Annotated in this window: 52 protein-coding genes and 1 riboswitch (1 of these 53 cut by a window edge); of the genes, 18 read left to right on the top strand and 34 right to left on the bottom strand. The window is 58.0% G+C overall.

Features of this window, described 5'->3' with window-relative positions:
- A protein-coding gene (locus AVCG78_RS13635) for an RbsD/FucU family protein (protein WP_071203304.1) crosses the window boundary here: on the top strand, nt 1-402 show its 3' portion. The gene continues 30 nt to the left of window position 1, outside the view; the window shows 402 of its 432 coding nt (coding positions 31-432); the start codon falls outside the window, past its left edge; it ends in the stop codon at nt 400-402.
- 116 nt (nt 403-518) lie between these two features.
- On the opposite strand, the gene AVCG78_RS13630 is transcribed toward AVCG78_RS13635, so the two are convergent.
- Nucleotides 519-1,286 (bottom strand): SDR family NAD(P)-dependent oxidoreductase, encoded by a 768-nt coding sequence (locus tag AVCG78_RS13630; RefSeq protein WP_071203303.1) that lies wholly within the window; start codon nt 1,284-1,286, stop codon nt 519-521.
- 41 nt (nt 1,287-1,327) lie between these two features.
- Nucleotides 1,328-1,774 carry an Lrp/AsnC family transcriptional regulator gene (locus AVCG78_RS13625; protein WP_012654244.1) on the bottom strand — a complete coding sequence of 149 codons (447 nt, stop codon included), beginning with the start codon at nt 1,772-1,774 and terminating at the stop codon, nt 1,328-1,330.
- Nucleotides 1,775-1,897: 123 nt separating this feature from the next.
- Here AVCG78_RS13625 and rocF point away from each other — a divergent pair, with 123 nt between their 5' ends.
- The 4 genes from rocF (at nt 1,898) to AVCG78_RS13605 (ending at nt 5,390) form a co-directional block, all read left to right on the top strand.
- Entirely contained in the window at nt 1,898-2,830 is a 933-nt protein-coding gene (gene rocF, locus AVCG78_RS13620) for an arginase (RefSeq protein WP_071203302.1), read from the top strand.
- Between the two features lie 11 nt (nt 2,831-2,841).
- A complete protein-coding gene (locus AVCG78_RS13615) occupies nt 2,842-3,897 on the top strand; it encodes an ornithine cyclodeaminase (RefSeq protein WP_071203301.1) in 1,056 nt (351 codons plus the stop codon).
- 86 nt (nt 3,898-3,983) lie between these two features.
- The gene (locus tag AVCG78_RS13610) at nt 3,984-4,142 is read left to right on the top strand and encodes a YqaE/Pmp3 family membrane protein (protein WP_012654247.1); all 159 of its coding nucleotides are present in this window, start codon (nt 3,984-3,986) and stop codon (nt 4,140-4,142) included.
- Between the two features lie 132 nt (nt 4,143-4,274).
- Nucleotides 4,275-5,390 carry a glycoside hydrolase family 88/105 protein gene (locus tag AVCG78_RS13605; protein WP_071203338.1) on the top strand — a complete coding sequence of 372 codons (1,116 nt, stop codon included), beginning with the start codon at nt 4,275-4,277 and terminating at the stop codon, nt 5,388-5,390.
- Nucleotides 5,391-5,413: 23 nt separating this feature from the next.
- Here AVCG78_RS13605 and AVCG78_RS13600 read toward each other — a convergent pair whose 3' ends face one another.
- From AVCG78_RS13600 to exbB, 3 genes are read right to left on the bottom strand one after another with little or no spacing between them, the layout of a single operon-like run.
- Nucleotides 5,414-6,367, bottom strand: coding sequence for an energy transducer TonB (locus AVCG78_RS13600; RefSeq protein ID WP_071203300.1), 954 nt, complete (start codon nt 6,365-6,367; stop codon nt 5,414-5,416).
- Complete coding sequence (gene exbD, locus AVCG78_RS13595; RefSeq protein ID WP_012654250.1) at nt 6,364-6,831, bottom strand: TonB system transport protein ExbD; 468 nt, start codon at nt 6,829-6,831, stop codon at nt 6,364-6,366. Before exbD ends, AVCG78_RS13600 begins: the two co-directional genes overlap by 4 nt.
- Nucleotides 6,832-6,835: 4 nt before the next feature.
- Complete coding sequence (gene exbB, locus AVCG78_RS13590; protein WP_071584725.1) at nt 6,836-7,861, bottom strand: tonB-system energizer ExbB; 1,026 nt, start codon at nt 7,859-7,861, stop codon at nt 6,836-6,838.
- Between the two features lie 410 nt (nt 7,862-8,271).
- Between exbB and AVCG78_RS13585 the strand changes: the two genes are divergently transcribed.
- The gene (locus AVCG78_RS13585; RefSeq protein WP_041698999.1) at nt 8,272-8,436 is read left to right on the top strand and encodes a DUF1328 domain-containing protein; all 165 of its coding nucleotides are present in this window, start codon (nt 8,272-8,274) and stop codon (nt 8,434-8,436) included.
- 179 nt (nt 8,437-8,615) lie between these two features.
- Here AVCG78_RS13585 and AVCG78_RS13580 read toward each other — a convergent pair whose 3' ends face one another.
- Nucleotides 8,616-9,389, bottom strand: coding sequence for a Crp/Fnr family transcriptional regulator (locus AVCG78_RS13580; protein WP_012654253.1), 774 nt, complete (start codon nt 9,387-9,389; stop codon nt 8,616-8,618).
- Between the two features lie 141 nt (nt 9,390-9,530).
- Here AVCG78_RS13580 and AVCG78_RS13575 point away from each other — a divergent pair, with 141 nt between their 5' ends.
- Nucleotides 9,531-9,959, top strand: coding sequence for a response regulator (locus tag AVCG78_RS13575; RefSeq protein ID WP_071203297.1), 429 nt, complete (start codon nt 9,531-9,533; stop codon nt 9,957-9,959).
- Between the two features lie 52 nt (nt 9,960-10,011).
- On the opposite strand, the gene AVCG78_RS13570 is transcribed toward AVCG78_RS13575, so the two are convergent.
- Complete coding sequence (locus tag AVCG78_RS13570) at nt 10,012-10,578, bottom strand: RNA polymerase sigma factor (protein WP_012654255.1); 567 nt, start codon at nt 10,576-10,578, stop codon at nt 10,012-10,014.
- Nucleotides 10,575-10,790 (bottom strand): NepR family anti-sigma factor, encoded by a 216-nt coding sequence (locus tag AVCG78_RS13565; RefSeq protein ID WP_070167055.1) that lies wholly within the window; start codon nt 10,788-10,790, stop codon nt 10,575-10,577. The genes AVCG78_RS13570 and AVCG78_RS13565 overlap by 4 nt, the downstream gene beginning before the upstream one ends.
- Before the next feature lie 419 nt (nt 10,791-11,209).
- On the opposite strand from AVCG78_RS13565, the gene AVCG78_RS13560 reads away from it, so the two are divergent.
- Entirely contained in the window at nt 11,210-11,374 is a 165-nt protein-coding gene (locus tag AVCG78_RS13560) for a DUF1328 domain-containing protein (RefSeq protein WP_012654256.1), read from the top strand.
- 141 nt (nt 11,375-11,515) lie between these two features.
- On the opposite strand, the gene AVCG78_RS13555 is transcribed toward AVCG78_RS13560, so the two are convergent.
- From AVCG78_RS13555 to AVCG78_RS13540, 4 genes are all read right to left on the bottom strand, one after another.
- Entirely contained in the window at nt 11,516-11,830 is a 315-nt protein-coding gene (locus AVCG78_RS13555; protein ID WP_071208028.1) for a hypothetical protein, read from the bottom strand.
- A 162-nt stretch (nt 11,831-11,992) separates the two neighbouring features.
- Complete coding sequence (locus AVCG78_RS13550) at nt 11,993-13,060, bottom strand: zinc-binding metallopeptidase family protein (protein WP_071203296.1); 1,068 nt, start codon at nt 13,058-13,060, stop codon at nt 11,993-11,995.
- A gap of 254 nt (nt 13,061-13,314) precedes the next feature.
- A complete protein-coding gene (locus AVCG78_RS13545) occupies nt 13,315-14,310 on the bottom strand; it encodes a sensor histidine kinase (protein ID WP_071203295.1) in 996 nt (331 codons plus the stop codon).
- A 177-nt stretch (nt 14,311-14,487) separates the two neighbouring features.
- Complete coding sequence (locus tag AVCG78_RS13540) at nt 14,488-15,282, bottom strand: response regulator (RefSeq protein ID WP_060716861.1); 795 nt, start codon at nt 15,280-15,282, stop codon at nt 14,488-14,490.
- A 749-nt stretch (nt 15,283-16,031) separates the two neighbouring features.
- Here AVCG78_RS13540 and AVCG78_RS13535 point away from each other — a divergent pair.
- Nucleotides 16,032-16,226: a NepR family anti-sigma factor gene (locus AVCG78_RS13535; protein ID WP_049777363.1), complete on the top strand. Its 195-nt coding sequence runs from the start codon at nt 16,032-16,034 to the stop codon at nt 16,224-16,226.
- 135 nt (nt 16,227-16,361) lie between these two features.
- Here AVCG78_RS13535 and AVCG78_RS13530 read toward each other — a convergent pair whose 3' ends face one another.
- The 3 genes from AVCG78_RS13530 to AVCG78_RS13520 form a co-directional block, all read right to left on the bottom strand.
- Entirely contained in the window at nt 16,362-16,874 is a 513-nt protein-coding gene (locus AVCG78_RS13530) for a Dps family protein (RefSeq protein WP_012654262.1), read from the bottom strand.
- A gap of 110 nt (nt 16,875-16,984) precedes the next feature.
- Complete coding sequence (locus AVCG78_RS13525) at nt 16,985-17,419, bottom strand: hypothetical protein (protein ID WP_071203294.1); 435 nt, start codon at nt 17,417-17,419, stop codon at nt 16,985-16,987.
- A 3-nt stretch (nt 17,420-17,422) separates the two neighbouring features.
- Nucleotides 17,423-17,722, bottom strand: coding sequence for a DUF883 family protein (locus AVCG78_RS13520; protein WP_071203293.1), 300 nt, complete (start codon nt 17,720-17,722; stop codon nt 17,423-17,425).
- A gap of 286 nt (nt 17,723-18,008) precedes the next feature.
- On the opposite strand from AVCG78_RS13520, the gene AVCG78_RS13515 reads away from it, so the two are divergent.
- Nucleotides 18,009-18,206, top strand: coding sequence for a CsbD family protein (locus tag AVCG78_RS13515; RefSeq protein WP_060716888.1), 198 nt, complete (start codon nt 18,009-18,011; stop codon nt 18,204-18,206).
- Nucleotides 18,207-18,302: 96 nt separating this feature from the next.
- On the opposite strand, the gene AVCG78_RS13510 is transcribed toward AVCG78_RS13515, so the two are convergent.
- Nucleotides 18,303-19,919 (bottom strand): cisplatin damage response ATP-dependent DNA ligase, encoded by a 1,617-nt coding sequence (locus AVCG78_RS13510; RefSeq protein ID WP_071203292.1) that lies wholly within the window; start codon nt 19,917-19,919, stop codon nt 18,303-18,305.
- A complete protein-coding gene (locus AVCG78_RS13505) occupies nt 19,919-20,929 on the bottom strand; it encodes a ligase-associated DNA damage response exonuclease (protein ID WP_071203337.1) in 1,011 nt (336 codons plus the stop codon). Before AVCG78_RS13505 ends, AVCG78_RS13510 begins: the two co-directional genes overlap by 1 nt.
- Before the next feature lie 113 nt (nt 20,930-21,042).
- Here AVCG78_RS13505 and AVCG78_RS13500 point away from each other — a divergent pair, with 113 nt between their 5' ends.
- Entirely contained in the window at nt 21,043-22,074 is a 1,032-nt protein-coding gene (locus tag AVCG78_RS13500) for a MerR family transcriptional regulator (protein ID WP_081355338.1), read from the top strand.
- Nucleotides 22,075-22,256: 182 nt separating this feature from the next.
- Nucleotides 22,257-22,493 (top strand): Lrp/AsnC ligand binding domain-containing protein, encoded by a 237-nt coding sequence (locus AVCG78_RS13495; RefSeq protein WP_012654268.1) that lies wholly within the window; start codon nt 22,257-22,259, stop codon nt 22,491-22,493.
- 20 nt (nt 22,494-22,513) lie between these two features.
- Here the strand turns inward: AVCG78_RS13495 and AVCG78_RS13490 are convergent, their stop codons facing one another.
- Together AVCG78_RS13490 and purU are read right to left on the bottom strand one after the other, a co-directional pair.
- Nucleotides 22,514-25,438 (bottom strand): aminotransferase, encoded by a 2,925-nt coding sequence (locus AVCG78_RS13490; protein WP_071203290.1) that lies wholly within the window; start codon nt 25,436-25,438, stop codon nt 22,514-22,516.
- Nucleotides 25,439-25,716: 278 nt separating this feature from the next.
- Complete coding sequence (gene purU / locus AVCG78_RS13485) at nt 25,717-26,601, bottom strand: formyltetrahydrofolate deformylase (RefSeq protein ID WP_071203289.1); 885 nt, start codon at nt 26,599-26,601, stop codon at nt 25,717-25,719.
- A 414-nt stretch (nt 26,602-27,015) separates the two neighbouring features.
- On the opposite strand from purU, the gene AVCG78_RS13480 reads away from it, so the two are divergent.
- On the top strand, nt 27,016-28,053 hold the full coding sequence (locus AVCG78_RS13480; protein ID WP_234665165.1) for a glycoside hydrolase family 5 protein: 1,038 nt from the start codon (nt 27,016-27,018) through the stop codon (nt 28,051-28,053).
- On the opposite strand, the gene AVCG78_RS13475 is transcribed toward AVCG78_RS13480, so the two are convergent.
- A complete protein-coding gene (locus tag AVCG78_RS13475; RefSeq protein WP_156582985.1) occupies nt 27,996-29,306 on the bottom strand; it encodes a UDP-phosphate alpha N-acetylglucosaminyltransferase in 1,311 nt (436 codons plus the stop codon). The genes AVCG78_RS13480 and AVCG78_RS13475 overlap by 58 nt on opposite strands.
- Nucleotides 29,303-31,489 carry a GumC family protein gene (locus AVCG78_RS13470; RefSeq protein ID WP_174089757.1) on the bottom strand — a complete coding sequence of 729 codons (2,187 nt, stop codon included), beginning with the start codon at nt 31,487-31,489 and terminating at the stop codon, nt 29,303-29,305. The genes AVCG78_RS13475 and AVCG78_RS13470 overlap by 4 nt, the downstream gene beginning before the upstream one ends.
- A 273-nt stretch (nt 31,490-31,762) precedes the next feature.
- On the opposite strand from AVCG78_RS13470, the gene AVCG78_RS13465 reads away from it, so the two are divergent.
- The 4 genes from AVCG78_RS13465 to AVCG78_RS13450 all read left to right on the top strand — a co-directional run bounded on the left by AVCG78_RS13465 (nt 31,763) and on the right by AVCG78_RS13450 (nt 37,748).
- A complete protein-coding gene (locus AVCG78_RS13465; RefSeq protein WP_071203285.1) occupies nt 31,763-32,956 on the top strand; it encodes a glycosyltransferase family 4 protein in 1,194 nt (397 codons plus the stop codon).
- A complete protein-coding gene (locus AVCG78_RS13460; protein WP_071203284.1) occupies nt 32,953-34,104 on the top strand; it encodes a GumK N-terminal domain-containing glycosyltransferase in 1,152 nt (383 codons plus the stop codon). Before AVCG78_RS13465 ends, AVCG78_RS13460 begins: the two co-directional genes overlap by 4 nt.
- 54 nt (nt 34,105-34,158) lie before the next feature.
- Complete coding sequence (locus AVCG78_RS13455) at nt 34,159-35,679, top strand: lipopolysaccharide biosynthesis protein (RefSeq protein ID WP_071203283.1); 1,521 nt, start codon at nt 34,159-34,161, stop codon at nt 35,677-35,679.
- A 158-nt stretch (nt 35,680-35,837) separates the two neighbouring features.
- A complete protein-coding gene (locus AVCG78_RS13450; protein ID WP_071203282.1) occupies nt 35,838-37,748 on the top strand; it encodes an alpha/beta fold hydrolase in 1,911 nt (636 codons plus the stop codon).
- Here AVCG78_RS13450 and AVCG78_RS13445 read toward each other — a convergent pair.
- The 7 genes from AVCG78_RS13445 to epmA form a co-directional block, all read right to left on the bottom strand.
- Nucleotides 37,728-40,190: a glycosyl hydrolase 2 galactose-binding domain-containing protein gene (locus AVCG78_RS13445; protein ID WP_071203281.1), complete on the bottom strand. Its 2,463-nt coding sequence runs from the start codon at nt 40,188-40,190 to the stop codon at nt 37,728-37,730. The two genes, AVCG78_RS13450 and AVCG78_RS13445, sit on opposite strands and share 21 nt — an antisense overlap.
- A gap of 54 nt (nt 40,191-40,244) precedes the next feature.
- Nucleotides 40,245-41,207 (bottom strand): DUF1839 family protein, encoded by a 963-nt coding sequence (locus AVCG78_RS13440; protein ID WP_012654279.1) that lies wholly within the window; start codon nt 41,205-41,207, stop codon nt 40,245-40,247.
- A gap of 2 nt (nt 41,208-41,209) precedes the next feature.
- Entirely contained in the window at nt 41,210-42,118 is a 909-nt protein-coding gene (locus tag AVCG78_RS13435; protein WP_071203280.1) for an amino acid--[acyl-carrier-protein] ligase, read from the bottom strand.
- 4 nt (nt 42,119-42,122) lie between these two features.
- Nucleotides 42,123-43,322, bottom strand: coding sequence for an acyl-CoA dehydrogenase family protein (locus AVCG78_RS13430; RefSeq protein ID WP_071203279.1), 1,200 nt, complete (start codon nt 43,320-43,322; stop codon nt 42,123-42,125).
- Entirely contained in the window at nt 43,322-43,573 is a 252-nt protein-coding gene (locus AVCG78_RS13425; RefSeq protein WP_012654282.1) for an acyl carrier protein, read from the bottom strand. Before AVCG78_RS13425 ends, AVCG78_RS13430 begins: the two co-directional genes overlap by 1 nt.
- A 232-nt stretch (nt 43,574-43,805) precedes the next feature.
- Nucleotides 43,806-44,855: a lysine-2,3-aminomutase-like protein gene (locus AVCG78_RS13420; RefSeq protein ID WP_071204367.1), complete on the bottom strand. Its 1,050-nt coding sequence runs from the start codon at nt 44,853-44,855 to the stop codon at nt 43,806-43,808.
- On the bottom strand, nt 44,852-45,925 hold the full coding sequence (epmA, locus tag AVCG78_RS13415; protein WP_409065463.1) for an EF-P lysine aminoacylase EpmA: 1,074 nt from the start codon (nt 45,923-45,925) through the stop codon (nt 44,852-44,854). Before epmA ends, AVCG78_RS13420 begins: the two co-directional genes overlap by 4 nt.
- A gap of 162 nt (nt 45,926-46,087) precedes the next feature.
- Here epmA and efp point away from each other — a divergent pair, with 162 nt between their 5' ends.
- A complete protein-coding gene (gene efp / locus AVCG78_RS13410; protein ID WP_012654285.1) occupies nt 46,088-46,657 on the top strand; it encodes an elongation factor P in 570 nt (189 codons plus the stop codon).
- Between the two features lie 220 nt (nt 46,658-46,877).
- On the opposite strand, the gene AVCG78_RS13405 is transcribed toward efp, so the two are convergent.
- The 6 genes from AVCG78_RS13405 to AVCG78_RS13380 form a co-directional block, all read right to left on the bottom strand.
- Nucleotides 46,878-48,329, bottom strand: coding sequence for an efflux transporter outer membrane subunit (locus AVCG78_RS13405; RefSeq protein ID WP_012654286.1), 1,452 nt, complete (start codon nt 48,327-48,329; stop codon nt 46,878-46,880).
- Between the two features lie 110 nt (nt 48,330-48,439).
- The gene (locus AVCG78_RS13400) at nt 48,440-51,574 is read right to left on the bottom strand and encodes an efflux RND transporter permease subunit (protein WP_071204359.1); all 3,135 of its coding nucleotides are present in this window, start codon (nt 51,572-51,574) and stop codon (nt 48,440-48,442) included.
- 44 nt (nt 51,575-51,618) lie between these two features.
- Nucleotides 51,619-52,854 carry an efflux RND transporter periplasmic adaptor subunit gene (locus AVCG78_RS13395; protein ID WP_071204361.1) on the bottom strand — a complete coding sequence of 412 codons (1,236 nt, stop codon included), beginning with the start codon at nt 52,852-52,854 and terminating at the stop codon, nt 51,619-51,621.
- Nucleotides 52,855-53,026: 172 nt separating this feature from the next.
- Nucleotides 53,027-53,695: a TetR/AcrR family transcriptional regulator gene (locus AVCG78_RS13390; protein ID WP_012654289.1), complete on the bottom strand. Its 669-nt coding sequence runs from the start codon at nt 53,693-53,695 to the stop codon at nt 53,027-53,029.
- A 5-nt stretch (nt 53,696-53,700) separates the two neighbouring features.
- Nucleotides 53,701-54,651, bottom strand: a complete 951-nt coding sequence (locus AVCG78_RS13385; RefSeq protein WP_012654290.1) for a phosphoribosylaminoimidazolesuccinocarboxamide synthase — start codon at nt 54,649-54,651, stop codon at nt 53,701-53,703.
- 215 nt (nt 54,652-54,866) lie between these two features.
- A complete protein-coding gene (locus AVCG78_RS13380) occupies nt 54,867-55,520 on the bottom strand; it encodes an energy-coupling factor ABC transporter permease (RefSeq protein ID WP_071204365.1) in 654 nt (217 codons plus the stop codon).
- Nucleotides 55,521-55,572: 52 nt separating this feature from the next.
- A riboswitch (cobalamin riboswitch) is annotated at nt 55,573-55,787 on the bottom strand.
- Between the last annotated feature and the right edge of the window lie 218 nt (nt 55,788-56,005).

Genomic DNA, 56,005 nt, shown 5'->3' with positions numbered 1-56,005 from the left:
CCCGAATTGCTGGCCACCCTGCGGGCCATGGGGCATGGTGATGAAATCGCCATTGTCGATGGCAATTATCCTGGTCTCGAACATGCAAAGCGGCTGGTGCGGCTGGATGGTCTCGGCCTTATTCCCGTGCTGGATGCCATTCTCTCGGTTCTGCCGATCGATGATTTCGTGCCGGAAGCGATTTTCCGCTCCACCGTCGGCAAGGATCGTGATGCACTTGACCCGGTCCATACGGAAATCATCGCCTGCTGCGCTGCCCATGAGCCAAAACAGCCGGTCGTCCCGCTGCTGGGGCCGGATTTCTATCCGCGCGTCAAGGCGGCGCATACAGTTGTGCAAACTGGCGAACCCCGCCTTTATGCCAATGTCATTCTTAAGAAAGGCGTGATATATCCGAAATAACCCCTGATTGCAGCAGTCGCATTGGCGGACCTGCGGCTGCAAAGGGCGAAAGGCCCTGGATGGGGTTTTGAGCCAGAAGAGGCCGTGCGGGGGTTCCTGCACGGCCTTTTCCATGCTCAGATCGCCGTAAAGCCGTTATCCACGAACAGATGGGCGCCATTGACGAAGCGGGATTCGTCGCTGGCGAGGTAAAGGGCAGCGCGGGCCACGTCTTCCGGTTCGCCGATCCGGCCCTGCTGGGCGATGATGGCGGCATCCGAGACATCGACTCCCAGCGCTTGCAGGTCGGTCAATTCCCGAAGTCCATGCGGCGTGCGGATAAAGCCGGGGCAGACGGCGTTGCAGCGAATGTTCCGGTCGCGGAATTCCACGCCGATGGCGCGGGCAAACATATGGACCGCGCCCTTGGTGGTGTCATAGAGCACTTCCATCGGCGTCGCTGCTACGGCTGATATCGAGGAGGTGCAGACGATGGAGCCGCCGCCTGCGGCAATCATGCCGGGCAGAACGGCTCGGGTCATCAGAAACATCGAGCGGACATTGACGGCGTGCAGCCAATCCCATTCCTTCAGCGTGGTTTCCAGGAATGGCTTGATGACGATGGTGCCGGCGTGATTGAACAACACGGTGACAGCCCCGAACCGGTCCTCGACACCCTTGACGGCGGCCTGAACGGCGCCTTCCTCCGAGACATCGGCCACCCAGAAATCGGCTATGCCGCCAGAATCACGAATATCCTTGACCGTCTGTTCGGCCTCCGCGCCATTGCGGTCGATGATGGCGACCGCAGCGCCTTCCGCTGCAAACAGCCGCGAGGCCGCCCCGCCCATGCCGGTCGCACCACCGGAAATGATGGCGATTTTTCCCTTCAGTCTGTCTGTCATGGGTTTCCGTCCTTGTTGCGCTGCGGATGATGTTGGTGCGCTCACGGCTTCGACAGCCTTGCCCGGGTTGAGCGCGGCGTCGAAAGAATGAGGCTGGTTTCGCTATTGGTAATGCCGGGAACCAGTCGCACCCGTCGCAAGACACTGTCGAAATCCGTCAGGGTTGCCGCGCCAAGTTCAACGATCAGGTCCCAGCGCCCATTGGTGGAGTGCACAGCGGAAATCTCGGGAAAACCGCTCAGAGCCCGGATCACCTTGTCAGTGACATGGCCCTGGATTTCGATCATCATGATGCCGCGCACACCGAGATCGACCGTATCGGCCCGCAGGATCACGGTATAGCCAAGAATGGTACCCTCACGCTCCAGCCGTTCCAGCCGCGCCCGCACCGTTGCGCGCGACGCGCCGGTTTCCAGCGCCAGATCGGAAATGCTGCGCCGGCCGTTATGGCGCAGAAGCGTGACCAGCCGTTCATCGAGATCGTCCACTCTCTTCTCACTTTGAGCAATAAAACTGCCATAACGATAAGCCATATGGAGATTATTGCCAATCTATATCGTTCAAATCGCCAGTTTCAAATGGTTGACTATCGACAACAATAGGAGAGACGCATGGAGTGCAGATTGATCGGAGTTCCCTTGCAGATCGGGGCGGGCCGTTTGGGCTGTGAAATGGGACCGAGCGCGCTGCGTATTGCCGGGCTCGGCCCGATGCTGGAAGAGCTCGGCCATCGCGTCACCGATCTCGGCAATATCGCGCCTGCCGCCTTCAAGTCCCTTAGTCATCCCAATCCGGCTGTGCATCACCTGCCGGAAACCGTTGCCTGGATCGAGACCTTGTCCGAGGCCGCTTACCGCGAAAGTGCGGATGCCATGCCGATTTTTCTGGGTGGTGACCACGCGCTTTCGGCTGGCACGGTACCGGGGCTGGCGCGCCGGGCGGCGGAACAAGGCCGACCGCTTTTTGTGCTCTGGCTGGATGCCCATACCGATTTCCATACGCTGGAAACCACGGAAAGCGGCAATCTGCATGGTACGCCGGTCGCTTATTTCACCGGCCAGCCCGGATTTGCGGGCTATTTTCCGGATCTGGTCGAAGCGGTCGATCCGGCTCATGTGGCAATGATCGGCATTCGCAGTGTCGATCCGGCGGAACGAGCGGCTTTGCGCCGGACCGGCATCACCGTGCATGACATGCGGATGATCGACGAGCATGGCGTTGCCGTGCTGCTGCGGGCTTTTCTGGATAAGGTTCGGGCCGCGAATGGCTTGCTGCATGTCAGTTTCGATGTGGATTTTCTCGATCCGATGATTGCGCCCGCCGTTGGCACCACGGTGCCTGGTGGCGCGACGTTCCGCGAGGCGCATCTGGTGATGGAAATGCTGCATGACAGCGGCCTGGTCTCCAGCCTGGATCTGGTGGAACTCAACCCGTTCCTGGACGAGCGGGGCCGCACCGCCATTCTGATGGCCGATCTGACGGCGAGCCTGATGGGACGGCAGGTCATGGACCGCCCCACACGCGACTACGCCGGGAGTGTTTGATGAGTGCCCCTATGAGTGCCATTGCCAATCTGAATATCGTCCCCTTCGTCAGCGTCGATCATATGATGAAACTGGTGCTGCGGATCGGGGTCGAGACCTTCCTGACTGAACTCGCCGCGGTGATCGAGGAGGATTTTCGCCGCTGGGAGATCTTCGACAAGACGCCGCGCATCGCCTCCCATTCCAGCGATGGGGTGATCGAGTTGATGCCGACCAGCGACGGCACGCTCTACGGCTTCAAATATGTCAACGGCCATCCAAAGAACATGCGGCAGGGCCGCCAGACGGTGACGGCCTTCGGCGTGTTGTCGGATGTCGGCAATGGCTATCCGATGCTGCTGTCGGAAATGACTATTCTGACGGCGTTGCGCACGGCGGCAACCTCGGCTGTGGCGGCCAAATACCTCGCCCGGCCCGATGCCCGCTGCATGGCGGTGATCGGCAATGGCGCGCAAGCCGAGTTTCAGGCGCTGGCCTTTAAGGCGATCTGTGGCATCACGCATCTTCGGCTCTATGATATCGATCGCAGCGCCAGCGACAAATGCCTACGCAACCTTGAGGGAAGCGGATTGGCGATAACGCTGTGCCATTCCTCGCAGGAGGCGGTCGAGGGCGCGGATATCATCACCACCGTCACCGCCGACAAGCAATGCGCCACCATTCTCACCGACAACATGGTCGGCCCCGGTGTTCATATCAACGCCGTGGGTGGGGATTGCCCCGGCAAAACCGAATTGCACCGCGATATCCTCCATCGCGCCGATATTTTCGTCGAATATCCTCCTCAGACCCGGATCGAGGGGGAGATCCAGCAAATGGCTCCCGATCATCCCGTCACAGAACTGTGGCAGGTCATGACCGGCACGGCCAAGGGACGTAGCGATTCGCGCCAGATCACCTTGTTCGATTCGGTCGGCTTTGCCATCGAGGATTTTTCGGCCCTGCGCTATGTGCGCAGCAAGCTGGCCGAAACAGGGCTTTTCACTGAGCTGGACCTGCTGGCCGACCCCGATGAGCCCCGCGATCTCTATGGCATGGTGCTGCGCAGCAAGATTTCCGTCGGTTGATGACTAAAATTTCATGATTGTCGGTATGGATCATTTTGCTTCGATCCCCATTTCTGCATGGAGTCAAGTTTTACAAAGGATCTATCATGGACGTCGTGCGCATTCTGTTTGCCATTCTCTTGCCCCCGGTTGGCGTTTTTCTTCAGGTCGGTATCGGTCTGCAATTCTGGCTGAATATTCTTCTGACATTGTGCGGCTATATCCCGGGTATCATCCATGCGATCTGGGTGATTCTGCGCAGGTAGCATCCTGAAGTGACGCATTGACGGTTACCGGCTGGCGACATGGCGATTGACAATGGGGCCAAGCCGGATGACCTTGGCGCCCGTGGCAACGGTTGGAGGACCGAAGCCTGTATCGCTTGGGAGGCCTGCCGTATGACTGTCGATCTGGTCGAGTATTTCGACGCCTATGCCCGTGATTATCAGCCTTATAAGGGTGGCAGTTGGTGCTATGAGGACGGTTGTCTCTATGCTGGGCTGATCGCCCTACATGAGGCGACCGGTGATACCAGATGGTCGGCGCATCTGAAGCGGCTGGTCGATGACCAGCTGGATGATCAGGGCCAGATGCGTGATTACGTGCTGACCGAGTATAATATCGACAATATCCTGCCGGGCCGGGCGCTGATTTTCCTGCTGAAAACGACCGGTGACAATCGTTACCAGGTTGCGGCAGACCGGCTTGCCCGGCAATTGCAAAGCCATCCGCGTCTTGGCGCCGGACCTTATTGGCACAAGCTGCGCTATCCCCATCAAGTCTGGTTGGATGGGCTCTATATGGGCCTCGCCTTCAAGGCCGAATACGGAAAGTTGGCTGGCGAGGAGTCTATGGTCCGCGATGCGCTCGAGGAATTGCTGGTGACGCTCGAGCTAACCTCGGATGGTGTGAGCGGGCTTTATCGCCACGGCTACGACGAGGAACGGCTGCAAGCCTGGGCCGATCCGCAAACCGGCCTGTCGCCCGCCCATTGGGCACGGGCGATCGGCTGGCTGGCGATGGCCATGGTCGATCTCTATGGCCTGGTGCCAGAGGGAGCGGATAAGTCGATGCTGGCCGAAAAGCTTGGTGAACTTCTCACCCGGCTTTCACACTTGCGCACCGGGGATGGCCGCTGGTTGCAGGTTATCGATCAACCCGATCTTACCGGCAATTATCCTGAAAGCTCCGCGACGGCGATGTTCGCCTATGCCTCTCTGAAGGCAGCCCGGCTCGGGATCGCGGCGGCAAAGGTGGAGATTGGCGCGGAGGCATTGGAGAGCCTTCGCCGTCATGCGCTTGGTCCCAACGTCTCTGGCCGGATGGTAATGAAGCAGATTTGCTGTGTGGCCGGACTGGGCGGGTTTGGCGGCGTCTACCGGGATGGAACGCCTGCCTATTACCTGTCCGAAGCGTTGAACGACGACGATATCAAGGGTGTAGGCCCATTGATGATGGCTGAAGCGGAGCGTCTGCGCTGCGCGACACACTCCGCATCTCCCGCACTGGTCTGACGGGAGCTGCCTTTTTCCGGTTGTTATTTGAGATTGAAGCGGAACGGCACCGTAATCGTCTTGCTGACACCTGGCGGAGGTGCTGGCACCGGCGACGAACGTTTTATGGCATCGACCGTTGCCTGATCCAGATTCGGAAACCCTGAAGAACGGGAAATCGACACCGAGAGAACATTGCCGCTGTCATCGATCTGGAAGCGGGCATAGGCCGTGCCTTCCTCCTTGTTGGCGCGGGCTTCGCTTGGATAGCGCTTGCGTCGCTCAAGATAGGCCGCCAACCGTGCCTGCCATTTTTGCGGGCTGACGCTCGATGAAAACAGGCCAGAACTGGTGGTGGAGGCCGCCGTCCTGTCCGATTGCGTCACCTCTGCCTTGGCCTCGCGCTGGGCTTTCTGGGCCTGCGGTTGCGGGGCGGCTTTCGGTTGCTTCTTTTTAACCGGCGTCGTGTCTGCGGTCTCCACCGGCTTTTGCACTGGGCGAGTTACGGGCAGCGGGACTTCCACATTTTCCAGTTCCTTCGTTACCTGTTCCTCGACCGTCGGTTCTTCCACCGGTTTTGGCTCGGGTTCCGGTGGTGGTTCGGGCTGTACTTGCGCGATGTCGGGTGGCGGGGGTGGCGTTTCCACGACTTTTTCAGGTGGTGTCGGTTCCGGGGGCTGCACCTCGGGCGGCTGTGGAACGGGTGGCGGTTCGACCGGCTGTGGTGGCTTCTCCACCGCTTCTGATTTTACCTCTTCGGCATCCTGTTGATCGGGCGTGAGCTGGTTTTCTTCGACCTTGGTAGCGACCGGCTCGGGAGCCAGTTCGATCATGATGGCAGCAGGCGGAGCACCGTCGGCCAACGGTTCTTCCGGCTGTTGCAGCATCAGCACCACGGCACCGGCATGGGCGGCAAACACCAGGGTTCCGGCTGTACACCAGAGCAGCCAATCGAGGGCGGAACTGCGCCGCCCTGTCGGGTCCGCGTGTCTGCTCATTGGCCGTTGGTATCCTCTGCGGGCGGCGTAATGCTGGTCGCCTGCGGCAATGTTTCCACCCCAACCAGGGCGATCTTCAGATAGCCTGCGTCGCGCAACAGGTTCATCACCGTCATGAATTCGCCGTAGCCGACATTCTTATCGGCGCGCAGGAAAATCCGCGTGTCTTTATTGCCCTTGGAGACCTGTTCCAGCACGGTCGGCAGCCTGTCGCGGCTGACTGTGTCATTGCCAAGCGCCAGGCTGAGATCCTGTTTCAGGGTGAGATAGACCGGTTCGTCCGGTCGTTTGGCCGGTGCGGCGCTGGAGGCGGGGAGATCGACATTGACATCGACCGTCGCCAGCGGCGCCGCCACCATGAAAATGATCAGCAGAACCAGCATGACATCGATGAAGGGCGTGACATTGATCTCGTGGTTTTCAACCAGATCGTCGCTCGAATTTTCGCGGATACCTCCAGCCATCGGATTACTCCGTCACCACCTTGAGGCGGGCGGCGCGCACATCGGCCGGCACCTTGCGGAAATCGAGATCCCGGCTGACCAGCCGCTCCACTGCCGTTGCCGCATCCAGCAATTGCTGGCGATAGCCGGTCACCGCGCGGGCAAACACGTTATAGATTACCACGGCGGGAATGGCGGCAACCAGGCCGATGGCCGTGGCCAGCAGCGCTTCGGCAATACCAGGCGCCACCACGGCAAGATTGGTGGTCTGCGACTGCGAAATACCAATGAAGGAATTCATGATGCCCCAGACGGTGCCGAACAGACCGACAAAGGGACCGATCGAGCCGATGGTGGCAAGAATGCCGGTTCCTGCTGTCATCCGGCGTCCGGCGCGCGATTCGATCCGCGACAGGGCCGAGCTTACCCGTTCCTTGACGCCGTCATTGCCGGCATAATCAAGCGCAGGCTCTGATAGTTTCAACTCGCGTGCAGCGATCAGCAGCATGTCCGGCACGGTGCCGCGCCGCTTCTGCAATGCGCCTGCCGCTTGCGAGAGGGATCGCGCCTCTTGCAGCACAGCCAGACCGCGCCGCAGCCTCGCCTTTGAGCCGGAGAGCTGAAGAGTTTTGACAAGGAGGATGGTCCAGGTTGCAACGGAGGCAAGGCCAAGGGCAATCATCACTGACTTCACGACCCAATCGGCGGCCATGAACATGCCAACAGGAGAAAGATCGTGGGGAATGTCGGAGCGCTGGACCGCGGCGGCTGGAGCATCCACTGCGACGCTTTCTGTGGGGGAGGGTGCCGGAGCTGGCGTGCCGTTTTCCGCTGGTGGGGCTGTCAAATTGGTGGTTGCCGCAGGCGCCTCTTGTACCGGCGTTTGCGCAGGCATGGCTGGGGCTGGTTCGCTTGTGGTTTGCGCGGGTGCCGTGCCTTGCTGGGCGAAGGCGGTGGCTGAGCTCATCAGCGTGCCGGTTATCAGCAGACCCGAGCCAACAACCACGGTCATGCTCACGCGAGCGAGCGAAGAGGAGCGACGATACGCCATCAAACAACCTTCCGATCAAAATCCATTGCCAGCATGTCCCGCGCATGGCGGGGCCGTGCCTTTAATTGTTTGTCGATATTAAAGTTGAGTTATGTTTTCAAGTATAATCTTGCCAAGGATGCATTTTCCCTGAGCTTGCCAGGGAAAAGTGGTTTCCGGTTTTCCCGGTCAGGCAAGCTCACACACAAGATCAGAGAGACTGCCTGGTTCAGAATGAAGCGGGCAGTCTCTCGTGCTTGCCAGGGAAAAGTGGCTCCCGGTTTTCCCGATCAACGGGCATGGAGCATGGCGGATTGTTGCCTGCGAAGACCATGGAAAATTGCCCATGCCGGGTGTCGCTCATTGCCAATGACGGAACATTTTCAGTCGCTTGCCGTTCTCCTGCCGATAATTCTTTCAAGGAGCCTGTCATGCTGCACTGGATTTTGATTTTTCTGCTGATTGCTGCCGTTGCCAGCCTTCTCGGCTTTCGGGGCGTGGCGGGCGCTTCTGCCGGTATTGCGAAAATCCTGATCTTTATCGTGTTGGTAATCTTTATCATCGCCTTGGTCAGCGGCATTGTCATCGTCGCATAAAATACAGGTATTACAATAGACTTGCCTTATCCTGCGTCCTTCGGCGTGGGAGAAGATGCCCGTTCCTTGCCCCCCAAGGCGGGCGAAGCCGAAGTCCGCCGGATCTCCAGCTGACGGACTTCGGTTTCTTTATGAGAAACGGCAGATAGTGTATCGATTGATCTCAACAAAAATGCCGCTCATATAAATGGACGGCGCATGACGCCATCGGGCGTCCAGTTTGCGGCAGCCTGAAGACCGGCGCTGTCGAGGATCTCGCACCCACGGTCCAGCCAGCGGATCAGGCCACGGGCGGTCAGCTTTTTCAATGTCTTGTTGGTGTGAACGATCGAAAGGCCGAGCGTGTCGGCAACATGGACCTGGGTGATTGGCAAATAGGGTTTCTCCGCGTCGATGAGCCCAGCCACCCGGCCGCGATCATCCAGGAAAGCCAGCAGATAGGCAGCGCGTTCCAGTGCGGTGCGCCGGCCAATGCTGATCAGATGATCGTCCAGCATGCTTTCTTCGCGTGAAGCAATCCAGGTCAGGTCGTAGCCAAGGCCTGGATGTTTTTCGAAAAGAGAAAAAAGCCGCTCTCGCTCAAAGACGCAGAGCCGCATGGGTGTCAGCGCTTCGACGGAATGGGCCATTTCATCGAAAACCGCGCCCTGCAAACCGATCATATCACCCGGAACCACGTAATTCAGAATCTGCCGGCGACCATCCTCGAGGATTTTATAGCGAAACCCCCAGCCGGTCAGGGTTGTGTAAAGATGGGCGCTATGGCTGCCTTCAACAAGGATTGTCGTCCCTGCGTCAGCATGAAATTCACCCTTTCGGAACGCGCGAACGAACTCAAGTTCGCCGGGTGTAAACTCCCGGAAATGATCGTTGAGGCGGATGGGGCAGACCAGACAGGCCGTGTGAATTCCGTTCTTGAGCCGTTCTCCATGTCTTGCCGGTTCCTCTGGCATTCCGCCTCCTTATTTGCTTTTATTTTCAGTAAAGTATCAGGTGGAGCAAATGTTCCTGATTGAGGAGGGGTGACATGTCTTTTTTAAATGACCCGAAGCGATGAAGCACCGATAAGGGCTTTTAAGCAAAAAGGTTAATCAATGACTGAAAAGCCGCTGCATGTACTCGTTGCTGAAAAGCAGGCCTTGATCGCGATCGAGATCGAGGTCGTGCTCACGGAAGTGGCAGGCGGCAAAATCACCGTTTGCCTCCCTCGCGATATGCCATTGAGATTGAGCGAAGCCCGCTACGATGTGGTGCTGATCGATGCGACCATCATGCCGGAGCAGAACCGCACGCGGTTCGATCTTATTCGAAGTCATGATGCCGGAGTGGTGTTTCTGACCTCCTTCGACGAGGTGCCCGGGTTTAACCAGCCGGAACCGGGCTTTGCGCTCCTGACGAAGCCGTTTGACGAGCAACGGCTCCTGGCTGCGGTATTTGAAGCGGCGGCCAATCGAGATCCGATGGGCACAGGTTCAGAGACAAAGATCAAGGGGAATGGCGCCGATCAGGGGCCGAACAGATGACAAGCAGATCTCTCCCAATCGGCGCGACCCGCGCGCCGATTGGGAGATGTTGTTATACCGCGAATGCGCGTTTCGTTACCGCAGCGTCATGGGCGTCGGGTCCGAAATCACCTTCTCCGCTCACACCAAGAATCTCCTGCAGGCGGTTTCGCGCCCGGTTGATCCGGCTCTTGATGGTGCCGACGGCGCAACCGCAAATTTCCGCCGCTTCCTCATAGGCGAAACCGGAGGCCCCCACCAGAATAATGGCTTCGCGCTGGTCGCTCGGCAATTGATCGAGCGCCTTTTTGAAGTCCTGAAGGTCGAGCGAACCGTATTGCTGAGGATGAACAGCCAGCTGTGAGGTGAAAATGCCGTCTGGGTCCGAGACCTCGCGGCCGCGCTTGCGCATTTGCGAATAGAATTCATTGCGCAGAATGGTGAACAGCCAGGCTTTCATATTGGTGCCTGGTTCGAAATGATCCTGCTTTGCCCAGGCTTTCATGATCGTATCCTGGACAAGATCATCCGCGACGTGATGGCGTCCGGCAAGCGAGACGGCAAACGCACGTAGATTGGGCAGGGCAGCCAGCATATCTCTCTTGAAGCCGCGATCATCCGATTGCTTTTCAAGGGTCATCGAGCAGTGTCCTTCCTGTCGCACTGTTTCCCCGCATTTTGTTCGGCGGCATCCAGACGCTCAAGCAAGTCCATGAAACGGTCCGGAATTCCTTCTTCCTGGACGGAATCATAGAATTGCCGGAGCTTGCTGCTGATCGTGCCGTGTGCCTCAGCCGGGATTCCCCCGGTTCCATCCTCTCCTGCGTCACGATGATTATGCTGGTTGTTCATGATGTCTCTGACGGTTGATTTTAATGTGAGGCTTAACGGACCATATCTGAGAAGGTTCCGCTTCCCCCCGCATATTTTTTCTCCGGGTTCGTCTCTAGCGTCAGACATGAGGCAAGGAGGAAATTATGCTGAAAATATAACGTGTTAAATTGAAATGTCGCATATCGAGAACAAGATGTCGAGTGACAGCATTTCATCAAATTAAGGTGAAATGATAACGGTCCTCAATTGCCGGCTGTCGGCGACAGCGATCTATGGACCCAGCTCGGTGTGCTGCGCTTTGGGCGGGCAAGAAATTATCGAGAAGATCCAGACTGTCGCTAACCGGTTTGCGACAAAAAGTAACGTCTTGACGAGGTGGATGGAACTTTGGCCCCAGATTTTCGTTTCTAAATCAGTTGATAACGGAGTTCAAATCCATGCTGTATTATTCTCTCGTCTTTCTCGTCGTCGCTCTTATTGCCGCCGCATTGGGTTTTGGTGGTATTGCTGGCGCTTCGGCCGGTATTGCAAAGATCCTGTTCTTTGTCTTCATCGTGCTCTTCCTGATTTCGCTGGTGAGCCGTCTGTTCAGGCGCGCCTGATCCCTGCGAACTGGTAACAACGATAGGGCCCGGCAAATTGCCGGGCCCTATTGCGTTTTATCACCGGACGGAAGCACAGGGAGTGTGAAAAAGCTCACAATGCCCTCGGGTGTCCAGGGGCTTATGGATATTTAGCAGACTTTAGAAGCGGTTATTGTCCAAGGCCACAGCCTGCACTTGTTTTTGAGAACCGCCCTGGCTTTTCAACGCTTGCAGTTCGCGCGCCCCCATGATGGAGCGAATGCCGGTTTTTCCTGCAAGCAGGCTGGGTGCGACGGGAACACAATCCCCATACATCTTCAGGGCATAACCTTCCAGACGACGCAATTTCTCCGGCAGATCTGCCCGGCACAGGTTTGCATCGGCATAGTCGATCACGGCGACAGGCCGGTCTATGCAATCCGTTCGTTCGGGATGACAAGCAACAATCACCATTATTGCCGCAAAGCTCATCATGGCCAATCTCCTTACCCTTGAAAAGGGTAACGGCCTGGCTATTCGCTTGTTCCTGATGGGGCTGGCGGGAGAAGGGCAACATGGGCATGCTGTCGCCAAAATATCACAGTAATCAGCTGCGAGTGCCCGGGGAACCCGATGGTTCCCCGCTGCAGGTCGATTTCAGAAGCCGGCTTTATGCGTGGCCCCATGAATGAGGTCGTGGATATATTGAAGTTTCACCAAGACGGGTTCCGACAGCACGAAGGGATAGAGATCCGGCTGGCCCATGCTGCGGTTGATACTGTTGACGGCGACAGTCAGCGGGACCCATGCATCGATCAGGGCTCTGACGCCGTCCACTCTATAGGGGTCGAAATCGACTTTCACGGTGAGGTTTTGTTCATCGATGATCGGACGGGTGCGCAGGCCGAACGCGTAGGCCGTTTCCAGGGCATCGACAATATGGATGTAGTGAGCCCAGGTTTCGGCGAAATCTTCCCAGGGGTGGCTGGCGGCATAGGCGCTGATGAAGCTGCCCTCCCAACCCGGAACTGGTCCATTGGCATAATGCCGTTGCAGGGCTTCGCCATAATCTTCTTCGTCATTGCCGAAAATTGCCCGGCATTGCTCGAGTTGGTTGCCGTCGCGCACCAGGACATTCCAGTAATAATGACCGACTTCGTGGCGGAAATGGCCGATCAGGGTCCGAAACGGTTCGCCCAGGGCCACGCGCCTTGCTTCGCGCTCCGCATCGGAACCCTCGGCGATATTCAGGGTGATCAGGCCGGAATCATGGCCGGTCATGACGGGCTGGCCGCCGGTGCGGGCTGAATCGTCTTCCAGGAACTCGAAGGCCAGCCCGTCTGGCGTCGCATCAGTGCGCGTGACCAACGGCAGGCCGAAGCGCTGGAGTGAATAAAACAACACGTGTTTGGCATTTTCGATCTTGCGCCAGTTTTCGAGATTGTCGCTGCTGGAGAGATCAGGAATAACCAGATTATGGCGGCAGGCGAGGCAAAATTCCTCACCGTCCTCGACCAGCCAGTTGCAGGCGTCATGGCGCGCATTGGCGCAGAGCCGGATAAAGCCCTGCTGCGGCACGCCATCGATCAGCGCGGCATTGCTGGAATCAATGGCGATAAACCCGTTATCGGATGGGCGAAAACCCAACAGGGAATGGCAGGACAGGCATTGGGTGTTATCGAAGAACACCATGTTTCTGCAATTGGAACAATTAAAGAGGCGCATCAGGGCTCCATGGCTCGCTCCTGCACAGTCGCTCGCAAACCGGAATAGTGTTGCGACAGGATTATGCAGCAGGTTTGAATTGTCTCGCAAGTGGACTTGCATCGTTTCCGACGCACCGTATTGCGGCGGGGTGCAGTGTCGCGGCGTGTAAACGCATTCGCATACACAAAGTCCGCACTCACGAAAGCCCGCACCCACAAAAGATTGACGAGAGGAATAGGTTCCCTGCTCAGGGACCGTAGCGTGAAATACAGTTATTCATGCAGTTCGACTGGAAATGTCAGCTCATAATAGACGCTTTCCTTATCGAACCGGTGGACGACATGGCCGTTGACGGAAGCGGGCACAACACGTTCGAGCACCGTGCTGCCAAATCGTCCCCTGGCGCGTTCCAGATCCTCGCCAGACAGTGTTTCAATCGGCTCGTTCCAGGTCACCCGGATTTCCTCGCCATTGCGTGTCCATTGCTGATGACAGGCGACCTCGATTTTCTTGCGTTGGCTGATGAAATCGCCGTGGCTGACCGCGTTGACGATCAGCTCATGCAGGGCAAGCCCGATATGCAGGGAAGCATTGGGCGACAGCAGAACATTATCACCGGACACCTGAACAAGATTTGCCGTTTCCGGCACGTATTTTTCCAATTGCTGGCGGACCAGATCCTGGAAATAAGCGCCGCGCCAGCTGGAATCGGTAATCAGGTCCTGCGACATCGACAGTGCATGCAGCCTGCCGCGAAACTTGCCCAGAAACTGGTCTAGCGTCCCGGAATAACGTGCCGTCTGAAAAGCAATACTTTGAATGATCGCCAGCAGGTTTTTCGATCGGTGGCTGACCTCACGCAACAGCGCGCGCAATAGCCGTTCGCGGCGCTTTTCTTCGGTCCGGTCCACCAGGATCGTCATCATGCAGACCTCTTCCGGGCTGATGCGGATCATCCGGCAGCGAAATTCAAACACCGTATCGTCGCCCGGTTCGACATTCAGTTCCGCACCCTGGTCCGCCTCCACCAGCCCGGCTTTCAACTCCCGCAACTGGGCGCCGATTTCGGGTCCGAAAATCGAATCGTCACTGGGTTCTTCGCCATGGGCAAGCGGCCAACGCTGGGGCAGGGATGTAATGCAGATATAGCGCCCGTCCATGTCCTGAAGGGTCAGGCTTGCGCCAATATCCAGCAGGGCCGTGATAAAGAACTCACGCAAGGGCCTGTCAGCACGCTGCGGTTCGAACCATGTCAACCGATTTACCAAGTGCTTCTCTCCAGCGGCGGTAGCCCCTTTTCAAGGGCGCGCGGCATCCATGCGCCTGCATAGTTTCACCAACATCGCAATGACGATCCGTTTTATCCGGCGCCTCGTGCTTCGACGCTATCTCTTCATTGACTGCGATGCCAAACCGAACCGGTCCAAAATCGCATGGTCCAGCCGTCAGGCATCTTGTTTGGCATGTTCGTTGAAGAACAGTGCCTGGCTGATCAGTGCCTTGACCATATCGGGATTGAACGGCTTGGTGACGAGAAATGCAGGTTCTGGCCGCTCGCCGGTCAGCAAACGTTCCGGGAAGGCGGTAATGAAGATCACCGGTACGGTATCCACCTTCAGGATATCGTTGATGGCGTCGATGCCGGAGCTTCCATCGGCAAGCTGGATGTCGGCAAGCACCATTTTCGGGTTGGTTCGGCCATAAAGCTCAACGGCTTCCTTGTGGGTCCGGGCAATGCCGGTGACGCGATGACCAAGATCCTCCACCATCTGCTCAATATCGAGCGCGATCAGCGGTTCATCTTCGATGATCATGATGTCGGTTGCCACCTGGCGGGAGATTTCCACGGCGGCCTGGTTGAACAGACCCCGGAATTCGCTGTCGCTGACGCCGAGCACTTCCGCAGCTTCCTCATAGGTAAAGCCTTCGACTGAGATCAGCAGGAAGGCGTGTCGCTCACGCGGAGGAACGGCCAACAGATTAGACGCGGCCCGTTTTTCCCAGGCAAAAGGCGAGGTCATTGGCCGGATTTCGACATGGGTCGAGCCAAAAATCGTGACAAACAGTTTATAAAGCGAAACCCGATCACTGCTGGCTTCGGGATAGACCGAAAGATCGGCGATCAGAGCCTCCAGAACAGCGGCGACATAGGCGTCGCCTGATGTCTGCGAGCCCGTGACAGCTCGGGCATATCGCCTCAAATAAGGAATATGAGCAGCGACGCGGGTGGTAAGGGACATTCAGCTTCTCCAGTTTGCACGAATGCAGCATAAACTCGCTAGCAAACGCGGGGATCCAAAAAAAGTTCCAAATTTCGTCCGGCTATTTGCCGATCCGTGCGGGGTGCCGGTCGATATCGATCCATTCTATCCACGTCATGACCTGCACTTATATTATCGTGCAAAGACCCCGATGTGTCCCCGTCTCGAAGAGATCGCAATATATCAAATCTGTCAAAGGCTTGAGATATTTGCAAAGGGTATGACGAGCGATCTTCGATGATTTTCGTCTTTATGGGCAAGGCAAACCACTGTCGCGAGACTGGGAAAAGAATGGGCAGGCGTTAAAATCAGATGATGCTCACGAGCTTATGCCAGTGGACCGGTGAAGTTCAAGACGCAAATCCTGCGGCAATCCTTTCCTGCCAAAATCATTGAAGGCTTTTCGGTCACTAGGGATAAAAGGGTTTTGATTCGACCAACACCCCTGGATTTCTAGAATTGCTATAGATATCCACAGTGGTTTAAACAAGCAGCGATATTCATTCTGATGTTCAGGGTCAATGCATCGGATGCAGTTGATTTATATGTTCGAATGTTCGGATCTCTATTTGACAAAGATCAAGAAAGCCATGCCCGGCATTGTGCTATTGTCTTGTTTGTAACTGTCTTGGATACAAAAAACCAGGATTGCTCTTGCTGCGATCTATTTCTTGATAGAATGCATATCATATAACAAGCTCCCTCTCCAGGCCGCAGGCATTGACATCATGTCCGAAAAAAAGTCCTCGAAATCCGTCAAAGCTCCGGCAAAGCAGAGCCAGGCCAATGCCATGATCGCGGCGCGTTTGAAAACCTATTACGATGAGCTTGTCGAGGAGGGGACCCCGGATCACTTTCTGGACCTGCTGGAGAGGCTCGATGCTGCCGAGCAGGCGGCGAAGTCCAAGTCGGATAAAGCCTGAAACCGGTGTTCACGACACACGAGGTGACGGGAAATATAGAAAAAGCGTCATGTGTTTTGCAAATCACATGACGCTTTTGTTGTTCAAACCGGTCTTTTCGGTGAAACTGGCTCCGGCATTTTTCTGAAAATGCTCTTATGAAGCGATAATCGCCCGCAGCATCCACAATGCTTTTTCGTGGAAGGTCAGTCGCGCTGTCAGCATGTCTGATGTAACCAGATCGCCAGCTTCGTCGGCAGCCTCGCCGACCTCGCGCATCTGGCGCACGGCAGCCTCGTGGTCTGCGATCAGATCTTTGACCATGTCGATGGCGGCGTGATGCTGGGTCTCGCCAGTCTTTGGTGCGAAATTGCTGCTGCTTTGCAGGTTGACTGGGGCAAGATGCCCGAGGGCACGAATACGCTCGGCAATAATGTCGACGGCGGCAAACAGCGTGTTGTAATGCTCTTCCGTCAGTTCGTGGATCGGCTTGAACAGCGGGCCAACCACGTTCCAGTGATAGACCTGGGTCTTGATTGTCAGCGCATAAGTGGCTGCCAGGATCTTGGAGAGATCCTTGGAGGCCTGTTCGCGGTATTTGTCTTCGAGACCGATGCTGATTTTTTCGTCACGAGCTCTGGGCTTCAATACTTCTGCAACTTTGGCCATGGATTTGGTCCTTTCGGTTAAAAACAAGGCGACAAAGAACACCGCCGAAACAGGGCTCCGTCGTCGGTTGAGGTTATGACTGCACTTAACAACTGCTATTGGATTTGCCGTTACTTACGGCCGATCCCCTGGCTGCGCGCAAACAGATAGGCCAGCATGCCGACCGCCGCGACCCCGACGATCGGGTTGACCTTCAGCATCCCAGGCAAGCGTCCCATCAGGCCCATGGTCAGTGGATCGGTCGCTGCCAGCGTCGCGGTTTGAAGAAATGCCCGCCGGCGCGCCTCACGGCGATTGATGATAGAGACGACCGCTAGTGTGATCAGACCGATCAACACCGCGACGCCTGTAATCACCAGCCCGGCCTGGCCTGATCCGATTTCAGCTGCCAGGAAGATCCAGCCGGAAACAATCCCCGCAACGATGGCAATCAGAAAGCAAAACCCGGCAATAGCGCCAGCGATGGCGTTGCGCCGAGCCTTGTCGATTCTTGGCTTCACGCCTTCTGCGGCCACCAGTGTCAGACGTGTGAGCAAACCGAACATTGATTAGCGCCGCGACAGCAGAGCGAAAATGAAGCCGAGACCGGCGGCAATCGCGACCGACTGCAAAGGCTTTGCCCGAATTTTATCTTCCAGATCCTGTTCCAGCGCGGAAACGCTGCTGCGTGCGGAGCTGATCGCATCCGATGCCTTGTCGCCGACCTGATGCAAGGTTGCACTGCCGAGGGAGGCGAGCGTGCTCGTCAGCGAGGCAACGTCCTGCTTGAGCTGCTCGATCTGTGCTTCGAGTTCCTTGGACCGTGCTTCTGCTTCCACATCGTTGACGGCTTCATTGATATCGACCATGGACGAACTCCTTCTGGATTTTAAGGCTGCGCAAACCGTTATCCCGTCTGCGGCTCGAACTCTATCAACAAACGTTGCTCAGGCCCAAGGGTTCCATTTTTCAACTATTTTCGGATCACCTATCTTGCATGGGATGATTGTGTTGACCCCTGTGCAAGCGCGCCCGATCGTCATAATCGGAACCTTCCAGGTTGCATGACGTTAATCTCATGCTACCATGCTCGGACCGCTGATATTTGACGGCGGCACGGGCTTCTTGAAATCGCCAATCGCAGAGGAGACCGCGATGAACTGGAACCGTGTTGAAGGCAATTGGGAACAATTCAAGGGCAAGGCCCAGGCTCAATGGGGCAAGCTGACCGGCGACGACCTGGATGTTATTGCTGGTAATCGCAAACAATTGAGCGGCAAATTGCAGGAACTCTATGGAAAAGGCCAGGATGAGGCCGACCGAGAGATCGACGATTGGGTCAAACGCCACTAATATACCCTAACCGCAGTCTGGCGACATGATGTCGTCTTGCGGGTGCGGCGCTGGAAACCATGATGGTTCTGGCGCCGCTTTTTTATGACGTTATGGTCATGCTGGCAGCATATGCAGCAGCGTTTCCAGGCGGTCAGCATCACGCGGAAGTTTGTCGCTCCGTAACCGCGAAATCCGGGGAAAGCGCATGGCGACGCCGGATTTGTGCCGGGTGGACCGGTTCAGCCCTTCAAACGCCACCTCCACCACGAAACCATGCTCCGGCTCGGCGCGGATCGAGCGGACTGGTCCGAACCGGTCGATGGTATTGTTGCGCACATATTTATCGAGAATCTCCAGCTCCTGGTCGGTAAAGCCGAAATAGGCCTTGCCCACCGGCACCAGTTGCCTGCCGCCTTCCGGCATCTGCATCCAGACCCCGAAGGTAAAATCGGAATAATAGCTGGAGCGCTTGCCATGGCCGCGCTGGGCATACATCAGCACCGCATCCACATTCAGCGGCTGCTTTTTCCACTTGAACCACGGCCCTTTGGCGCGCCCCGCCTGGTAGATGCTGTCGCGGCGCTTGATCATTACCCCTTCGATGACCGGATCGGGCGGGGCGTGTCGCAGCGCGTCCAACTCGCCCCAGCTGGAAAACGGGATTAGCGGCGAGAGATCGAATCGGGTGGCGGGGGCTTTTTCGACAATCTCTGCAAGTAACCCCCGGCGTACCTCATAGCCGAGGTTTCGCACATCCTGGTCGCCGGTAAACAGCAGATCATAGGCGCGGATGAAGGCCGGATAATCGCTGAGCATTTTCGTCGTGACGCTCTTGCGGTTCAGCCGTTGCTGAAGATCGGAAAAGCTGCGGGTCGGCTGATTGGAGCGGGCGGTGCCGCCGACCAGCAATTCGCCATCGATCACTCCATCGAAATTCGCCGCCGCGACAATATCGGGAAAAGCCCCGGAAATGTCGTCGCCGGAGCGGGAATAGAGGCGGCAGGTGTCTCCATGGCGCGAAAGCTGCACCCGGATACCGTCCCATTTCCACTCGGCGGCATAATCGGCGGGATCGAGACCATCCAGATCGCCATTGCCGACCGGATTGGACAACATGACCGAATGAAAGATTGCCGGTGTCGCCAGCACGGGCTTGTCTGCGCCGCCCTCAAGCCAGGCAAACAGGCTCACATAGGGTGGCTCCAGCCCATGCCACAGCGTCTCGATCTCCCCGACATCCTTGCCCGACATCTCGGCAAGAGCTTGTTTGGCAAGCCTTGCCGAAACCCCGATCCGCAAGCCGCCGGTCGCCAGTTTGAGAAAGGCAAAGCGGCCGGACGTGTCGAGCTGGTCGAGCAGGTCGCGCACGGCACCCCGCACCTGGGTGCGGCCAAGCGATTGCATGAGGGCCACGACCTCGCCAAGGCTTGGTTCGGCAATTTCGGCCTTTTCGCCACGGTCCTGATCCCAGACCAGCGAAATGGTTTCGGCGAGATCGCCGACATAATCATAGGAATAACCGAAGAGGACAGGGTCCATCCGCTCCAGCACCAGTTCTTTCAGGAGGGCTGGTTTGACCGTCTTCAGATCGAGCGTTCCGGCCAGAACGCCTAGCGCATAACCGCGATCCGGGTCCGGTACGCTGGCAAAATAATCTGCCAACAGCTTGAGCTTGCCATTGCGGCTCGGGGTCAGGACGAGGCGGTCGAGAAGCGTAGCAAAGGCGCGCATCAATCGCCCTCGTCTTCATAGCCGACCAGATGCAGCGGCTTGGCGGTGATACCGTTCAACTCGCACCAGCGCACCAAAGCCTCTTCGCGTCCATGCGTGACCCAGACGGCACCGGGTTGCAACTCGCTAATCGTCTCGATCAGTTCCGGCCAGTCGCAATGGTCGGATATGACCAGCGGCAATTCGACTCCGCGCTGCTTGGCCCTTTGGCGCACCATCATCCAGCCAGAAGCGAAAATCGGCAATGGGTCGTGAAAACGCCGCGCCCAGCGATCGGCAAAAGCCGAAGGCGGGCCAATGACGATAGCGCCTTCGAAATGGCTGGAGCCGCCGCTTTCCACCGTTGCGGGGCGCAACTCTCCCAGCTCGATGCCCTGGCTCTGGTAATAGTCGCAGAGCTTGGCGAGCGCACCATGAATATAGATCGGTCTGTCATAGCCCGCCTGGCGGATCAGCGAAATCACCCGCTGCGCCTTGCCCAGCGCATAGGCCCCGACCAGATGGCTGCGCTGCGGAAACTGTTCCAGCGACCGCAAAAGCTTACCGATTTCCAGCGCTGGATCGGGATGGTGAAAGACCGGCAGCGCAAAGGTCGCTTCGGTAATGAACACATCGCACGGCACAGGCACGAAGGCCGCACAGGTGGCATCGGGCCGACGCTTGTAGTCGCCGGAAACAATGATACGTGTTCCCGCCCGCTCGATGGAAATCTGCGCCGAACCCAGAACATGACCTGCCGGATGAAAGCCGACGGCAACGCCGTCCAGCGTGACGGTTTCCCCAAAATCGACCGCCTGCGAAGACCCGGCAAAGTCCGCGCCGTAGCGCAACGCCATGATGTCAAGCGTTTGCCGTGTGGCCAGCACCTTATCATGACCGGCACGGGCATGGTCGGAATGGCCATGGGTGATCAGCGCCCGTGCCACCGGTCGCACCGGATCGACATAGAAATCGCCAATCGGACAATAGAGACCGGCAGGGGTCGGATGCAGCAGGGCCTCGGGCTTGATCATAGTGCTAAAATAGGGCGGGAGGCTTGAGAAGTGTAGAGCGAATTTGCTCTTGACCTGTCCCTTGGGGCCGCTTCCATACATATGGCGGTCAACAACGAACGAGGTGATTCGTGACGTATTCCGCTCACTATCTAAATGCTTCCGAGGCAGCGAGCCGGCTCGGCGTATCCATGAAGGCCCTGAGGCTCTACGAGCAGAAAGGGTTGATAACGCCGGTTCGCACCACTGCGGGATGGAGGACTTACGGTCCCGCCGAAATGGCTCGCGCCACGGACATCATTGCCCTGCGAGACCTGGGCCTCAGTCTTGCAGAGGTTAAGCGCGTGCTGGAAGGGGACCCGCAATGCCTTGAACCGGCTTTCGCGCGGCATCAGTCCGCACTTGAACGGACCATCCGGCAGATGGCGCAAGCCCTGGAGAAAATCCGGGCGCTGCGCCAGGATATCGCTGCCGGGTCGGTTCCGTCATTTACCGATCTGGTGGGCCTTTCGCGTCGCAGTGGCGACGTTCGGCTTGCCCTGGATCTTCCTTGGCCATGGGGTGGAGAACGCTTCGAGCTGCTGGATATTCGTCCAATCAATTATATTGTCGGTCCACTCGGATGCGGCAAGACCAGGCTTGCCCATGCCATCGCCGCCGCTTTGCCTGATGCAGCATTTCTTGGTCTGGACCGGCTTGAGGACAAGGGCAGTGCGGCAAAGGCGCGTCTTGAGGTTGATCTCTGTTTAAGGGAAAGGATTGAGCGGGCCTTGGCTTGGCTTATGGAGGAAGGGGCTGTTCCTTCTGATGCCTTGACGGCCCTTCTGGTCGGGCTGGAAGCTCACGGTCCCGCCTGCCTGGTTATCGACATGGTGGAGGATGGCCTGGATCGCGCCACGCAGGAGGCGTTGACCTGTTACCTGCGCCATCACTGCTCCCAATCACGCCCGCTGTTTCTCATGACCCGATCGGCGTCGATCCTCGACCTGGATGCCGTGACGGGGGACGAAGCCATCATTTTTTGCCCGGCGAACCACAGCCCGCCAAGCGTGGTCGCGCCTTATCCCGGTGCGCCCGGCTATGAGGCCCTTTCCACATGTCTTGCCTCACCGGAGGTGCGGGCGCGCAGCCGGGGTGTCGTTGCCTTCAGACCTCATTCGTAAATGCTGCTGACTGACGGATTGCCATTCGCCTGTGCATCCATGCGCAGGCGAGACCTGCGATTGCAGGGTGACATCCCGCTTGTATTTGCGGTATCGGATAAAGACAGTGTGGCATTGTTTTCTCAGGCATTGCCTGCACGGTCTTTCAGACGTTTCGACGCGCAATCTCAGGATCTATTTCCATGAAACCCATTTTCGTTCAGCTGCAATGTGTTCCCGGCAAGACCTATGAGGTGGCCGATGCGATCTATAAGGCGGAGATCGTCTCAGAACTTTATTCCACCTCGGGCGAATATGATCTGCTGATGAAGGTCTATATCGAGGATGGGCAGGACGTCGGTAAATTCGTTAACGAGCAGATTTCGGCTGTACCCGGTGTGGTCCGCTCGCTGACGACAATGACGTTTACCGCTTTCTGACCTTCATCAGGCGAAGCCTGTTACCAGCCTTCGGTCAGGACCTTGTCCAGCATGGCGACGAAGAAGCTGGCGCTTTCATAGGTCAGGCAGAGCGGCGGCTTGATCTTCAGGACGTTGAGATGGTCGCCGGTCGGCTGCATGATGATGCCGAGGTCGAGCAGCCGTTCGCAGATGGCTGCGGTTTCTTGGGCCGCCGGTTCCAGCGTCTGGCGGTCGCGGACCAGTTCGAGGCCGAGATAAAGCCCCACGCCGTGCACGGCACCGGCCAGGGGATGGACGGCAACCAGATCCTCCAGTTTTTCGCGCAGGAAATCGCCGACATCACGGGCATTGTCCTGCAAGTTTTCGTCGCGCATGATGTCCAGCACCGTCATGCCGATCACTGAACTGACCGGGCTTCCACCGGACGACGAGAAAAAGTAGCCGTCCTGCTCAAAGGCATCGGCAATCGCCTTTGTGGTGATAACGGCGCCGAGCGGCTGACCATTGCCCATGCCCTTGGCGATGGTGATGATATCAGGGATGACGCCCTGCTGCTCGAAACCCCAGAAATGATGGCCGAGACGGCCATAGCCGACCTGAACTTCATCGGCGATGCACAGCCCGCCACGCGCCCGGATCAAGGGATAGACGCCCTGGAGATAGCCGGGCGGCAAGGCGATGCCACCGGCATTGCCAAACAGGCTTTCGGCGATAAAACCGGCGAGGCCCTCACCTCCAGCATCGATGTCCTCCAGTGTCTTTTCCACCTCAGCGATATAGTCGGCGGCGCTATCCGGCCCTCTATGCGGGCCGCGATAGCTGTTGGGGGCGGTGACGGGCCATACCCAGTCCGGCCGGGTTTCCAGGGCGCGCGGATTATCGGCAATCGAGGTGGAGACCGCGTCGCTCGCCATGGTCCAGCCGTGATAGGCTTCCTTCAGGCTGACCAGGTTGCGTTTTCCGCTGGCCGCCCAGGCCAGCCGGATGGCGAGGTCCACGGCTTCCGAGCCGCTATTGACCAGAAAAACTGTGTCCAGTCCTTCCGGCGCAAGGTTCGCCAACCGCTCGGAAAATTCGGCGACGGCGCGGTAATGAAAGCGGGAATTGGTGTTGAGCCGCGACCACTGCGTCCAGGCCGCATGGGCAAGACGGGGATGGCCATGGCCGACGGTGGCGACATTGTTGACCATATCAAGATAGGCGCGGCCCGCCATGTCGAACAGGTGTTCGCCAAAACCACGCTCGATCTGCGGCGGATGGGCATAATAGTGTTTTTGCGGGCTGGCAAAATGCTGGCTGCGGGTCGCAAGCAGGGCTTCGCTGCCTGGCAGTTGCGCATCCAGATCGACGCCGAACAGGGCAGCCGGCGACAGGCAGACACGCCGCCAGGCATAGGCGTGATCGGGTCTGGCAAACAGCGGCGGCACGAGGTCAGGATCGCGGCAAAGCTGCAATCGCAGCCCGCCCACGGACCCTTCCGCTCCGGCAATCCGGCCAAGGGGCGTTCCTGCCTGCAATTCCGTACCGTCTTCAAACTGGCATTCCAGCCCATGGATATGCAGGGCCAGATCCTGTGCCATCAAAATGAAGTGCTGGCTGGTGCGCTTCAGCACGCAATCGAAGGGAACCACGGCCTCGGTTCCCGCTGGCAAGCAGGCATCGACATGCAGCGCAAAGGTTGCTGGCATGCGCGGCGACAAAAGCCTGGTATAGGACAGGCGGCATTCACCGTAGCGGGTCGCGGCAACACCGGTATCGGCGGCGGCCTTGGCCAGCAGCTTCCAGTCGATCTGGGCATCGGCCCAGTCGTCCTCAATCAGCGCGGGACTGAGAGTGGACAGGTCGGTCAGATGCACGCTGAGCGGATCGATGCCGGGCAGAAGCCGGCCAAGCACCGGGCGCTCTTCCGGTGGCTCCTGGCCAAGCTTGGCAAAGATCGCTGCTTCCATGACCGAGAAGGGCAGGGAGGTGGCGAGGGTGAAAATTTCCCGTTCATGTTCCAGATTGCCGGAGACATAATCATTGTCGGGATCGATCGACAATTGCTGCTCGCTGCTGGCCACCAGCACGGCAGCGCGTGCGACGATAAGGGGCCAAAGAGCTTTGATCTCGGCTTCATTCAACGGATAAAGCGCGTGAAAAGCCTGGATGACCGGCAGCACGCCAAAAGGATCACCATCGGCCTGGTGCAAGAGTGCAGCGCACGTCACGGCAAGGTCACCCACCAGCCAGCCTGTCACCAGATCACCGAAATCGATCACGGCTTGCGGCAGAAGCCGACCGGCGGCATCGGGCGCGCCCATGATGTTGTCACCGGTCAGGTCGTGATGCACGGCCTGAAGGCGCAGCTCGCCCAGCAACGGATTGATATGACGCATGGTGACGATCATCGCCTTGGCGACATCGTCACGGCGTTTTGGCTCGCTGACGGAGGCCAGAAGATGCAAGGTGACCGGTCCGGCACGCCGCAGATCCCATTGCAGGTCACGGTCCAGGCCGGGATGGTCGAAATCGGCCAGCGCCAACGCCATGCGGGCGCAAAAGCTGCCGATGGCGCTCATGGTCGCAGGTGCAAGATAGCTTCGCTGGCTCAGGGATTCGCCGTCGATATAGGTCAGCAGGCGGGCGTAATAGCTTTCCTCACTGAGGGTGACGGCCACGATCTCTTCTCCGCTGAGGGAGGGGACCGGTTCCGGGGCTATCGGGGCATCGGGGATTTGTGCCAGATGCCGCAAGGCCGCATTCTGGGCTTCCAGTTCGACGCTCGCATACTCCTGGCGGCAGATTTTCAGCACGAAGCGGCGGTCGCCGGTATCCACGCGGAAATTGCGGTCCTGTTGGGAACCCAGCTCCTTGACGGCGCCTTCAAGGCCATACTGCTCTTTCAGCAGGGTCACTGCCGCCTCAAGCGTCACGTGAGGCCGCGCAAGCCCGGTGCGCTGAAAGAGAAGGGTGTTTGGCATGGACTGCCTCCTGCAGAATCAATCGGCTGAGAGCTGGGCCTGTCCGGTCTGAACTCCGGTCCGACCTGCATCATGCAAGCTCATGTCTGTCTTCTTTTGGTTTCTCGCGTTGTAAAGCCGATAACCATGTTTCCTGACAAACTCTAGCAGAGAGAATCCGCGCGTCTATCGCCCATCTATAAAATAACATGGGGAACAAACGTTTGAGGTGTGGAAAGAGCCGGTTTCGCTTGTGAAGCGGTCCTGCTCGATCCTTGATGACTGGCCTTGATGCCCGTCTATCCCATGCGTTCCGATGCATAGGAGCCGGGGCTGGCCGGAAAAACCACGCTCTTATTGCCGTTGATGAAGGTGCGATGATGGATATGGGCATGGATGGCGCGGGCGAGAACCTGGCTTTCCACATCGCGGCCGATCGACACGTAATCCTCGGCGTTCTGGGCATGGGTGACGCGCGCGACATCCTGCTCGATGATCGGGCCTTCGTCGAGATCGGCGGTGACATAATGGGCGGTTGCCCCGATCAGCTTCACGCCGCGCTCAAAGGCCTGCTTGTAGGGATTGGCACCCTTGAAGCTCGGCAGGAAGGAATGGTGGATGTTGATGATCTTGCCCGACATCTTCTGGCACATCGCGTCGGAGAGGACCTGCATATAACGGGCCAGCACGATCAGTTCGGTACCGGTCTGCTGCACAAGCTCCATCAACTGGGCTTCGGCCTGCGGCTTGTTGTCCTTCGTCACCTTGATGTGGTGGAAGGGAATGTCATGATTGACCACGACCTTCTGGTAGTCGAAATGGTTGGAGACCACGCCGACGATGTCGATCGGCAGGGCGCCGATTTTCCAGCGATACAGCAGGTCGTTCAGGCAATGGCCGAAGCGTGACACCATCAGCAGGACCTTGACCCGCTCTGTCGCATCATAAAGCCCGATCTCCATCTGGAAATTATCGACAATGGGTGCAAGGCCTGCCTCGATCTTTTCGCGGCTTGCCCCCTGTTCGGAAATAAAGCTGACGCGCATGAAAAAACGGTCGGTACCCAGATCGTCGAATTGCGAGCTGTCGACGATATTGCATCCCATTTCCGCCAGATAGCCGGAAAGGGCCGCGACAATGCCGCGCTTGGATGGACACGATACCGTCAGAACATAACTCGTCATCTCGTCTTCCTCTGATGTGGCCGGTTTGTACGGCCTCTTTCCGTTAAAGCGTCTTCCGCCTGAAGAAGCGGGTTGTTAGCCTTCTGATTTATGATGCATAATCCATTGTCAATCCCGATCAATTCAGGGGGCTTGGCCCCGATCTAGTAAACTATTTTTCTTTTAAGGAAAAGTGTCGAAGAGCCATGAGAATGAAACTGCCGGGTTTGCGGGGCAAAAGGTGGTCCGATTGCGTCTTCATGCGCCGCATTGTGTCGCAACATTATGGTAGGACGCCGAATGACAGCGCAAATAAGTCCAGTCGCTGTTTGCCAGCACAATAGCTGCCTGCGTGACAGAACGAAAAACGAGGATAAGCAAATGGCAGTGATGACGACAGACAGATGTGAGAGCGTGTTGAAAAGGACCATAACCATGTCTGTGGCTCTCACGCTTTCGGTGGCACCGGTCATCAGCGGACAAGCGTGGGCCGGTCAGGCCTGCATGCGAGGGGTCAATCTTTCTGGCGCGGAATTCGGTGAGATTGGCGGCGCCCCGGACAGGGCCTATACCTATCCCAGTGCCAAGACCATTGGCTATTTTGCCGAGAAAGGCTTCAATTCTGTAAGGCTTCCCTTCAAGTGGGAACGCCTGCAACCCAAACTCAAGAGTGCTTTCGACGCTGACGAGCTGAAACGACTGGATACAGCCGTTGCACAGCTGAAGGAGGCGCATCTGCGGGTGGTGCTCGATCCGCATAATTTCGCGGTCTATCATCAAAAACAGATTAATGGCCCGGACGTGCCGGTGGAGGCCTTCGCGGATTTGTGGATGCGGCTGGCCGCTCACTATGCCAATGACCCGACCATCGTCTTCGGCTTGATGAATGAGCCGTATGACATGCCAGCCAGCCAATGGCTCCCGGCTGCGAATGCCGCCATTGCCGCCATTCGTCAAGTTGGGGCGAAAAACCTTATTCTCGTGCCGGGCGTGTCCTGGACAGGTGCGCATAGCTGGCAAAGCGATGGCTATGGCGGCGCCAATGGCGAGGTCATGCTGGGCGTGAAGGACCCCGGCAATAATTATGCCTATGAGGTTCACCAGTATTTCGACGCGGATTTTTCCGGCACCAAGGATGAATGCAGCCGGGCAGGCGACGCGGTGGCCGCCATAGAGACCTTCACGGATTGGCTGCGCAAGAATGACAAGCGGGGCTATCTCGGCGAATTCGGCGCGCCGGGCGCAGAGCCCTGTGTCAAGGGCATCAAGGACATGGTTGAAGTGGTGGAGAAGAACCCGGATCGCTGGGTCGGTTGGGCCTATTGGGTGGCCGGTGACTGGTGGCCGGAAACCGAAATGCTCAACATCCAGCCCGGCAAGTCCGGTGACAGGCCGCAACTGGCTGGTCTGACCCCTTATTTGCGCGATTTCTCGGCGGCCTCGGCGGATTGCCCATCCTTGCGGTCCCGGTAGGCCAAAATTTTGGTCCAGTCCACCGCATCGGCGGTGCCGATCAGAAACCACATCAGGGCGGCGGTCTTGATCGAATAGAAGGAGTTGCTGATCAGCATCAACAGCAGCAGATAGACCACCATCATGCCTCGGAAGGCCCAGGCCCTGGGGTCTTTCATCGGTGAGAGCACGAAAGCTGCCCAGAGCCCGACAAAGCCGAACAGGCCGAAATTGGTCAGCGTGTAGGAAATCCCGGAATCGGCGGTAAAGGCATCGGTGGTCTTTGCGCCGAGCACCACCTGGAAATCCAGGCTGTTGAGAATGCCTGCCGTCACTTTCAACCGGCCTGACAGATCATTGGCACCGCCTTCGGCCCCGACGATCAGCCCATAGGCGGCAATCACCGCCAGCAGCAGGAATGGGGCGACCAGCCAGACAGTTTTCGGAATGAACCGGTAGAGCGGCAGAAGCAGGGTAATGGCGACGCAGGTGAAGAAGCCGAAGCGTGCATCGGCCAGAACAATGCTGGTCATGGCCAGCGCCATGACGATCAGCCGCCACGGCATGGCGGGTCGAAACAGCGCCCAGGCATAGAGGATGACGCCAAAATTGCCAGCCGAGACCGGTTCCAGAAACACCGAGGACACCCGGTGCTGGCCGAGAAAGGGCAGGAGGGTGCGCGGCTCCGGTCGCAGCCCGGAAATGAACAGACCCCGTGTCTGGCCGAAGCTTTCCTGAAGTGTCACGGTGCCGCGGGCGATGTAATAGCCGAGCACATTGAAATAATCGAGATAGCTTTCAAGCGCCAGATATTCGTACAGCGCCACCGTCAGCACGATCAGGCCACAGGCGATCACCAGCCGGTCCGCCAGCCCGACATGGGCAACCCTGCGGCCCATGAAATAGAACCCGACCGGGATGAAGATGTCGCGCAGTGCTTTCAGGTCCAGCGCGCCGCGCAAGGCAAAGATCATCAGCATATAGCTGACGAAAAGCAGCAAGGTGAGGTAGAGGCCGGGGCGCCGGTCGACCGCCAATAGAAAGGCAGCGCCCAGGGTGGTCATTTCCCCCAGCATGACATGGGTGTCGCTGACGGGCATGATCCGGGTGTTGACGAAGCAAAGAAACAGATTGAGCACCAGCCCGCCGATGACAGCGAAAGAGGCAATCGCCGAGATGAGCCATTCGGGAAGAAACGCCTGATGTTGCGCCTCATCCTCCGTTAAGGACCGGTCGCCGGTGCCGGTCGGCCCGGTTTGCGCCGTCACCGTCATCCGGCGGTCTCAGCTATGATACGACCCACGACCCGTTCTGCGTCCTCGCCCAGCCGCGTCAGCAGTTCATCCAGGGCGGCGGCCTCGTCTTGCGCCGTGGTCAAAACCAGAATGACATCGGCCTCGGCGGCAAGGGCAGTAAGATGCTGCTCGCCGCCAACGCCACTGGCATTGAACCCGGCGCCGCAGGCATTGATTAAGGTGAAATCGGTTTCCGCCTGTAGGCTTTGCTCGACAAATCGCGAATAGGTGGGGCGACCGGAGGAGGCCGATGCTCCCGCTGCTGGCCGGGCTGGCTGGTTATGAGGCAGGGCGATACGCTCGTAGCGCAGGATATGCGAGAGAGGCGCGTCTTCAAGATCGGGCTGCTGCAATGCCTGGGCAAGGCTTGGTCGGGCATTGGTTTTTCTGTGCGAGCGGATCGCTAAGCGGTGATCCAGCATGGTACCATTGGCCAGCAGCACGCCGCGGTCCCGATCAGCCAGCTTCTGTGCCACATCGCCAATAAAGGCGCTGGCCACCGGCCTGCCGGCTGCAACGAAGAGAACGGTCAGATAAGCATAGCCTTCACCGCATTCTATCAGAAAACCGGCTGTGCTGGCGATCGCATGGGACCAGGCGCCGCCTGCAGCCGGTTGGGGTGTGTTTGCCGGAACAAGAGGCGAGACCAGCCGACGGCCAAAGGCGGTGATAAAGCCGAACGGATTGCGGGATCTGCGCTTTTTCGGTTCCGTTGCATCAGCAATCAGAGCGATCTGTCGTGCTGGCGGCACTGATGGCGCTTCAGCTTTGGTCGGATGAGGGGCGGCGTCGGCGGGCGCGATGAGGCTTGCTTGCGGCGCGATACGGTCTTGGTGAGTGGCGTCGACATTCTTGCGTGACAGGAGTTCCAGCACCACCGCCAGCGTGCTGCCGAAGGCCAGACCAAACAGGATGGCGGCGGCGAGGATCATCACTTTGAGGGTCGTGACCGATTTCGCTGTCACCACTGCCTCGGTGATAACGCGGGAATTGTTGATGGAGATCGTCTGTTCCTGGCTCAATTCCTCGGCGCGGTTGAGGAAGGCCTTATAAATGGTGCGGATGGCTTCCGCTTCGCTTTCCAGCTGACGCAAAGTGATCTGGCGCGCGCCGCTGTCGAAACTGGTTTTCGTCAGGCTTTGCAGCTGGGTTTCCAGCGCCTTGCGGTTGGCAACCGCCCGATCATAGCTGAGCTTCATCGACTGGCGTACGCGGTCCAGCTCCTGCTGGATGGCCTGGCGCATGCTGGCCACCTGCGAATTGATCGCCTTCAGCTGCGGATGGTTGCCGCCGAGATTGGCGGACGCTTCGGCCTGGCGGTCCTGTAGCTGGACATAGCGGTCGCGCAGCAGCCCGACCGTGGTGGACTGCACCGCTTCTGGAATATTGCCGTTTTCAACGGCAGCAACGGTAAGATTGCGGGTCTGCTGGTAAATGGCCTGCTGCTGTTCTTCCGCGCCGCGGGCTGCGATCAATTGCTGGTTCAGCCCAGCCAATTGCTGGTCGATCACCAGTCCGGTGACGCCGGTGCTGGCCAGGCCGTTGGCGGAGCGGAATTCCTCGACCGCTCTTTCGGCCTTCAGCACCCGATCTCGCAATTCACTGGCCTGCGCCTGGAAGGCGGCGCTGGCCCGGCGCGCTGCATCGGAGCGCGCTTCATCCACCTGTTTCAGGTAGACGGTGGCAATCATATTGGCAATGTCGGCGGCGGTCTTGGCAATGCGGTGTTCGACGGTGATCGACATGATGAAGGACTGGCCTTCGCGCTCGACTTTCACATGCCGGACCAGCCCGCCGATGGTGGCGGCCATGACCTCAGCAGGGGATGCGGCGCTGCCGGGCTTACCCGCATAGAGATAGGGGTCTTTCGTCAGGTCGAGCCGGTTGACCACTTCCCCCAGCACGGCGCTGGACAGGACGACATAGATCTGGCTGTCGAGGCTGGCCGGGTCGCTTTGCACAGCGGCTGCCGGCTGCCGGCTGTCGCTGCTGGTGGCCGACAGGCCACGCGGATCGAGCAGGATCTGGGTGGAAGACACATAGACAGGCTTCAGGCTGAGCGCATAGAGAAGCGCCAGACCGGCAAACAGCACGGCAAAGAACGCCAGGAAATACCAGCGCCGTCGCAAGATCCTGGGGATTTGAAAAATGTCGATGTCCATTTTCATGTCCAGGACCGGAAAACTCCAGCCGGTTGTCCTTTTAAGGGCATTGTCATACCGTCGCTCCGCTGCGGAAAATCCGCTGGCCAACCGCTAAAATGGCAGGCCATGGTTAATGATACCTAACAATTTGGCCTGTTAATCACGATTCTTTACCGCATTTGTGCAAGGATAGGACATTTATGCACAAGATGCTTTACCAATGTTTCAAGGCATTCTAACCAAACAATCAGGAAATTGAGGTTCTTTCCGTTTAAACCCGGGGGTATTGGCATGATCATCGGCGCAAGGCGAGCGGCAAGGGAGGCCAAGCCCTCATCCGCACCTTTGATCGTCCAGGTGGTGCGGCAATATCCGCCGGGCCGGGGCGGATTGGAAGATGTGGTCTCCAGCCTGAGCCGGGAACTGTTGCAACGCGGGTTCCGGGTGCGGGTCGTGACGCTTGACCGGCTGTTTTCTGATCCCGGCAAAATCCTGCCAGCGCGCGAAGTGATTGATGGCGTCGAAGTGGTGCGCGTGCCTTATCGCGGCAGCAGCCGTTATCCGCTGGCGTTTTCTGCCTTTCGCCATATCCGCGATGCCGATCTTGTCCATGTCCATGGGGTGGATTTCTTTTTCGATGCTTTGGCTATCGGTCGCTTCCTACATGGCGCTCCCATGGTGGCGACCACCCATGGCGGTTTTTTCCACACCCGTAAATTCGCCGCGATCAAGCAGATGTGGTTCAGCAGCCTGACCCGGTTATCGGCGAGCGCATATCGGTCTGTGGTGTGCTGTAGCGCCTCGGACCTGGCCTTGTTTAGGGTCATTCAGCCCAGGCACTCGGTGTTGATTGAAAATGGCGTCGATACCAGCAAATTTTCTGGATTGGCCTCGCGCCAGCCGGTGAAACGGATCGTGACGATTGGCCGGTTTTCGGTCAACAAGCGGCTTGATCATTTGTTGCAGGCCATGGCCGTGCTGGTGAAGCGCGATCCGCAGTGGCGGCTTGATATTGCCGGTTCGCCATCGGATCTGTCCGCGCAGGATGTCAGCGCGCTCATCGACGCCAATGGTCTGGCTGATCATGTCGGCCTGCATCTGCAACCCGATAATCGCTTTCTGGGCGAGTTGATGTCCAAGGCCTCGATCTTTGCCTCGGCATCCGATTATGAAGGTTTCGGCCTGGTGGCCGTGGAGGCCATGAGCGCCGGTCTGGTGCCTGTTCTGCATGAAAACGATGCCTACCGGGCGCTCGCAGCCCAGCATTCTGGCATTGAGCTTGCCGATTTTGCCGATGCCGCGCGCGCAGCGACATCGATTGAAACGGCGTTTGCCCGGCTGGAAGCCGAGGGTGCCGAGCTGCGCCATGCGCTTGCCGCTGGTGTCAATCGCTATTCCTGGGAAGGCGTTGCGGAGCGTTACATTGCCCTTTACCGGCGCGCCCTGCCTGCCATTCACCGCTGCGGACACGAGGCTGCGGCATGAGCAATGCCCAGCTGACGACTGATGTTAAGGCGCGCCGTCATGTTCTGATCGTGACCGGGCAGCATTTCGCCGATGCGCCGCGTAAGGTCGATCTGCATTTCATGGCACACAGCCTGCTGTCGCGGGGCGACAGGGTGGATTTCCTGGTCTGGCGGCTCAGCCCGATCAGCCGGCTGCTGAAGGACGGGCGTTACGCCTTTGCCCGCACGCATCGCCTCAACCAATGGGAGGGTTTGAGCGAGGGACTGCGGCAATTCATCTGGTTTCAGCTTTTCCATCCCATGAACCTGAAATTTTCCTGGCTCAATCGCTTGGCCGATCCGCTGTTTTCGCGCGTCGGTGCGTTTTTGCCCAAAGCGGTCCGCGACGCGCTGTCTTCCTATACCCATATCCTGGTGGAAAGTGGTCCTTCGCCGCTGCTTGCCCCGGTGCTTCGCCAGCATGCGCCGAAGGCCCGGATCACCTACCATGCCGCGGACCGGCTTTCGACCATTGGCGTGCCGCCTGCTGTATACCGGACGCTTGCCAAGACCATCGGGCTTTACGATAGCGTGCATGTGCTGGCGCAGGCGTTGCGGGCGGATTTCCCCGCAGATGCGCCGCTGCTTTACCTGCCACATGGCATTGACAAGGCGGCTTTCAATGCCGCCAAGCAAAACCCCTATCAAGCCGGTGCTTATCAAGGCAGCAAACATGCCGTCAGCGTTGGCGACATGCTGTTTGATGCCGATGCCATCGATGTTATGGCTGTCGCCAACCCGGACTGGACCTTTCATCTGTTCGGTGCCAAGGCATTGCCGCGCCGGGTGCTGCCCAATATCGTCGCGCATGGCGAACAGGCATTCGAGCGGATCGTGCCGTTCATCAAATTCGCCGATCTCGGCATCGCACCTTACCGGGATGGGGCAAGCGCCGATTATCTCAGCCAGTCGAGTCTGAAGATGATCCAGTATAGCTATTGCCACCTGCCGATTGTCGCGCCGCATTTTGCCGCCATGGGGCGGAGCCATGTCATGGGCTATGACCCCGCTGATCCGGCATCGATCCGTGCGGCGTTTTCAGCCGCAGGGGCATTTGATCGTCAGACGATTGCAACGGATGGTGTTTTAAGCTGGGACGAGACGGTCGATGTCTTGTTTGCGGGGTGACGGAATGGATGGTGGCCTTGTGGACACGCAGAACACCAGGGACATGGTGAGCCAATGAGCAATGGAATTGTCGCAAATTCCGCGTTCAATGCGGCGGCAGGATTGACCCTGCTGGCGACGGGATTCATATGCTCGATCTTCACGGCACGGGTTCTTGGGCCGGAAGCCAATGGCATCATTGCCTTTTCCGTCTGGCTAGCCTCAACAGCGGCGCTGGTGGCCGAACTTGGCACCGGTGTGCTTTTATTGCGTCTTCTGCCGCAGTTGAAGGGGCAGGGCTATGGCGAAAGCGACCGTAAAGGTTTCGCTGCCTATCTGCTCTGGCCGGTGGTTGGCTCGACATTGCTACTGCTGACCTTCTATTTCCTGTTTTTCTGGGTGGCGGAGGCCAGGCATTGGGCAGAAACCGCGCCTGAAGTGCTGGTGGTGACGGCGTTGTTGTTTGCCACGCAGGCCATCGGGATGTTTGCCAAGAATTACCTGATCGGTGAACAGCGGGTGGATATTTTCTTCCGTATGACCTTGACGGCCGGGCTGCTGCAACTGGTCGGTGTCATCGCGGGTACCTTGCTGTTCGGCGTGCCAGGTGCGCTGTTTGGCTATGTTCTGGCCTATATTTCCCAGTTTCTCTTCGCTGCCGCCCTGTTGCGCCACAAGGTGAAAAGCTGCGGCATCGGACTGAGTTACCTGCTCGGATCCTCCTTTGTGCTCTCACTGGAATTCATGGTGGATTCGATCTTCCTGAACCGGATCGAGCTGTTCTTCCTGCAACGCTATCAGGGCATTGAGACCGTCGGTTATTATTCCGTGGCCTTCTCGCTGACCAATCTCGCCTTGCAGGTGCCGATTCAGCTGTCCGGCAGTCTCGTGCCTTATTATGCCGAACATCTGCACCGCGCGCCGGGCGGACGGTTGCCTGTGGCGATGTTTGAAAGCGTGGTGCGAAGCCTGGCCTATTTCACGCTGCCGATGAGCCTGGGCCTGGCGGCGGTGTCGCACCGGTTGGTCACGCTGGTGTTTGGCGATGCCTTTGCCCCAAGCGCGCCGATGCTGACGCTGCTAGCGCTGTCTGTGCCGGTTGCCGTTGCCTGTCAGGTGGCGACACAATATCTGTTTGCCCTCGATAAAATCCGGCAGAGACTGTTTGTCGGGCTGGGCGGTGCGTTTATCATGCTGGTCGGGGATGTTTTGCTTGTGCCATCTTATGGCGGAGAAGGTGCGGCTTTCGTGCGGATCGTGGTGTTTACCGCCATGAGCCTGGCGATGCTGCGCTGGATGCGGTTCGAAGGGTCATTGGCGCCGCTGGGGTTCAGTCTTTTCAAGGTTACTGTAGCCGCTGGCTGTTGTGCGGCAGCGGCTTTGGCGGTGCAGGATGTCGTGCCGGGTATCGGTGGCCTTGTCCTTGCCATTATCGGTGCCGTCAGCGTCTATTGCCTTGCGCTTCGGCTGTTGCGGGCCGTGCCGGAGGCGGATGTGGCGGTCATGGCAGGGCTGATCGCCCGTTTGCCAAACCGGCTGGCGGGGCCTTTGAATGTGGTTTTGAGGTTGCTGACCGTGACACCCAACCGGAGCTGAGGGGGGCTACGGCATGCTTTGTCCTGACGGTTGGAACAAGGTCTGCTGGTGTCCTTTATATATGCTAAATAATTTTCCCCTTAAATCCATGGAGATTTAAGGAATTATGCAGTAGCCGTTTTTGAGAGAGTGCCGTGGGGCAAGGAAAGGGCAGGTTGATGGAAGCGATAACCGAGCGGGTTGGCCCGGCATCTGGCCAGCGGCTTCAGCCGCACCAGCATGCTGTGGCCCAGCCGGTCAGCTTTGCTGGCACCTTCGGGCTCTATCAGCCGGCGGAGGGTGCCAAACAGGGTGTGGTGCGCAAATGCGCGGTGCTGTTTCTCCAGCCCTGGGGCTTTGAGGAAATGTGTACGCACAAGCTGTTCCGCATCATTGCGGAAGAACTGGCGTGCGAGGGCATCGCCAGTCTGCGCTTCGACTATCCCGGTACGGGCGACGCGCTGGATCCGCCGGACCGCAGTCTTGGCCTGTCGCTCTGGCAGGATACGATACGCTTGGCCCTTGACGTGCTTGCCCAAAAGACCGGCGGCCTGCCGGTGATTTTGCTGGGGCATGGGCTGGGCGCATCGCTTGGCGTGGGCATGGCGGCTGACCTCGAGGGACTGGCGGGATTTGTCGCCATGGCACCCGTGGCCTCCGGCCGTGCCTATCTGAGGGAATTGCAGTTCTGGGCGCGGGTCATCGATGACGGATTGGGCCTGGCCGAACATTTGCGCCTCAGCGGGATGACGGCCATTGCCGGGCATGTGATGCCGGATGCAAAGGCCTCGGCCTTGAAGAATACCGATTTTTCCGCCGTGCAGCCGCATCGCTCCATCCCGCATCTGTTCGTCAACCGGGCGGATCGGCCCGGCGACGGGCAAATGGCAAAGCAGATTGAAGCGAAAGGCGCCCGCGTCGAGACCATCGACTATCCGGGCTATGATGCCATGGTCGGCAATCCTGCCATGGCCCGAATGCCCATGGTGGCGGCTGAAGATGTCATCAGCTGGATCGTTCGCCGGGCGGCAGCGCTTGGCGAGCAGAAGCGTCCGTTGGCTATCGATCCTTCAGCAGTATCCGTACAGGACGAAGATCAGGCGCACCTGGATGGCGGGGATTTTCGCGAGACGGCCCTTCGGTTTGGCCGGGGCAAACGGCTTTATGGTATTTTATGCGAGCCGACTGGACCCCGCAGTGGCGCAAGCGTTCTGTTGCTCAACACTGCGTATGACCGCAGTGCGGGATGGGGACGCTCGGGTGTCGCCATGGCGCGCAAGCTTGCAGGCGACGGTATTGCCTCTCTGCGCTTCGATGTTGCCAATGTCGGCGACAGCCCGCCGGTGCCGGGCCTGCCGGACCAGGTGCTTTACGCCGAAACCCAATATGACGATGTGGAAGCCGCGCTTGCCGTTTTCGAAGAGCGCGCACTGCTGCCCGCCGTGGTGGCCGGACGGTGCAGTGGCGGTTATCTCGGGTTTTCCTGCATGACCAAGGATCACCGAATTGCCGGAGCCTGCCTGGTCAATCCCTTCGTCTTCTATTGGGATAAGAGACGGCGGGTGGAAGACGGGCTAGCCGTGGTGCCGCGTTCGCTCGATACCTACAAGCATCGGCTGTTTCAGATGCAAACCTTGCGACGTCTCTGGCGGGGCAAGGTGGATGTGAAGAACGCGACCCGCAATTTCGCTCTGGTTGGCGTGCGTCGTGTGTTGAACCGCCTTGGCCTCGCCCAGGTCTTCAGCCGCGATGTCCGGCTGGAACATCGGGCCGTGCGCGTCGCCTTTGCCGCACTGGCAAAGCGAAAGACGCCGCTGGTGCTGCTCTATAGCGAGCAAGACGTTGGTCTTGACCATTTCTATCAGCATTTCGGCCCGCAGGGCCGCAAGCTGGAGCGCTATCCCAATGTCCGCACGGACATTCTGGCGGAGACGGATCATAATTTTTCTCCCGCCGCTGCCCAGCAGCGCTATTTCGAGGAAATCAAGGCGCTGGCACTGGCGGTCCAGGCGTCGAAATTGCCTGCCCAGCAGATCAAAGCCGGTTTATCCGCAGGCAAAGAACCCGTCTCAGAACCGGAAGCGTCGTGAGGCCGAGCCGCTGAGGATTTCGCCACTGGGTTTGTCCTGGTTGGATTTGTCCTGTGTGAGAAGTCTGACCCGTCGGGTAAAACCTGGCGCCAGATGAAAGAAATCGTCAGTGCTGCGGCCGTCTTCCAGGGCGATATGGACCGATTGGGCCAGCCGGTCGGTTTCCAGCATCAGCCACCAGCCATCTTTTTCCTGCGAGAGCGAGGTACGGATCTCTGCGTCATGCATGGCCTGGGCGCGGCCTTGCGGGAAGTGAAAGGACTGACTGACGATCTCGCCGTTTTCCGCGTTGCTCAGGGTCGCCACAGTGACGTCATGGGCGGGCGGCCCGAAGCGGAAGGCGTAGGTCGTGTCGAAAAACGCTCCGAACACATCGGTGGCATGCAGTGTTATGCTGCTGCGCGGCGTCAAGGTGACGGCGCGCCTGGCGGCCACAACCGGCTGTTTACCGTCGCGCAGGCAGGTGAGATCTAGGGTCAGAGTCTGTTCGCGCACCGTGTCATTGCAAAGATGCACATCAAGCCCATTGGTGCCTTCGTCGGTCATGGTGATGCGGATGGGGGTGAAGGCGCGCCGCGCTGCGTACCAGACGGGTTTCGGCGTACCGGTCGCATCCACCAGTCCCCAGCCGGGACCGATGGTCAAGTCCTGAAAGGTCCAGACCAGTGCGCCATTGCAGGATGAGCCGGGACGTCGCCATTCCGCATAGGTTTCCTCCAGCACCTCTCCGCTGACCGCCCGCGACAGATGCAGGTAACGCGCCGGATTTTCCCGGCGCAGCCTGGCCGGATCGACATCGTAGAGCAGGGCGAGATAATGGTCACGAATATCCTCGAAATCCCAGGAGGCACCCCGGTCTCGCGGCACGCGTGCCTTCCAGCGGGGATCATGAACCGGTGACACGGACAAATGCCTGTCCAGCGTTTGTTGCTGGGGGACATGGGCAAAGGCCAGGCATTCGGCGGCAAAGCGGACATGGGCGCGGCGGGCATCCTCAAGCGGGCGGCAATAGGCGCCGACGCCGTAATAATGGGTGATGCCGGTATCTGGGCTGAAGGGCATTGCGCCACCCATCGGCGAGTTTTCCACATAGGGCAGATGCGGTGCAAAGCGCGCGCAGAGCTGCGGCAGAAGGCTGGTGAAGACAGGGCCTTTCCAGCTGGTTTCCGGCAGGCCCAGCATGGCGCCCTGCTGATAGACTTCGCTGCCGCCGCACAGGATTGCCAGTGAGGGAGACGCCTGTACAGTGCTTAAAAGTTGCTCCACTTCCCGGCGGATATGGTCGGAAAATGCCTCGTCGGCAGCGGGATAATCGAAATTGGCCAGCATGATATCCTGCCAGACCATCAGCCCCAGCCGGTCGCAGAGCCTGAAGAAATCAGCACTTTCATAGGTCATGGTGCCGCCGATGCGGATCATGTTCATGCCAGCATCTGCGGCCATGCTCAGCCAGGACGCATAATCCTCGGCGGTGCCGGGCAGGCGGGTTATGTCGGCATTGGTCCAGACGGCACCCCGGCAGAAGATTTTCACGCCATTGACGAAGATCGCGAAATCCTTGCCATCCGCGTCCCGGTCGATCCGGATACGGCGAAAGCCGGTAAGACCAAGCGAATGCGACCTTCCATCCAGCGTCAGGCGAATATCATGCAGCACCGGCTCGCCATGGGTGCGCGGCCACCAGGGAGCGACGGTGGGAAGACGAAGCTGGCCTGCGACATGGCCGTCGGCATCGGCTTTGAGGTGGAGCGTCTCGCCCGCGCATGTCACGGATATGGCTGTCACAGTGCCTGTCAGCCGGAACGCGATGTCAAGCAGGCCGGTGCCGTCTTCCTCAAGATCGGAGTGCAGCGCGAGATCGGTTATAGTGCTTGCGCCCGGGCGGATCAGGCTGATTGGCCGATACGGCCCGACCGCATGAATGTCAGGACACCAGCCAGGCATATGGCCAAGGGCGGTTGCGCGCACCAGCCGCAGGCCCTGGTCGCTCATCATCTGCGGGCGCCAGCGGGCTCTTGGCCCGCGTCTTTCCAGATGAGGCCTTAGGGCGCGAAAGCAGATCGACACGTCGTCCGAGCCGGTCAGGATCACATCGACATCATGGGCCTCGAACATGCTATCCGATGACAGGATCAGCCTGTCGTTCAAATAGACCTCGGCAATGGTCGCCAAGCCTTCGAAGCGCAGCACGGCCGGGCCCGGTTGTTCGCCGGTCAGGGGGCGGAGATACCATATGTCCTTGCCATGCAGCGGGCTTGGATGATCCGGGTCGAACAGGCCCGCCTTGGTCAGCGCCTGGGCGACGGTGTCTGGAACGGGCGCCTGAAGGCGGGCGCTGGGGCGGTGCAATGCTTTCGGGCTGTCATAGGTGCCTGGCTCGCAGACCAGCAAGGTCCAACCGGCTTCCAGCGGGCGGATGTCGGCATCGAGATAGGTGATCATCGGCACTGCGTCCCTCATAACGGCAAGATGGCGCCTGCATGACCAGATCTGGCCTTATGCCATCTTGTCGGCAAGCCCCGTCATCAGCCTGTCCCATGCGTCAATGGCGGGGTCAAGTGCTGCTTTCAGCGGATCGAATTTCTTGCGGGTGACGGCACGGGCCAGTTGGAACTGAACCGTTTTTGCCAGTTCCGAAATCCGCAATGCTTCGGCAATTTCGTTCGTATAGCGATCGTCTGCGGCGAGCCATTTCAGGTGGCTGGCCAAAAGCTCGAAATTCGCCCCGAATTGCCGCAGCGTGTTGAAGGCATAGGTATGAAAATAACCGAAGGGCCGCTCCGCGATGGCTTCCACCTGGGCCGGAAACACCTCTGCAAATCCTGCAAAGGGATTGCCTTGCGGGCGGCGGGCAAAGTGAAAGGCGAAAAGCCGCTTGGCGACGGCGCGCAGATGCGTCTCATCTGGCCGGGTTTCGGGGAATTTGGCAAATTCGGTATAGGGAAGGAATGGTGCGGTCTCTGGTGCTGCTAATTGCCAAATTCCGTCGAAATCCTCGGCCTCCAGCCGGAAAAATCCGCCGTTGTGGAAATAATCCATTGATCGGCCCGCCAGATCCAGCCGGTTGACGCCGACCGTGGTCTTGCCATGGTGCTGGCGATAGCCGACACCTGCCGTATCTGGCATGAAGTAGCTGTCCATTTCGACAAGGCACAACCGGCCACGGCTGATCTGCTGGGCCACATGCGCCTCAGCCCGGTCGAAAATCGCCAGTTCCGTGACACGAATGCCGTAGAGCGCTTCGAGATCTTCCAGTGGCACCTTGAAGAAGGTGAATTGGTCGCCCTCGAAATCCTGGGTCAGGGTAAAGCCCAGCATGGCCTCCGGTGGCAGGCCCAGCACGCACAGGACCTCGATCCACAGATCGACATAGCAATTGGTTTCCGGCCACATACGCTCGGCTGAGTGCAGCAGATGGGGAGTATAGCGGGCCGGATCGAGCGGCAGGACCGTGGTCATCGTCAGCCCCAGAGTGCGGTGCGCACCGATTGCGGCCAGGCCTTGACGTCCAGCCCGTGGTGATGGAACAGCGCCAGCGCGATCCGCTCCAGACCGAAGCCAACGCAAGCGGTATGGGCAACCGAACCGTCTTCCAGGTTCAAGCCCCATTTGCTGCCGAAAGCATCCTGATGATAGTTGAAGCTCATGCAGGCGGTGGGCTTGGCGACTGAGGTGATCGGGATCAGCAATTCGAATTTCAGGTTCTGGTCGCGCTGGTTATTGGCGAGCATCTTGCCCGCGCGTCCAAAGAACGGATCGTTGGCAATGTCGATTTCGACAGGCAATGCCACCTCTTCCATCATCTTCAGGCCGCGATCCATCCAGGTCTGGCGGAAATCGGTGACATGGCTCTCTGAACCCATGCAGACATATTCGCGCATGCGAAACAGCTGCTGGCGGGCCGGGTCGGTGGAGGGTTCATGCCGGAAACAATAGGATTGCAAGTCAAACAGCGCACCGGAGGCGGCAATCGGGCCACGCTTGGCAATGGTCGGATAGAGCGGATAGCAAGCGGCGGGTGTCAATACGATATCCGTCGCTTTCTGGTCCTTCGTCCAGTCCTCGTCGGCATCCATGCATTTCAGCAGGCTGACATGATCGAGTTCGTTGCCGCAGAAGCTGTGCACGGTGCCGGCCAGTTGCGGAAAGCTCTTCATATAGCCGCTGGTCTCGAAATAGGCCCGGTTCATGCCTGGCGGAAAACGCAGAGCTTCGGCGCCATCCGCGCCACCGAACCGGTCGATCAACCGCTCGAAAGCGGCGATCACATCTTCAAACTGGCCGCTGCGGCCATAAAGCCCGTCCACGCCAGTATCGATCAGCAGGCCGGCCTCGAACAGCCGGTCGAGAAAATTGGTTTGACTATCCATTTGCTTACCCCAGCAGACGTGTGTCGAGTTTATGAACCAGCAACATATTGGAGGTGTTGCCGAGAATACGGTCATTGGAAATCATCAGCCGGGCCGAATGCGCATCGCGCAGGTGGCGGCCAAGGCTGTAGGCCGTGCCGTTCTTGTAGCCCATGATGCCGCAGATCAGCATGGCCTGGTTGATGATGTCGATGATCGTCTCGGACGAGGCAATCTTGACATTGTTCATCGTCACCGAAAAACCGAAGGAAGACAGCTTGTCGCCATCGTATTTTGCCTCTTCATAGGCTTTCAGCGCGGCAACGACATTGGAGCGGACCACCTGCAACAGATTAGCGGCTTGCGCCAGATGCAAGGCACCAGGCGGCATCTGACCCTGGCTCTTGCGGGCGGCGGCGCGTACGAAACTCTGCGCTCTCGCCACGGCATCGACGGCGATGCCGTACCAGACGCCGCTCCATAGAATATGGGAGGCGGCCAGCATCGACTGGGCGGCAATGTCGGCGAAGGGCTTCGGCAGGATCTGGACGGCTGGCGCTTCGCCCTTGAACAGGAAGCCATCGGACCGGGTGCCGCGCATGCCGAGCGTGTCCCAGTCCACGGTCTTGTCCAGGCTATATTGGCCCTTGAGAAATACCGTCATCACCTGGTCGGACGGTGCGGCATCCTTATGGGCGCGCGAGGTAATCAGGATCGCATCGGCCTCTGCTCCATAGGAAATCACCGTGGCGTCTTTTTCCAGCCGGCAGGTGTCGCCGTCGATCTCGATGGCGCAGATGGAATTGCGCATATTGCCGCCAATGCCGCCTTCAGTCGTGGCGGAGCCGAGCAGCAATTGTGCATCAGCGACCCGTGCCATGAAGCTGCGCTGCCAGGAATTGTCCTGAGCATGTTCCACGAGGCTGGAACATTTGATGTGATGCATGGCGAAAATCATCGCGCTGGAGGCGCAGGCCTGGCCAAGCGTGGTGCAGATCTCCGCAATTGCGGCAAATCCGGCATTTTCACCGCCAAGCTCCGCGGGGATCTGGATGCCGAGCAGGCGCTCCGCCTTCAATGCATCCACGGTCTCGCGCGGAAACCGGCCCTGGCGATCGACATCCTCGGCATAGTGTGCCGCAATGGCGGCAACGCGCGCCGCGCGGGCAGCAAGATCACCTTGGGGAAGCGATATTTCAAGGGCGTGAGTGGCCGGAACGGTCATCAGGCGACCTTCCGATCCTCCAGGATCTGGCGCACCGTGCGTTCGATGGCCTCGATGCTGGCAAAGGATTTGCGATTGAGCAAGTGGTCGGGAAATTCGATGTCGAAGGCTTCCTCGATACCGAGCATCAGCTGCACGGAAGCAAAGGAAGACAGTCCCAGTGCGTAAAGATCGGCATCTGCCGCGATCTCTGTAACGGCAACCTGTAAGCCACCGACTTTGCCCAGAATAGTCCGAATGGTCTCGTTCATCTCAACCCCTCATAGGAAATCTGTCTGATCAGGAGAATTGGAATAGATCAGAAATCGTAATATTAGGCTAATATGAATATTTCAATTCTTTTGACCCTGTCCAAAATTCTAACAGGATCGTTGAGATTTCAAATCTTTAAGGTTGCATCTTCTCGGCTTTTTTTGGGACTATCTCATTTTTTAGAAAGTTGCATTTTTATATTATATATACTTTTGGTTGTGTAGATGATTTCTACCGATCACGATAAATGTGGTGATGTCCATGGAAGTCCGTGACCAGATAATGATCGCCTTCCTTGCTGATCTGGCTCGCATCGATCGGCGCCTTGCCGTGGCCGCCGGGAATATCCAGCACGTAAGTTGGCTGACAGAGACCGGACAGATGCCCGTGCAGGGCTGAGACGATGGCTTGGCCTTCTGCTATGCTGAGACGAAAATGGCCGGTGCCGGGCGCCAGATCCGGGTGATGCAGGTAATAAGGCCGGATACGCATGTCGACAAAACTGCGCATCAGGTCTGCCAGCACGCCAGCATCGTCATTGACACCCTTCAGCAGCACCGTTTGACTTAAAAGTGCAAAACCGGCTTGCAGAAGCTTTGCGCTTGCCGCCCTGGCTTGCGGCGTCAGCTCGCGCGGATGGTTGGCGTGAATGGCGATATAGGTGGTCTTGCCGCTTGCCTGCAAGGCGTCGATCAGATCCTTGTCGATACGGGCCGGATCGGCGACGGGAACGCGGCTGTGAAACCGGATGATCCGGACATGATCGATGGCGCCCAATTGCTGCAAGATCGACCGCAGCCGGCGTGGCGACAGAACCAGCGGATCGCCGCCGGTAAAGATCACTTCCCAAATATCCTTGTGGTCACGGATATAGGCTATGGCCGCGTCCAGCGCCGGGCCAGAGAGCAGACCATCACCGTCCGGCCCGACCATTTCGCGGCGAAAGCAGAAACGGCAATAGACCGGGCAACTATGCACCACCTTCAACAGAACCCGGTCGGGATAGCGATGCACAATGCCCTCCACCGGGCTATGGGCATGGTCACCGATCGGATCGGCGCGCTCCACGGGTTGATGCACCAATTCGCCAGCCTGCGGTACGAATTGCGCGGCAATCGGGTCTGTGGGGTCGTTTGGGTCGATCAGCGCCAACATGGCGGGGGTAATGGCGATGGCGTAGCGGGCAGCCACCGCGTCCAATTCCGGACCCGTTTCGGCAGCAACAAGTCCGGTCTCGACCAATTCCCTGACAGTTTTCACTGTTTTGACGGACGCGGTCACGGCTGTGGCTCCGCCACCGGCGTCCACAACACCTGATCGATCCGTTGCGCGCCGGTCGCCAGCAGCACCAGCCGGTCGAAGCCGAGCGCGATGCCAGAGGCCTCGGGCATGATGGCCAGCGCCTCCAGAAAATCCTCATCCAGCGGATAGGTCTCTCCATAGACCCGCTGCTTTTCCGCCATTTCCAGCATGAAGCGACGGCGTTGCTCCTGCGGATCGGTCAACTCGCCAAAGGCATTGGCTAGTTCGACACCGCAGGCATAAAGTTCGAACCGTTCGGCGACGCGCGGATCGTCGGTCGCAGGCCGGGCAAGGGCGGCTTCCGCCACGGGATAGCGGTCGAGAATGGTGGGCCTGCCAAAGCCCAGATGCGGTTCGACTTTTTCAACGATCACACGGCTGAATAGATCGGCCCAGCCATCGTCCTCGGCAACGCGCATACCCACCTGCCGTAGCTGTGCGGCCAGATGGTCGCGGTCGGTTTCGCCACCGGCAAACACGCTGCCCAGAAGATCGATGCCCGCATGGCGCTCGAAAGCGTCCGCAACGCTAAGCCGCTCAAACGGTGCAAAGGGATCGCAAACGCCGCCGCGGAAGGAAAATTGCCGGGTTCCGGTGGTTTCGGCGGCAAGCGCCAGGATGGCGGCGCAATCGGCCATCAGTCGCTCGTAGGCTTCCCCGGCGCGATACCATTCCAGCATGGTAAATTCCGGGTGGTGCAGGGGGCCGCGCTCCCGGTTGCGGTAGACATGGGCAAAGCAGGCAATGCGGGACTCGCCGGCGGCCAGCAGTTTCTTGCAGGCAAATTCCGGTGATGTATGCAGGTAAAGAGGATGCGATTGGCCATCATTGCCAATAGCGCTTGTTGCGAAGGCGTGCAGATGCGCCTCATTGCCGGGCGACACTTGCAAGGTTGCCGCGTCGACCTCCAGGAAGTCGTTACGGCTGAAATAGAGCCGCAGGGCGGCCTGGATGGCATTGCGGCCAAGCAGGAAGGGGCGGCGGTCGGCATGGACCCGCGGTGTCCACCAAGGGGAGGCGGAGGGGCGCTTTTCGCTCATTCCAGTCATTGCACTCTTAATCTTTCGTCATTGGCCGGCAATTCGGCTGCAACACGGGCTGGCTATTTCGGCAAATTTGGGTTAGGTGCGCCCCATGCAACGTCACAGCATGTCAAAGGGGCGCCGGGTCGTCCTTTACGATGTGTGTTTGAGAGATACAAGGAATTCCGAATGGTCAAGGTCATCGCCTCTTCGGTCCGCAAGGGCAATGTTCTCGAAGTCGACGGCAAGCTCTATGTCGTGCTTACCGCGCAAAACTTCCATCCCGGCAAAGGCACGCCGGTGACCCAGATCGACATGCGCCGCATCGTTGACGGTGTGAAAGTGTCGGAACGCTGGCGCACGACCGAGCAGGTGGAGCGTGCTTTCGTTGAAGACGTCAACCACCAGTTCCTCTACGAGGATGGTGAAGGCTTCCACTTCATGAACCCGGAAAACTACGACCAGATCGTCGTAGATGTCGAGACCATGGGTGACCAGAAGGCCTATCTCCAGGAAGGCATGACCTGCGTTATTTCCATGTATGAAGGTGTTGCGCTGGCGCTTGACCTGCCACGCCACGTGACCCTGGAAATCATGGAGACCGAACCGGTCGTGAAAGGCCAGACGGCATCCTCGTCCTATAAGCCTGCGATGCTTTCCAATGGCATCCGCACCCTGGTACCGCCACATATCAATGCCGGAACCCGCGTGGTGATTGCCACTGAAGACAACTCCTATGTTGAGCGTGCCAAGGACTGATGTCCGGCGCTCCGGCGCCTCCATCTGTCGTTTCTGGCTGATGTTTGATTAAGGAAAAGCCCGGTTCGTTTTCGCGAGCCGGGCTCTTTGCTGTTATGCGGGAACTTTAAAGACGCTTGTGTTCAGCGCTGCCAGCAATACGCAATGCAAACAAAGTGACCATCAATAAAAAACGCCCGGCGATCAGGATCGCCGGGCGTTTGCATGAGAAGTCTGGTGTTTACTTGGCTTTGGCAAGCGCTGGCGGGATATCCGCAGGCTTGACATTGGCTTCAATAGCCTGGGCCTTGCCATTGAAATTATAACCGCCGCCAATGGCCACATTCAGTGTCACATAGTCATTGGCCATTTGCTGGATCGACTCGGCAAGGCTGGCCTGAGCGGTGGTCAACTCACGCTGCGCATCCAGGACATCGAGCAAGGACGAAGCGCCGTCCTTATAGGATGCGGTCGATAGTTCGAGCGCTTCCTTATAGGACTTTACATAGGCGCGATTGGCTGCAACGGCGCGAGCATCGCGGTTATAGGCAGCAAGCGCGCTTTCAACGTCTTCGACGCCGTTCAGCACAGTCTGCTTCCAGGCTAGGTATTTTTCACGAGCGACCGACTGGGCGTTCTTGACATTGGCACGCAGCGTACCACCATCGAAAATCGGCAGGTTGAGCGACGGGCCGAAGGACCAGGTATTGGCTGTGCCATGGGTGTTGGAATGCACATAGGACGGCGAAATCGAGCCGCTGAGCGTGATCGAAGGCAGCAACTGCGCCTGCGCATTGCCGATGTCGTAAACGGCGGCGGCTAGATCGCGTTCGGCCTTGCGAATGTCAGGACGGTTGCGGATCAGATCAGCCGGAATTCCCGACAGAACCACACGACGGGCAACCGGCTGAGGAGCATGCTTCTTCAGATCGTTGATGAGCGTCGAGGCGGGAAGGCCAAGAAGCGTCGAGATGTGATAGGCATTGCTATAGAAATTGGCTTCGAAACCGGGAATATCCGCCAGCTGCGAGTTGACCAGACCTTCGGACTGCACGACGTCGAGGCGCGAAGCTGCACCGGCCTCAAGCTGCAGCTTGGTCAGCGCAAGGGTTTCGCGGCGAGATTTGACGGCTTCGTTGGCGATTGCGATTCGAGCCTGATAGTAGCGGGCATCGATATAGGCTGTTGCCAGATCGGAAAGATAGGTCAGGCGAGAGGTATCGACGCTGGCATAGGCGGCATCAAGCGATGCCGTAGCGCTCTGCTTGGCGCGGCGATATTGACCCCAGAGATCGAGAAGCCAGGAGGCGGAAAGCTCGCCTTTGGATTCCCAGGCCCGAGGCTGAGAGTTATAGCCGCCATTGGTCTGGCTGCCGCTTTCGCTTGCCGTACCTGTCAGGCTAGGCAGGCCGCCGGCAGATGAGGTGACGACGGTCGCGCGCGCCTGCTCGATCCGCTCCAGTGCCTGCAGAACATCGAGATTCTGGTTGACGCCCTGGTTGATCAGCGTGTTGAGGCGCGCATCGTTGAACGCCGTCCACCACTGAACTGTGGTCGTGTCTTGCGCAGACTTCGTGCCGCCCTCAGTAAACTTGGCAGGAAGTGCGGTTTGTGGCGGGCTGTGCTCGGGCCCCATCACGCAACCTGACAGAAGCAGCATTGCAAAGGGCGCAGCTAAGCGTACGGAGACCATCTATTCTATCCCTGTTTCAATCCGAAGGCGCGCCGAGCAAGCAATGGGCCGCGACCGCCACAATCTCGAAAATGCCGCGCTTTTATTGGGCGCGGCAACTGTTTCTTAACCTATCGTTTCTGCTCAGCTTGTAACAGCTCTTCTTTGGCTTTTGCACGGTTTGAAGCACGTCTGACAATGACAAAAAAGGATGGAACAAAGAAAATTCCGAGCAGTGTTGCAGAAAGCATACCACCGAGTACGCCGATGCCGATTGCATTCTGCGCTGCAGAGCCCGCGCCAGTGGCAATTGCCAGCGGAACGACACCAAGAATGAAGGCGAGTGATGTCATGATGATCGGCCGAAGACGGAGTCTTGCCGCCTCCAGGGTCGCATCCATCAGGCTCAATCCATGTTCCTGCCGCTCCTTGGCGAACTCGACGATCAGAATGGCGTTCTTTGCCGCCAGACCGATTGTGGTGAGCAGCCCGACCTTGAAGTAGACATCGTTGTCCTGCCCCATCAAAGTTGCTGCCGCAACGGCGCCAAGAACACCGATCGGCACGGCCATGATCACCGAGAAGGGGATCGACCAGCTTTCGTAGAGTGCCGACAGGCATAGGAAGACGATCAACACCGACAAGGCGTAGAGCAAGGGCGCCTGCGAGCCTGACAGTCTTTCCTGATAGGAGATGCCCTGCCAAGCGACGGTGTAGCCGCCTTCCATCTTGGAAACCAGACGTTCTACTTCATTCATTGCGTCGCCAGAGCTGACGCCGGGTGCCGCAGAACCGTCGAGCGAGAAGGCGGTGACAGCGTTGAAAGCCGAAATCGAAGGAAGCCCGTTGACCCATTTTGCGTCCGTGAACGATGAGAAGGGGACCATCTCATTGCTCGAATTGCGGGCATCCCAATATTTTATGTCCTCGGCCTGCATGCGGTAGGGTGCATCGGCCTGGACATAGACCTTCTTGATCTTGTTGTTCAGCGTGAAGTCATTGACATTGGTGCCGGCGAAAATGGTCGTCAGCATTGAGTTGGCGTCGGAAATCGTCACGCCCATGGCGCTCAGTTTTTCCTGGTCGAGAATAAGCTTGACCTGACTTTCCTCATCGCGGTCGTTCGGACGCATGGCGGTGATAACGCCGCTGCTATTGGCCTGAGCCAGCAGTTGTTTCGCAGCGATCGACAGTGCTTCCGAGCCGTGGTTCCCGTTATCGACGAGATACAAGGAAAAACCGCTGGAATTGCCCATGCCCTGAATGGCCGGTGGCAGAATCGGAAAGACCTGCGCTTCACGAATGGTCATGAAATAACCCATCGCTCGCTGGACGATGGCACTTGCGGCCATATCCGGCTTCTTGCGCAGGTCGAAATCCTTCAGCTTGGCGAAAACCAGGCCATAGTTCTGGCCGCTCCCGTTGAAGCTGAAACCATTGACGGCGAAAACCGAATCGACAACGCTGCTTTCCTTGTCGAGCAGGTAATCTTCAACTTTTTTCATCACTTCGCCGGTCTGCGCCGAGGTCGAGCCATTTGGAAGCTGGACGATCGTCATCAGCACGCCCTGGTCTTCCTGCGGAAGGAAGGAGGAGGGCAGGCGCAGGAACAGCCAGGCGCAACCGCCGACCAGTACCGCGAATATCAACAGAAGCCGGAGCGGGCGCCTCAGCAGATGACCAATGGACCAGACGTAGCCATTGGTCGTGCGGTCGAAATTGCGATTGAACCACGCGGCTGGACCGGTCGTCTTCCTATGACTCTTGTCTATCGGTTTCAGTATCGTCGCGCAAAGCGCAGGTGTCAGGACGAGTGCGACAACTGCTGAAAGCAGCATCGCCGAAATGATGGTGACCGAAAACTGACGATAGATAATGCCGGTCGAGCCACCGAAAAACGCCATGGGAACGAACACGGCCGTCAGCACCAGGGCGATGCCGACGATGGCGCCAGTGATTTCACCCATGGATTTCTGGGTCGCCTCCAGGGGGGGCAGGCCCTCTTCGGTCATGATGCGTTCGACATTTTCCACCACGACGATGGCATCATCGACGAGAAGGCCGATGGCAAGCACCATGGCGAACATGGTCAGTGTGTTGATCGAATATCCCGTCAGCGCCAGAATGCCAAACGTACCAAGCAAAACGACAGGCACGGCGATCATCGGAATGAATGTCGCCCGCAGGTTCTGAAGGAAGATCAACAAGACGAAGAAGACGAGGACGATGGCTTCAATCAGCGTATGAACGACCTTTTCGATCGAAAGTGATACGAAAGGCGTTGTGTCGTAAGGATAGATGATGCTGACATTCTGAGGCAATGCCGGAGCGATCTGCGCCAGCTTGGCCTTTACACGCGACGCCGTATCGAGAGCATTCGCTCCCGTTGCAAGGTTAACCGCGAAGCCGGATGCCGCCTGACGGTTCGACCGCGAGGTGGATGTATAGCTCTCCTGGCCGATTTCAACACGGGCTACGTCGCTCAAACGGACATTGGCACCGCTGGTGTCGACTTTCAGGATGATCCGCTCAAAGTCCGACACAGTGGTCAGCTGGCTTTGGGCTGTCATCGTGACGTTGATCTGCTGTCCCTCGACAGCAGGAAGACCGCCGACCGATCCGACAGAAATCTGGGTATTCTGTGCTTCAATGGCTGAGGTGACATCCGCAGGTGTCAGCTGAAACTTGCGCAATTTGAACGGATCAAGCCAGACGCGCATAGCAAAGGCGGAGCCGAAGGCATTGATATTGCCGACGCCTTCAAGGCGTTTCACCTGGTCTTCAATCTGGGCGGAAAAGATATCGCCGAGGTCCGCCGATGTGCGCTTGCCATCCGTGGAGACGAGGGCACCGACCAACAGAATACTGGAAGTCGATTTCGTCACTTCGATGCCGAGATTCTGCACCACGGACGGTAATTGCGATTCCACCAGTTGCAGCTTGTTCTGGACTTGGACCTGAGCCATGTCCGGATCGATGCTGTTGTCGAATGTCAACGTGATGGATGACGATCCAGACGTCGATGAAGAGGTCATATATGTCAGGCCATCCAGCCCTGTCATTCCGTCTTCAATGATCTGAGTAACGGTCTTCTTGACGGTATCGGCGCTGGCACCTGTATAAGTGGCGCTGATTTTTACGGATGGTGGTGCGATTTCCGGGTATTGCGAAATCGACAGGCTGGTGATAGCCAGCCCGCCGCCAAGCATGATCACGATCGCGATCACCCAGGCGAAAATCGGTCGCCGTATGAAGAATTTTGACATGAGTTAATTCCTGATCACGATGTTGCAGGAGATGTCCTTTGACATCATGATTTCGGTGCTTCCGTTGCAGTCTTGCCTGCTGCTGGCGCAATAACAAAGCCCTTAGAGTCGATCTCCGATGGGACCGGCTTGACCGTTGCGTTGTCGGTGATCGACTGGAAGCCATCGAGGATCAACTGGTCGCCTTCCTTGATGCCGTCATTGACCAGCCAGTTGTTGCCAGACAGCTTGCTGCTGCGGAATGTCCGGGTCTCAACTTTGTTGTCTGCGTTTACGAATTTGGCGGTCAGGTCGCCATTGGCATTGCGGCTGGCAGCGCGCTGAGGAATGAGATAACCGTCTTCTTCGCCAACGGTGATCGTAGCGCGGACATACATGCCGGGCAGGATGAGATTGTCAGGATTATCGAACAATGCACGAATGGTCACTGTTCCGGTTGAGGTGCTGACCGCCATTTCGGACATGTCGATCTTGCCGACATGCGGATAGTCAGTGCCGTCCTCCATCGTCAGCCGGATATCGGTCGTCTCGGCATCCGCCTTGTTGCTATTGCGCTTGAGATTGCTGGCGGCGATGGCGGCGCGCAGACGCAGGAGATTAACGCTGGATTCGTTCAGGGAGATATAGATGGGATCGATCTGCCGCAGAGTCATCAACGATTCTGTCTGGCTGGCCGTGACCACGTTGCCGATCGAATAATTGGTTGCCGATGTGACACCATCGAAAGGCGCCTTTACGGATGTCAGATCCAGATTGATCTGCGCAGTTTGAAGAGAAGCGCGCGATTCAGACACGGATGCCTTTGCCTGGAGCAGCGTCGTTTGGGCGTCTTCATATTCTTTTTGCGATGCACCGGTATTGGCCAGACGCTCATAGCGCTGAAGATTTGCCTGGGCAGCTGGTACGCTCGCCTCAGACTTTTCCAAGGTCGCCTTGGCTTCATCCAATGAAGCCCTATAGGTATCCTCGTCGATCTTGTAGAGCAGATCGCCAGCCTTGACGAAGCTGCCTTCCTTGAAGGCTATTTCCTTGATCACGCCGCCGACCCGTGGACGTATGTCAGCGGATTGGAAAGCTTCTGCGCGGCCCGACAATATGGTCGTCAGCGGTGCGGTGGATTTTTTAATCGCGAGAACGCTGACTGGGCTTGGCGGTCTTTCACCGCCGGGACCCCCTGGCCCTCCCGGGCCGCCGGCTTGCTTTTTCCCGTCATCGCTGCATCCGCTCAGCGCAATCGCCGCCACGAGAATAATGGATGACAGGGTGAGATGTCTGGCCATGCGCAGATCCTAATTTCCGAGATAGTCTTGTTCTGACAGTTTCAGTAAAAGAAAATGATCACAAGACAATAACATTCCGTAACCGCTCTATCGGCCGATGTTTTTTGCGCGATGGCATCAAGGACACGGCTTGCCTACAAACGGCGTATCTCGTGACGTAAATTAACAACCGTCACTTTGCAAGTGGATTTTGCAGTGCGGTAGTCACCAGGCCGATCAGATCCCGGCAACGAATATGGAGAATCTCGGGCTTTTCCCGCGTGATCGAAAGTGGATGGATAACCCCTTCCAAAGCGGTGGCAATGACGGATGCAGTATGATGCGGATCGGTGACGAAAAAGTCGCCCGTCGCCACGCCTTCAAGGACGATGGTTTCGAAAATCGCGCAAATCTTTTCCCTGTAGAGATCGGCGGCGGTGAGTTCCAGATCGGTGGTCAGCACGATCATTTTGAACAGGTGCGGATTGTCGCAAACGTCCTGCAGCAGTTTGGTCAGGAGCTGCTCGGCCATCTGCAGCAACTTCATCTGAGGTGAAGGAAGCAGTTCCAGGTCAGCGAGCCCGGCCATTAGTTTTTCGAGATGGGCTGTCGCGATCGCATCGACCAGCGCGGTTTTGGAATGAAAATGCTTGAATACATTGGCCGGAGACATTTCCAGCTCTGCTGCGATATCCGCCATCGCCACCTGTTGGTACCCGCGCTGGCGAAACAGCTCCTCCGCCGCCCGCAGGATTTCCTGGCGCGTTTCGGCCGCCGGACGACGTGACCTGCGCGGGCGGCATGGTTCCCGCTTGCCAGCGCTTCGTCCGGTGGGCTTGCCTGTGGTTTTTGGCGCTGTCATGATCGTTAGCGCCGGTCGAGATAGGAGAAGAGATTTGCTTTCACGCGATCAAAGGGCGTTTCACCGGAATCATCAGCCTGGAACGTCAATCCTGTAATGGCCTCATAGGCCTGGATATACACTTTAGAGGTTGCCTCGACCAAGTCCTGTGGAATTTCTGGAATGTCGTCCTTATACGGATCGCATCGTTCCGCCACCCATGACCGTACGAAGTCCTTGTCGAAGCTTGCCGGCCGGGTTCCCTGGGCGAAGGCCTGTTCATAAGTCTCAGCAATCCAGTAACGGCTACTGTCTGGCGTGTGAATTTCATCAGCCAGAAGGATGTTACCGGCCTCGTCTGTGCCGAATTCATATTTGGTATCGACGAGAATAAGGCCGCGCTCGGCCGCCTTCTGTTGGCCGCGAGCGAAAAGAGCCAGCGCGTATTGGGAAAGCTGCTGCCATTGATCAGGCGTCAACAGGCCGTTATCGATAATTTCTGCGGGTGTGAGCGGTGCATCGTGACCACCGTCGAATTCCTTGCTGGTCGGTGTGATGATCGCCTGCGGCAGTTTCTGATTGTCACGCATGCCGTCCGGCAATGTCATGCCATACATCGTTCGCTGCCCCTTCTTATAAAGCGTCAGGATCGACGTTCCGGTCGTGCCGGCCAGATAGCCGCGCACCACCACTTCCACGGGGAGGATCGTCAGGCGCTTGCCGATGACAATGGCAGGGTCGGGATAGGCAATGACATGGTTGGGGCAAATATCGGCGGTCTGTTCAAACCAGTAGCGTGCCGTCTGCGTCAGGACCTGACCTTTATAAGGGATGCAAGCCAGGATACGGTCGAAAGCGCTCAAACGATCTGTCGATATAATGATACGGCTGCCATCGGGCAGATCGTAATTTTCTCTGACCTTGCCGCGATAATAGTTGGGAAGCTCGGGAAAAAAAGCTTCTTTCAAAATGCGCATCGCTTGGCCCCTTTATGTCGCTGCCATCTCGCGTTGGTGATCTGGTTCAAGCGCGTAAGTCAATTTTATTGCTCAAACACGTCATAAACATTCCAACCGGCTGCTCTCTACATGATGCAGTCCTAGCGCGCCTAACCCATCGCGGTGGGATTTTCAAAGAAAAAAGCGCGCGGCCATCGCACGCGCGCTTCCCATTCTCTTAAACTGCGCTGATCTCAGGCAAAGGTCAAACGGTCGATCTCGGTGATCTGGCTGGTCACGCGAAGGTGCCGTATCCGCCGTACGGCGAGGACGATGGTAAATGTGATGCATGCCTCAATGGCAAATACCGGTGCATAAGCAATGACCCAGCGTCCCCAATCGGCAAAGGCAAGCCCGTCGTTAGAAATAGCCAGCCAGAAACCAACCATGGCCGACACCCCGGCATAATAGGTGGCATCCAGCCCCAATACTCTGGCGAGATTGAAGCGCTTGCCGATTTCGCCGGAAAAAAGATGCTTCCCAAGGGTATAATGTACCACCATCATCGGCAGCATCAGCGATAGGGCGTTGACGCCGAGATGAGGAATGTCCCCCGGCTCGAATAGAAATGCCTGTAAGACGAGGCCAAGCGCAAAGCCCAGCATGGCGGGCGTAAAGCCGAAGAGAAGATAAATGGTGGTCGCACCGATCAGGTGCAATTCCGATGGCCCGACTGGCAGATGCCAGACCTGCATCATGATTGAGAAAGCAATGGCGGCAAGCGCCGTCTTAGGGAGCATCAAGGGATGACGCCAAAGTGCAGGGAGTTGAGAGGCAACCAGCGACAGCGCTGCGGCATTGGCAAGCGCCACCCTGGCCGGATCGATAATGCCGACTTCTATATGCATGTGATCAAGTCCTTTCTTCCGCGCCCTCCGCGCGGTGATGGTGAGAACCGCTTTCGCGGCATGCGTATCGGCAGGTCTCCTGGCTCACGGGTCTGGGCTTTGTCCGCCTTATCGGCCTTGAGGCCAATGGCATGATGGACATCGCTCGCCGTTCACAGTTGCGGGGGCAGCCACGGTTTCGGCCCTTACTTGGGTCGTCCTCACCGTATTCCCTTTTCATCCGCGCGCGTTTTTGACACTTGCAGAACTGATACAACGCCATTTTAGCGAGCAGGTGTTCCCCTGTCCATGAAAAGACATCTACAGGCAGCGTTTTACGTGGTGACTGTCCGAATTTCGCAGCTTGAACGACCCGCCAAACGGGAAAACCGAATTTCGTAATCAATATTTCATTTATTTATCAGTCGTTTATTGAAAAAATGACATCGCCATCAAAAACCGGTTTGACATATTGTTTATGTGGGCTTAGAACCCGGCTCCAGAAG

Source organism: Gillisella vitis (assembly GCF_021559775.1).
In the GTDB taxonomy this organism is placed as follows: Bacteria; Pseudomonadota; Alphaproteobacteria; order Rhizobiales; family Rhizobiaceae; genus Allorhizobium; species Allorhizobium ampelinum.
This window is presented reverse-complemented; position numbering and strand designations above follow the sequence as displayed.

What these genes read in the sequence shown, in the direction of transcription:
- AVCG78_RS13630 (WP_071203303.1), bottom strand. Translation starts at nt 1,286, where the DNA reads ATGACAGACAGACTGAAGGGAAAAATCGCCATCATTTCCGGTGGTGCG.
- rocF (WP_071203302.1), top strand. Translation starts at nt 1,898, where the DNA reads ATGGAGTGCAGATTGATCGGAGTTCCCTTGCAGATCGGGGCGGGCCGT.
- AVCG78_RS13615 (WP_071203301.1), top strand. Translation starts at nt 2,842, where the DNA reads ATGAGTGCCATTGCCAATCTGAATATCGTCCCCTTCGTCAGCGTCGAT.
- AVCG78_RS13610 (WP_012654247.1), top strand. Translation starts at nt 3,984, where the DNA reads ATGGACGTCGTGCGCATTCTGTTTGCCATTCTCTTGCCCCCGGTTGGC.
- AVCG78_RS13605 (WP_071203338.1), top strand. Translation starts at nt 4,275, where the DNA reads ATGACTGTCGATCTGGTCGAGTATTTCGACGCCTATGCCCGTGATTAT.
- AVCG78_RS13600 (WP_071203300.1), bottom strand. Translation starts at nt 6,367, where the DNA reads ATGAGCAGACACGCGGACCCGACAGGGCGGCGCAGTTCCGCCCTCGAT.
- exbD (WP_012654250.1), bottom strand. Translation starts at nt 6,831, where the DNA reads ATGGCTGGAGGTATCCGCGAAAATTCGAGCGACGATCTGGTTGAAAAC.
- exbB (WP_071584725.1), bottom strand. Translation starts at nt 7,861, where the DNA reads ATGGCGTATCGTCGCTCCTCTTCGCTCGCTCGCGTGAGCATGACCGTG.
- AVCG78_RS13585 (WP_041698999.1), top strand. Translation starts at nt 8,272, where the DNA reads ATGCTGCACTGGATTTTGATTTTTCTGCTGATTGCTGCCGTTGCCAGC.
- AVCG78_RS13580 (WP_012654253.1), bottom strand. Translation starts at nt 9,389, where the DNA reads ATGCCAGAGGAACCGGCAAGACATGGAGAACGGCTCAAGAACGGAATT.
- AVCG78_RS13575 (WP_071203297.1), top strand. Translation starts at nt 9,531, where the DNA reads ATGACTGAAAAGCCGCTGCATGTACTCGTTGCTGAAAAGCAGGCCTTG.
- AVCG78_RS13570 (WP_012654255.1), bottom strand. Translation starts at nt 10,578, where the DNA reads ATGACCCTTGAAAAGCAATCGGATGATCGCGGCTTCAAGAGAGATATG.
- AVCG78_RS13565 (WP_070167055.1), bottom strand. Translation starts at nt 10,790, where the DNA reads ATGAACAACCAGCATAATCATCGTGACGCAGGAGAGGATGGAACCGGG.
- AVCG78_RS13560 (WP_012654256.1), top strand. Translation starts at nt 11,210, where the DNA reads ATGCTGTATTATTCTCTCGTCTTTCTCGTCGTCGCTCTTATTGCCGCC.
- AVCG78_RS13555 (WP_071208028.1), bottom strand. Translation starts at nt 11,830, where the DNA reads ATGATGAGCTTTGCGGCAATAATGGTGATTGTTGCTTGTCATCCCGAA.
- AVCG78_RS13550 (WP_071203296.1), bottom strand. Translation starts at nt 13,060, where the DNA reads ATGCGCCTCTTTAATTGTTCCAATTGCAGAAACATGGTGTTCTTCGAT.
- AVCG78_RS13540 (WP_060716861.1), bottom strand. Translation starts at nt 15,282, where the DNA reads ATGTCCCTTACCACCCGCGTCGCTGCTCATATTCCTTATTTGAGGCGA.
- AVCG78_RS13535 (WP_049777363.1), top strand. Translation starts at nt 16,032, where the DNA reads ATGTCCGAAAAAAAGTCCTCGAAATCCGTCAAAGCTCCGGCAAAGCAG.
- AVCG78_RS13530 (WP_012654262.1), bottom strand. Translation starts at nt 16,874, where the DNA reads ATGGCCAAAGTTGCAGAAGTATTGAAGCCCAGAGCTCGTGACGAAAAA.
- AVCG78_RS13525 (WP_071203294.1), bottom strand. Translation starts at nt 17,419, where the DNA reads ATGTTCGGTTTGCTCACACGTCTGACACTGGTGGCCGCAGAAGGCGTG.
- AVCG78_RS13520 (WP_071203293.1), bottom strand. Translation starts at nt 17,722, where the DNA reads ATGGTCGATATCAATGAAGCCGTCAACGATGTGGAAGCAGAAGCACGG.
- AVCG78_RS13515 (WP_060716888.1), top strand. Translation starts at nt 18,009, where the DNA reads ATGAACTGGAACCGTGTTGAAGGCAATTGGGAACAATTCAAGGGCAAG.
- AVCG78_RS13510 (WP_071203292.1), bottom strand. Translation starts at nt 19,919, where the DNA reads ATGCGCGCCTTTGCTACGCTTCTCGACCGCCTCGTCCTGACCCCGAGC.
- AVCG78_RS13495 (WP_012654268.1), top strand. Translation starts at nt 22,257, where the DNA reads ATGAAACCCATTTTCGTTCAGCTGCAATGTGTTCCCGGCAAGACCTAT.
- AVCG78_RS13490 (WP_071203290.1), bottom strand. Translation starts at nt 25,438, where the DNA reads ATGCCAAACACCCTTCTCTTTCAGCGCACCGGGCTTGCGCGGCCTCAC.
- purU (WP_071203289.1), bottom strand. Translation starts at nt 26,601, where the DNA reads ATGACGAGTTATGTTCTGACGGTATCGTGTCCATCCAAGCGCGGCATT.
- AVCG78_RS13480 (WP_234665165.1), top strand. Translation starts at nt 27,016, where the DNA reads ATGTCTGTGGCTCTCACGCTTTCGGTGGCACCGGTCATCAGCGGACAA.
- AVCG78_RS13475 (WP_156582985.1), bottom strand. Translation starts at nt 29,306, where the DNA reads ATGACGGTGACGGCGCAAACCGGGCCGACCGGCACCGGCGACCGGTCC.
- AVCG78_RS13470 (WP_174089757.1), bottom strand. Translation starts at nt 31,489, where the DNA reads ATGGACATCGACATTTTTCAAATCCCCAGGATCTTGCGACGGCGCTGG.
- AVCG78_RS13465 (WP_071203285.1), top strand. Translation starts at nt 31,763, where the DNA reads ATGATCATCGGCGCAAGGCGAGCGGCAAGGGAGGCCAAGCCCTCATCC.
- AVCG78_RS13460 (WP_071203284.1), top strand. Translation starts at nt 32,953, where the DNA reads ATGAGCAATGCCCAGCTGACGACTGATGTTAAGGCGCGCCGTCATGTT.
- AVCG78_RS13455 (WP_071203283.1), top strand. Translation starts at nt 34,159, where the DNA reads ATGAGCAATGGAATTGTCGCAAATTCCGCGTTCAATGCGGCGGCAGGA.
- AVCG78_RS13450 (WP_071203282.1), top strand. Translation starts at nt 35,838, where the DNA reads ATGGAAGCGATAACCGAGCGGGTTGGCCCGGCATCTGGCCAGCGGCTT.
- AVCG78_RS13445 (WP_071203281.1), bottom strand. Translation starts at nt 40,190, where the DNA reads ATGATCACCTATCTCGATGCCGACATCCGCCCGCTGGAAGCCGGTTGG.
- AVCG78_RS13440 (WP_012654279.1), bottom strand. Translation starts at nt 41,207, where the DNA reads ATGACCACGGTCCTGCCGCTCGATCCGGCCCGCTATACTCCCCATCTG.
- AVCG78_RS13435 (WP_071203280.1), bottom strand. Translation starts at nt 42,118, where the DNA reads ATGGATAGTCAAACCAATTTTCTCGACCGGCTGTTCGAGGCCGGCCTG.
- AVCG78_RS13430 (WP_071203279.1), bottom strand. Translation starts at nt 43,322, where the DNA reads ATGACCGTTCCGGCCACTCACGCCCTTGAAATATCGCTTCCCCAAGGT.
- AVCG78_RS13425 (WP_012654282.1), bottom strand. Translation starts at nt 43,573, where the DNA reads ATGAACGAGACCATTCGGACTATTCTGGGCAAAGTCGGTGGCTTACAG.
- epmA (WP_409065463.1), bottom strand. Translation starts at nt 45,925, where the DNA reads ATGACTGGAATGAGCGAAAAGCGCCCCTCCGCCTCCCCTTGGTGGACA.
- efp (WP_012654285.1), top strand. Translation starts at nt 46,088, where the DNA reads ATGGTCAAGGTCATCGCCTCTTCGGTCCGCAAGGGCAATGTTCTCGAA.
- AVCG78_RS13405 (WP_012654286.1), bottom strand. Translation starts at nt 48,329, where the DNA reads ATGGTCTCCGTACGCTTAGCTGCGCCCTTTGCAATGCTGCTTCTGTCA.
- AVCG78_RS13400 (WP_071204359.1), bottom strand. Translation starts at nt 51,574, where the DNA reads ATGTCAAAATTCTTCATACGGCGACCGATTTTCGCCTGGGTGATCGCG.
- AVCG78_RS13395 (WP_071204361.1), bottom strand. Translation starts at nt 52,854, where the DNA reads ATGGCCAGACATCTCACCCTGTCATCCATTATTCTCGTGGCGGCGATT.
- AVCG78_RS13390 (WP_012654289.1), bottom strand. Translation starts at nt 53,695, where the DNA reads ATGACAGCGCCAAAAACCACAGGCAAGCCCACCGGACGAAGCGCTGGC.
- AVCG78_RS13385 (WP_012654290.1), bottom strand. Translation starts at nt 54,651, where the DNA reads ATGCGCATTTTGAAAGAAGCTTTTTTTCCCGAGCTTCCCAACTATTAT.
- AVCG78_RS13380 (WP_071204365.1), bottom strand. Translation starts at nt 55,520, where the DNA reads ATGCATATAGAAGTCGGCATTATCGATCCGGCCAGGGTGGCGCTTGCC.